This window comes from Arthrobacter sp. TMN-49, assembly GCF_054511095.1.
In genome coordinates, this window is the sequence record NZ_JBTNDH010000030.1 from 1 (window position 1) to 43,551 (window position 43,551).

Annotated in this window: 31 protein-coding genes, 3 pseudogenes and 1 riboswitch; of the genes and pseudogenes, 9 read left to right on the forward strand and 25 right to left on the reverse strand. The window is 61.0% G+C overall.

Features of this window, described 5'->3' with window-relative positions; translation table 11 throughout:
* Positions 1–145: 145 nt before the first annotated feature.
* The 5 genes and pseudogenes from ACX80E_RS13315 to ACX80E_RS13335 all read right to left on the reverse strand — a co-directional run bounded on the left by ACX80E_RS13315 (position 146) and on the right by ACX80E_RS13335 (position 4,637).
* Positions 146–1,411, reverse strand: a complete 1,266-nt coding sequence (locus ACX80E_RS13315; protein ID WP_459302483.1) for an APC family permease — start codon at positions 1,409–1,411, stop codon at positions 146–148.
* A gap of 224 nt (positions 1,412–1,635) precedes the next feature.
* Positions 1,636–1,785, reverse strand: a pseudogene (locus ACX80E_RS13320) (DivIVA domain-containing protein); the annotation flags it as partial.
* Positions 1,774–1,869, reverse strand: a pseudogene (locus tag ACX80E_RS13325) (DivIVA domain-containing protein); the annotation flags it as partial. The pseudogenes ACX80E_RS13320 and ACX80E_RS13325, both read right to left, overlap by 12 nt.
* Before the next feature lie 199 nt (positions 1,870–2,068).
* Entirely contained in the window at positions 2,069–4,009 is a 1,941-nt protein-coding gene (locus ACX80E_RS13330; protein WP_459302484.1) for a penicillin-binding transpeptidase domain-containing protein, read from the reverse strand.
* A 100-nt stretch (positions 4,010–4,109) separates the two neighbouring features.
* A complete protein-coding gene (locus ACX80E_RS13335) occupies positions 4,110–4,637 on the reverse strand; it encodes a MarR family winged helix-turn-helix transcriptional regulator (RefSeq protein WP_459302485.1) in 528 nt (175 codons plus the stop codon).
* 89 nt (positions 4,638–4,726) lie between these two features.
* On the opposite strand from ACX80E_RS13335, the gene ACX80E_RS13340 reads away from it, so the two are divergent.
* On the forward strand, positions 4,727–6,964 hold the full coding sequence (locus tag ACX80E_RS13340) for an MMPL family transporter (RefSeq protein WP_459302486.1): 2,238 nt from the start codon (positions 4,727–4,729) through the stop codon (positions 6,962–6,964).
* On the opposite strand, the gene ACX80E_RS13345 is transcribed toward ACX80E_RS13340, so the two are convergent.
* From ACX80E_RS13345 to ACX80E_RS13355, 3 genes are all read right to left on the reverse strand, one after another.
* Entirely contained in the window at positions 6,914–8,500 is a 1,587-nt protein-coding gene (locus ACX80E_RS13345; RefSeq protein WP_459302487.1) for an ABC-F family ATP-binding cassette domain-containing protein, read from the reverse strand. The two genes, ACX80E_RS13340 and ACX80E_RS13345, sit on opposite strands and share 51 nt — an antisense overlap.
* A gap of 155 nt (positions 8,501–8,655) precedes the next feature.
* The gene (locus ACX80E_RS13350) at positions 8,656–9,090 is read right to left on the reverse strand and encodes a hypothetical protein (RefSeq protein ID WP_459302488.1); all 435 of its coding nucleotides are present in this window, start codon (positions 9,088–9,090) and stop codon (positions 8,656–8,658) included.
* Positions 9,087–10,589 (reverse strand): C2 family cysteine protease, encoded by a 1,503-nt coding sequence (locus tag ACX80E_RS13355; protein WP_459302512.1) that lies wholly within the window; start codon positions 10,587–10,589, stop codon positions 9,087–9,089. The genes ACX80E_RS13350 and ACX80E_RS13355 overlap by 4 nt, the downstream gene beginning before the upstream one ends.
* Positions 10,590–10,657: 68 nt before the next feature.
* Between ACX80E_RS13355 and ACX80E_RS13360 the strand changes: the two genes are divergently transcribed.
* Together ACX80E_RS13360 and ACX80E_RS13365 are read left to right on the forward strand one after the other, a co-directional pair.
* Positions 10,658–10,834 carry a hypothetical protein gene (locus tag ACX80E_RS13360; protein ID WP_459302489.1) on the forward strand — a complete coding sequence of 59 codons (177 nt, stop codon included), beginning with the start codon at positions 10,658–10,660 and terminating at the stop codon, positions 10,832–10,834.
* Positions 10,835–11,446: 612 nt separating this feature from the next.
* Positions 11,447–12,025 carry a DUF805 domain-containing protein gene (locus ACX80E_RS13365; RefSeq protein ID WP_459302490.1) on the forward strand — a complete coding sequence of 193 codons (579 nt, stop codon included), beginning with the start codon at positions 11,447–11,449 and terminating at the stop codon, positions 12,023–12,025.
* 698 nt (positions 12,026–12,723) lie between these two features.
* Here the strand turns inward: ACX80E_RS13365 and ACX80E_RS13370 are convergent.
* The 8 genes from ACX80E_RS13370 to gcvP all read right to left on the reverse strand — a co-directional run bounded on the left by ACX80E_RS13370 (position 12,724) and on the right by gcvP (position 25,535).
* Positions 12,724–16,206: a DEAD/DEAH box helicase gene (locus tag ACX80E_RS13370; protein ID WP_459302491.1), complete on the reverse strand. Its 3,483-nt coding sequence runs from the start codon at positions 16,204–16,206 to the stop codon at positions 12,724–12,726.
* A gap of 47 nt (positions 16,207–16,253) precedes the next feature.
* Positions 16,254–17,006 (reverse strand): methylenetetrahydrofolate reductase, encoded by a 753-nt coding sequence (locus ACX80E_RS13375; RefSeq protein ID WP_459302492.1) that lies wholly within the window; start codon positions 17,004–17,006, stop codon positions 16,254–16,256.
* A 62-nt stretch (positions 17,007–17,068) separates the two neighbouring features.
* The gene (gene lipA, locus ACX80E_RS13380) at positions 17,069–18,085 is read right to left on the reverse strand and encodes a lipoyl synthase (RefSeq protein WP_459302493.1); all 1,017 of its coding nucleotides are present in this window, start codon (positions 18,083–18,085) and stop codon (positions 17,069–17,071) included.
* A 148-nt stretch (positions 18,086–18,233) separates the two neighbouring features.
* Positions 18,234–19,631, reverse strand: a complete 1,398-nt coding sequence (locus ACX80E_RS13385) for an L-serine ammonia-lyase (protein WP_459302494.1) — start codon at positions 19,629–19,631, stop codon at positions 18,234–18,236.
* Between the two features lie 138 nt (positions 19,632–19,769).
* Complete coding sequence (glyA, locus tag ACX80E_RS13390) at positions 19,770–21,095, reverse strand: serine hydroxymethyltransferase (protein ID WP_459302495.1); 1,326 nt, start codon at positions 21,093–21,095, stop codon at positions 19,770–19,772.
* Positions 21,092–21,475: a glycine cleavage system protein GcvH gene (gene gcvH / locus ACX80E_RS13395; RefSeq protein ID WP_459302496.1), complete on the reverse strand. Its 384-nt coding sequence runs from the start codon at positions 21,473–21,475 to the stop codon at positions 21,092–21,094. The genes glyA and gcvH overlap by 4 nt, the downstream gene beginning before the upstream one ends.
* A 38-nt stretch (positions 21,476–21,513) precedes the next feature.
* On the reverse strand, positions 21,514–22,635 hold the full coding sequence (gene gcvT, locus ACX80E_RS13400) for a glycine cleavage system aminomethyltransferase GcvT (RefSeq protein WP_459302497.1): 1,122 nt from the start codon (positions 22,633–22,635) through the stop codon (positions 21,514–21,516).
* Between the two features lie 17 nt (positions 22,636–22,652).
* On the reverse strand, positions 22,653–25,535 hold the full coding sequence (gene gcvP / locus ACX80E_RS13405) for an aminomethyl-transferring glycine dehydrogenase (protein ID WP_459302498.1): 2,883 nt from the start codon (positions 25,533–25,535) through the stop codon (positions 22,653–22,655).
* Between the two features lie 163 nt (positions 25,536–25,698).
* Positions 25,699–25,794, reverse strand: a riboswitch (glycine riboswitch).
* A 541-nt stretch (positions 25,795–26,335) separates the two neighbouring features.
* Here gcvP and ACX80E_RS13410 point away from each other — a divergent pair.
* A pseudogene (locus tag ACX80E_RS13410) lies at positions 26,336–26,611 on the forward strand (D-serine/D-alanine/glycine transporter); the annotation flags it as partial.
* A gap of 59 nt (positions 26,612–26,670) precedes the next feature.
* Here ACX80E_RS13410 and ACX80E_RS13415 read toward each other — a convergent pair.
* Positions 26,671–28,383: an ABC1 kinase family protein gene (locus tag ACX80E_RS13415; protein WP_459302499.1), complete on the reverse strand. Its 1,713-nt coding sequence runs from the start codon at positions 28,381–28,383 to the stop codon at positions 26,671–26,673.
* A 5-nt stretch (positions 28,384–28,388) separates the two neighbouring features.
* Positions 28,389–28,931 (reverse strand): PadR family transcriptional regulator, encoded by a 543-nt coding sequence (locus tag ACX80E_RS13420; RefSeq protein ID WP_459302513.1) that lies wholly within the window; start codon positions 28,929–28,931, stop codon positions 28,389–28,391.
* Between the two features lie 262 nt (positions 28,932–29,193).
* On the opposite strand from ACX80E_RS13420, the gene ACX80E_RS13425 reads away from it, so the two are divergent.
* On the forward strand, positions 29,194–29,337 hold the full coding sequence (locus ACX80E_RS13425) for a hypothetical protein (RefSeq protein ID WP_459302500.1): 144 nt from the start codon (positions 29,194–29,196) through the stop codon (positions 29,335–29,337).
* Here ACX80E_RS13425 and ACX80E_RS13430 read toward each other — a convergent pair.
* The 3 genes from ACX80E_RS13430 to ACX80E_RS13440 are packed head-to-tail and all read right to left on the reverse strand — an operon-like array spanning position 29,334 to position 31,983.
* Positions 29,334–30,581 (reverse strand): sensor histidine kinase, encoded by a 1,248-nt coding sequence (locus ACX80E_RS13430; RefSeq protein ID WP_459302501.1) that lies wholly within the window; start codon positions 30,579–30,581, stop codon positions 29,334–29,336. The two genes, ACX80E_RS13425 and ACX80E_RS13430, sit on opposite strands and share 4 nt — an antisense overlap.
* Before the next feature lie 26 nt (positions 30,582–30,607).
* Complete coding sequence (locus ACX80E_RS13435; RefSeq protein ID WP_459302502.1) at positions 30,608–31,333, reverse strand: response regulator transcription factor; 726 nt, start codon at positions 31,331–31,333, stop codon at positions 30,608–30,610.
* 20 nt (positions 31,334–31,353) lie between these two features.
* A complete protein-coding gene (locus tag ACX80E_RS13440; protein ID WP_459302503.1) occupies positions 31,354–31,983 on the reverse strand; it encodes a hypothetical protein in 630 nt (209 codons plus the stop codon).
* 210 nt (positions 31,984–32,193) lie between these two features.
* On the opposite strand from ACX80E_RS13440, the gene ACX80E_RS13445 reads away from it, so the two are divergent.
* Positions 32,194–34,044 carry an acyltransferase family protein gene (locus ACX80E_RS13445; protein ID WP_459302504.1) on the forward strand — a complete coding sequence of 617 codons (1,851 nt, stop codon included), beginning with the start codon at positions 32,194–32,196 and terminating at the stop codon, positions 34,042–34,044.
* 32 nt (positions 34,045–34,076) lie between these two features.
* On the opposite strand, the gene ACX80E_RS13450 is transcribed toward ACX80E_RS13445, so the two are convergent.
* On the reverse strand, positions 34,077–34,721 hold the full coding sequence (locus tag ACX80E_RS13450; protein WP_459302505.1) for a class I SAM-dependent DNA methyltransferase: 645 nt from the start codon (positions 34,719–34,721) through the stop codon (positions 34,077–34,079).
* A 499-nt stretch (positions 34,722–35,220) separates the two neighbouring features.
* On the opposite strand from ACX80E_RS13450, the gene ACX80E_RS13455 reads away from it, so the two are divergent.
* Positions 35,221–36,546, forward strand: a complete 1,326-nt coding sequence (locus tag ACX80E_RS13455) for a ferredoxin reductase family protein (protein WP_459302506.1) — start codon at positions 35,221–35,223, stop codon at positions 36,544–36,546.
* Between the two features lie 230 nt (positions 36,547–36,776).
* Here ACX80E_RS13455 and ACX80E_RS13460 read toward each other — a convergent pair whose 3' ends face one another.
* A complete protein-coding gene (locus tag ACX80E_RS13460) occupies positions 36,777–37,967 on the reverse strand; it encodes a M20 metallopeptidase family protein (protein WP_459302507.1) in 1,191 nt (396 codons plus the stop codon).
* Between the two features lie 1,308 nt (positions 37,968–39,275).
* Here ACX80E_RS13460 and ACX80E_RS13465 point away from each other — a divergent pair.
* Together ACX80E_RS13465 and ACX80E_RS13470 are read left to right on the forward strand one after the other, a co-directional pair.
* The gene (locus ACX80E_RS13465) at positions 39,276–40,034 is read left to right on the forward strand and encodes a phosphotransferase (protein ID WP_459302508.1); all 759 of its coding nucleotides are present in this window, start codon (positions 39,276–39,278) and stop codon (positions 40,032–40,034) included.
* Positions 40,035–40,191: 157 nt separating this feature from the next.
* Positions 40,192–41,139: a S66 family peptidase gene (locus ACX80E_RS13470; protein ID WP_459302509.1), complete on the forward strand. Its 948-nt coding sequence runs from the start codon at positions 40,192–40,194 to the stop codon at positions 41,137–41,139.
* Between the two features lie 281 nt (positions 41,140–41,420).
* Here ACX80E_RS13470 and ACX80E_RS13475 read toward each other — a convergent pair whose 3' ends face one another.
* Together ACX80E_RS13475 and ACX80E_RS13480 are read right to left on the reverse strand one after the other, a co-directional pair.
* Positions 41,421–42,545 (reverse strand): hypothetical protein, encoded by a 1,125-nt coding sequence (locus tag ACX80E_RS13475; protein WP_459302510.1) that lies wholly within the window; start codon positions 42,543–42,545, stop codon positions 41,421–41,423.
* A 220-nt stretch (positions 42,546–42,765) separates the two neighbouring features.
* Complete coding sequence (locus ACX80E_RS13480) at positions 42,766–43,284, reverse strand: GNAT family N-acetyltransferase (RefSeq protein WP_459302511.1); 519 nt, start codon at positions 43,282–43,284, stop codon at positions 42,766–42,768.
* Positions 43,285–43,551: the final 267 nt, after the last annotated feature.

A 43,551-nucleotide genomic window follows, 5' to 3' on the forward strand; every position in this document is an offset into this window, starting at 1 on the left:
CGACTTCCTCGACAGCGTTAACATCCCCCACATCCCTAGCGAACGTGACCTTTAGCTCCACAATGTCTAAGACGGGACACCACCCCCCCCCCCCCCCCCCCCCCACGTTCCAGCGCCGAGCCATTCCAACGGAGAGGTCTGCGGGTCAGCGCTCCGGCGGGCGGGTTGCGCGCAGGCGGATCAGCCGCAGGCAGATTCCCACAGCAAACATGGCCAGGCCAACCCCCACCGACAGCGGCGGGAGTGTGGCCACCAAGACGACACACGCCGCGGCCCCGAGGACTTGGAGCACCTTGGGGTAGCGGCGGTCCTCGGCCGGTTGGGTGAATGCTGCAATATTGGCCACTAGGTAGTAGATCAGTACGCCAAACGAAGAGAATCCGATGGCGCCGCGCAGGTCAGCGAGCAGTATTACCGCGCAGATGACCACGGCCAGCACGGCTTCGGCCCGGTGCGGGACCTTGTGGCGGGGATGGATGGCGGACAGCCAATGTGGCAGGTCGTGTTCGCGGGCCATGGCCAGGCTTGTCCGGCCCAGCCCGGCGATGAGTCCCAACAGGGCGCCAAGGGCTGCCGCTGCCGCGCCGATTCCTACAATGGGTCCCGCCCACGCACCTGAGTCTGAACCGACGGCGTTGGCCAGAGGTGTGGGTGTCCCCGCCACGCCGCCCGGTCCCAACACGGCCAAGAGAGTGACAGCGATGACGGCATAGACAACGGCTGTGATGGTCAGGGCGATCACAATGGCCCGCGGGATGGTGCGCCCGGGGTTGCGAACTTCCTCCCCCATGGTCGCTATTCTCGCGTAACCGGCAAAAGCGAAGAACAACAGCCCGGCAGACTGCAGAATTCCGTACCAGCCACGCGCCAGCAGCCCGTCGCCCAGCATTTTTCCCGGGTCCGGCGCCGAACCGCCCCAGCATGCTGCCACGGCAAGACCCAACGACAAGATGACTCCCACCACCAGTATCCGGGTCAGCCCGGCCGTCCGGCTCACCCCGTGGTAATTCACGCCTGCCAGAAAGACCACGGCGGCGATCGCGACAGGGCGCTCCCACCCGGCCGGCGCCGCATAGGCGGCAAAGGTCATGGCCATTGCCGCGGCGCTGGCTGTCTTGCCAATGACAAAGCCCCACCCGGCCACGAACCCGGCCCAGGGCCCGATCCGCTCACGGCCGTAAAGGTAGCTTCCGCCCGAGCTCGGGTAGGCCGCGGCCAGCTGCGCTGACGAGGTGGCGTTGCACAAGGCCACCACGACGGCCACGAGCAGCCCGATCAGCAGTCCCGACCCGGCGGCCTGCGCGGCCGGGGTGAACGCGGCAAATACGCCGGCCCCGACCATCGACCCCAGACCAATGACAACAGCATCAAAAGTGCCCAGGCGGCGGGCAAGTGCGGCAGGGCTGCTCAACCGGGCACGGCTCCTTCAAACAGGTGATGGCCCGGTGGGAGCCGGGGTGGCCGTCGAAGACCGCCCCGACTCATTCAAGGGCGCCGGCATTCAACGGCGGAACAGCCACGATGATACTGCCCGAACGTGAACATCAGGAAAGCCGCAAAAATCTCCTGCCGGCCCTTGGCCGGGCGCCGCCGTCAGTGCCCCTGCCCCGACTCATAGCTGCTCACGGTTGCCGACACGTCGTCAAGGAAATCGTCCACCTCGTCTTGGTCGTATCCGGTGCGGAATTTGGTGGGAGTGAAGCGGGCCGCAGCAACACTATCGGAGCTTAGTTCGCCCGCACGGCCGCCCTCCCAGCATTGGAGGGTTTCGCGGACGGTCTCGATAAACGCGTCAACCTCATCTCGGCTGTAGCCTTCGCGAATCTTTGTGGTGGTAAACCTAACGTTGGAAAGGTCCGAACTATTCATTGTGCAGCCTTTACCGCCGGGCGGAACAATTTTGTTCCGCAATTGACATTCCACCCCCACCCTAAACCGGCTACGGGAAAAATGCTTGCGACATCACTTGAGACTGCTCAAGCCGCTGCCTGTGAAGTACGACGGCGGGAGGTGCGGGAAACATTCCACCGCACCTTTCGCCGTCGTACTTCAGCGGGAAAACTTGACGTTATTTCCCGGCGGCGGCGGCCAAGATGGTCTTGGCGAGCGGACCGCCCGTGACGGCCCCGAGGTCACCGTCTTCCACAAAGACAGCCACAGCAATGTCACCCTGGGCGGCGATAACCCACGAGTGCGTGCGCGGTGGAACATCGTCGCCATATTCTGCAGTTCCTGTTTTGCCAATGGCCGCATCCCCGGGAAGATCGGCCAGAAGGTCCAGATAGCCATCGGTGACCACTGCCCGCATCATGGTGCGCAGATCGCCGGCCTCCTTGGCAGACAGGGCAGCGCCTTCGGCGGGCTTGGCCTTGCCGTCGTGGCCGTCAATCAGCACCGGGGCCACTGGCGCGCCCTTGACCACGGCAGACATCATCGCCGCCATGGCCAATGGCGATGTCAACACCTTGCCTTGGCCGATCAGCGACGCCGCATGCTCGGTTCCGGCAGAATCGCGCGGCACGGCACCCATATACGCGTCCAGGCCCAGGTCATTGCTCATGCCGATGCCGAGGGCGCCGGCCGCATCAGCCAATTTCTCTTGCGATAGTTTTTCAAACTGTGACACGAAAGCCGTGTTGCAGGAGTGGGCCACGGCCGTGGTCAGCGACACCTCGCCGGTGGCCTCGGCTGCGTAGCCCGGTGCGTTGAGGAACTTCTTGCCGTCGGCGATGAACTCGGGCGTGCAACTCACGGTGGAGCTCGGGTTCATGCCCAAGCGGAAGAGCCCCAGTGAGGTGGCAATCTTGAACGTTGACCCGGGAGCGTACTGGCCCAGAAAGGCCGTGTTGTAGCCCTTGCTGTCGGGGCCGTTGGCGGAAGCCACAATGGCACCCGTGGAGGGGCGCATCACCACAACGGAACTAGCCGTCTTGACGTCGGCCAATGCGTCCTCGGCCGCGGTTTGCAGGTCCGGCAGCAATGTGGTCTTGACGTCCTTGCCGCTTGTGGCTTCCACCGTGAAGAGGGTCGTGGCCGGCGCGCTTTCAGCGGCCGGTGCCGTCCCGGCGTCGTCCGTGGGGTCAGCCGTTGGCGGGGAAACGGCTGGGGCACTGGCAGTGACTGTGACACCCGGGGTGCCGGAAAGCTGCGCGTCAAAGGACCCCTGCAGCCCGCCGGAACCCACAATCTGGCCGGCAACCACAGCACCTTCGGACATTTCAATATCCTCGGCCGTGGCTTCATGAACTGTGCCCAGGATGGCCGAGGCGAAGGTTCGCGACGGGGCCAACGGCAAGGTGGCGGGCGTGGCAAGGATACCGTCGATGGCGTTGAGCTTGTCATGATTCAAGGCGTTGAACGCATCCTCACGCAAGGTAACGGCGTCCACGAACGCCACCGGGCCGTAGGCCTTGACCTTGGCAACATAGCCCGCGGCGTCAATGTCCAGCACTGCCGCGAGCGCTTTCGCCGATGCTTGCGCGGCGGCGTCACTCAAGCCATCCTTGTTGATGCCAACAATTTTGACGGGGCGGTCCTTGACGATGGCCTGGCCATCGGCGGCGAGAATGCTCGCACGCTGCCCGTATGTGGTGGTGAGCTTGAACCGTTCACCGGCGGCAAGCTTGGGCTCCACCATTTCCGGGGTCCACGTCACGGTCCAGGCATTGCCGCTACGTTTCATCTCCGCCCCCGTTGAATACGTCCACGGCTTGGCAAGTTTGGGGATGTCCCAGGAGTAGTTCAGGGAAACCCGGGCAATGTCGTCCTTGATCTCGACGCCGGACACGCTGACAGTGGGCCACACCGGGTCGATGCTTGAGGAAAGCTCCGTCAATTCCTTCTGGACCTCCTCGGCAGGCTTGTCAAAGCTGAGGTCCCCCACCGTGTGGGCGGACAGGGCCTTGGCGAGGGCTTCGGCGGTGGAGCTACCGTCGTCCTGAGCCGAACAAGCCACGCCACCGAGGGCAAGGCTGACGGTAAGCAGCAAAACTGTGACGCGACGAATCATTGTGTCCCTGACGTTGATGTGTAACCCAGCCTACCCATGCCCCACTCGATCAGTTGCCGCACACCCCTGCTTGGCACACTCAGGACACCGGGTGAGGGAGCTATCGCCCCGTCGGGGCAGGGGCATCCTTCGCGTCTGCTGCCGCTGGCACCATGGGTACTTCAGGGGCTTTGAGGTTCTCCATGGCCGTGGCAGTGGCCGACGTCATGTCACGCAAGAACCGCTCCACCAGATCCAACTCCTCCGGCGTGTAGTTTTCTACTGCCCCGCTCAGTTCCATGGCAAGGGGAAGGAACAAGGTGCGGCCAACGTTTCTGGCGTGTTCAGTCATGGCGAGCTGAATTTGTCGGCGATCCGCTTGGTCGCGCTGGCGGACAACATGCCCCGAACGTTCCAGCCGGTCCACCAATGCTGTGGTGGCAGGTGAGCTGAGGTTGAGTGCCTCGCCCAGCTTGCCCGGGGTCATGGTTTTACCTTCACGGCTGGGGCGAACCAAAAAACCGAGGGCGTTCAGGTCGGTGCGGTGCAGGCCGTGCAAAGAAGCAACCCGCTCAACATAGCGATCAGATTCAAGCGTGAACTCGCGCATCACTGTGAATAGTTCGGTATGGGGCTGAGGAGACTTCATGAGACCAATCATCCCCCTATTTGTCACCCACTGGTTAAAAAAGTATCTCCACTATCAAATCTCTTCATTATGGAAGTATTGTGGTAGCTATGAATCCTCATGACTGGTCCCCGAAGCGTTGGCTCAGACTGACGCTGCCTGCAGTTTTGATTGTTGCCTGGCTCTTAGTTGCGGGGCTGGGCGGGCCCACGTTCGGGAAAATCTCCGATGTCTCCAGCAACGATCAGGCAAGCTTCCTTCCCGCCAACGCAGAATCGACTGTTGCGCGAGACTGGCAGCTGCGGTTCGTGGACACCAGCGCTATTCCTGCGGTGGTGCTGCTCACTAGCGATGTGCCAGTGACTCCGGCCCAGCTTGGGGAAATCGCTGCCTTGTCCAATAAGTTGAGCGCAGTTGGCGGAGTGCAACAGCCTACTCCCCCGGCCACCACCACCATCGCCGGGCCCATTCCCTCTGCGGACAAGCTTGCTGTCGAGTTCTTGGTACCCGTCGCCGAAACCGGTGAACTAAAAACTGTTGTTGAGAATTTGCGGGAGGTGCTGGCAGCTTCAGCTCCTGCCGGTATGAGCGTCTATGTCACTGGACCGGCGGGCCTCACCGCCGATCTAGTCAGTGCCTTTGGTGGCATTGACGGGCTCTTGTTGCTGGTGGCGCTTTTAGCGGTGTTTGTTATTTTGCTGGTTGTGTACCGCTCGGTGGTGTTGCCAGTTTTGGTCCTTTTCACCTCGGTGGTGGCACTCTGCGCCTCGATCCTGGTCATCTACTACATGGCCAGCTGGGACTGGATCAAACTCAGCGGCCAAAGCCAGGGCATCCTTTCCATCCTGGTGATTGGCGCGGCCACCGACTACTCGCTGCTCCTGGTGGCTCGGTTCCGCGAAGCCCTGCACCAGGTCGATTCAAAGTGGTCGGCCATGTGGGGTGCACTGCGCGGCGCCTGGGAACCCATCGTCGCCTCCGGTTCCACAGTCATTTTGGCCATGCTCTGCCTTTTGTTCTCGGATCTGAACTCCAATCGCAGCCTGGGCCCAATCGCTGCGATAGGGATTTTGTTCTCCTTGTTGGCCGCGCTGACGTTCCTGCCCGCACTGCTGGTGGCCTTCGGCCGAGGATCATTCTGGCCCTTCAAGCCGAAGGTGGAACACGCGCACAAGCATGAGGCCTTTGCCAGTACCGGGGTGGCTGCGGCAAACGACATCGACGTTGCCCGCGGCCTGGCCGGGATTGGCGGGCTGTGGCGCAGCATTGGGCTGCTGATTGCCCGCAGACCGCGCATGACCTGGGCGGTCACCTTGGTGTTGCTGCTTGCCGCCAGCACCGGAATTTTGCAGTTGCAGGCCAACGGTGTCTCCCAGACCGAGGTCATTCTGGGCCAAAGCAACGCCGTTGACGGCCAGCGGGCCCTGGCGGAGCACTTTGACGGCGGCAGCGGCAGCCCGGTGCTGATCATTGCCGGTCAAGGCAGCAAGGATCAAGTCCTGGCCGCAGCGGAAGGAACCGACGGCATCACCGAGGCCAGCCTCTACACCGGTAGCCGCCAACCCGCCGCCGAACCCGTGGTCAAGGACGGGCGCGTGCTGATCAATGCCACGTTGAAGGATCAGGCGGATTCAGAAGCTGCCGAGCAGGTGGTGGTGGAACTCCGTGACACGTTGCCGGTCGTTGATGCCAGCGTTTTGGTGGGCGGCGTGTCGGCGATTGCCCTGGACACAAACGTCACAGCACAAAGCGACCTGAAGAAGATTGTGCCGCTGGTACTACTGGTCATTCTCATGGTCCTGATTGTACTGCTCCGTTCAGTGGTGGCCCCGCTGCTGCTGATTGGCACAGTGGTGCTGTCCTATGGGGCAACGATGGGCGTCTCGGCGCTAGTGTTCAACCACGTGTTCGGCTTCCCCGGCGCGGACGCCACCGTCCCACTGTTTGGCTTCGTGTTCTTGGTGGCGCTGGGAGTTGACTACAACATCTTCCTCATGACGCGGGTCCGTGAAGAGTCACTGCTGATGGGCACGCGCGCCGGTGTGTTGCGTGGTTTGGGCAAGACCGGCGGGGTCATCACCTCCGCCGGCGTGGTGCTGGCCGCGACGTTCGCGGCCTTGGGCATCATTCCGCTGTTGTTTCTGGTGCAGCTGGCGTTCATCGTGGCGTTTGGCGTGCTGCTCGACACAGCGATTGTGCGCACCTTGCTGGTTCCAGCCTTGAGCTACGACTTTGGCAACCGCGTGTGGTGGCCTGCCAAGCCGGGCAAGTTCGGCGCGGGTATCCCGGCGCAGACTCTAGCCGCCGCTGACGGCGATGACGCCCGGATTCTGGGCATCAAACACTAGCCGCCGGTTGGCGATCTTGTCGGTGAAGAACCTGTCATGGCTGACTACCAAGACAGCGCCGGGGAAGTGCAACAAGGCCCGCTCCATGACCTGCGTGCTGGACATGTCCAAGTGGTTGGTGGGCTCATCGAGGACCAATACTGAGGCACCTGACAGCAGGCACTGGGCCATGGCAACGCGGGCTCGCTGACCACCGGAGAGATTGCCAATGCGCTGCTTGAGATCTGCCTCGGAGAACTGGAACATGGTAAGGAACCTGTTCACTGACTTCTTGGTGGCTGTCAGGGCAAGGCTGTCCGGCATGGCGTTGACGGCGTGCGTAACAGTGTCATCCGGGTCGAGTTCCTCCAGTAGCTGGTTGTAAGAGACCAGCCCGCCGCCCTTGGCCCAGGTGACATAGCCAGAATCGGCAGCTTCTTCACCGGTCAAAGCGCGCAAAAGTGTTGACTTACCGGAGCCGTTGGAACCCAGCACCACAATCCTGTTGCCGCGGCGAATCTCAAAGCTGAGGTCGTTGAACAAAGTGCGGTCCCCGTACGACTTGGTGAGTGATTCCACCCGGCACAACACGTCCTTGACGTGCAGGCCACCGTAAATCTCGGTGATGATCTTGTCCACGGGCCGCGGCGCACGGGACTTCTTGATTTTGGAGAGCTTTGAATCCAACCCCTTGGACGCAGCCTTGGTTGCCTCGCGGCGGTCGGAGATCCCCTCGGCCTCAAACGCCAGCAGCTCGGATTCGTGCATGAACTGGCTTTCCAGCGTCTTCAACCTGAACTGTTTGGCCACCACGTATTCGGCAAAGTTGCCGGGGTACTCGTGCAGATGGAAGTTCTCCAGCTCGATGATGCGGTTGACCACCGAGTCAAGGAACTTCCTATCGTGGGAGACAATGATCGCCGCGCCCTTGAAGTTCTTAAACCAGCCTTCAAGCCATTCCACACCCGCCACGTCAAGGTAGTTGGTGGGCTCATCAAGAAGCAGGACATCGGGTGCTTCGAGCAGGATTTTCGCTAGGGCGGCACGGTTGCGCCAGCCGCCGGAAAGGTCGTCGATGGCTGCAACGCGGTGGGTCTCACTGAAGCTGAGGGTTGTCAGCACCTTGTCGATGTTGCGCTTGTAGTCCCAGCCGTCCAACCGGTCCATGTCATCGAAAAGCTCGGACTGGCGGTGGATCAAGCGGTCGAGCTCATCCGCGGAAGGATCCGTGGCGATGGCTGCGTCGATGCCGGCCAGTTCCGCTTCAATGTCCTTGACATGGGCAAAGAGCTCTTCGAGCACCTCGAGGATGGTGGAGGCGCCGTTCAGCTCGGAGAACTGGGAGAAGTAACCAATCTTGGTGCCCAGTTCCACGCTGACAGTGCCGGTATCGGGCTCAACCTGGTCCATCACGAGCTTGAGGAGGGTGGATTTTCCGGAGCCGTTCTTGCCGATCATACCCACCCGGTCTCCGGCTTCAAGCTTAAAGAACGCCTCGCGCAGCACCTGGACCTTGTCGAAGCGGACGCTGACGTCGTTGAGACGGATCAAGCTCATGGGTGTGGTCCTTTGTTGCGGAGAGTCGGGGCAGGAAAAACACCCGCCCCTACTTTACCGCGCAGCCGCACCCGGGGCACTGCGGCCCAGTGCCGCCGTCGAACGTGGGTAATGTCCGACGGCGGCGACATCTTTGCGCAACGAGGATCCGGTGGTTATTCCTGTTGAGAGGTCAGTTCAAACTGTGCACTGTCGACGCAGATTGAGCTGATCTTCAGCGTGTACCCCCTAAACGTGACTTCATCTCCCATGGCCAGGCCCTTGAAGGTTTCATCAATCGACGGCTTGGGCTCTTCGGCCCACACAACCAGATTGACCGTGGGGACGGCAGAGTCAATGTCCGTTCCAGCCAGGCCGATGTTGGGTGTGAATCGGGCCCCCTTGGCGGACTGGGGCAACCCGGGGATTGGCCCCACGGCAGAGGGGACCACACGGTAGCTTCCAACGCCAGTGCAGCTGGGGGTTGTGGTCATGGGGGAATCCTTAATGTCTGTGGTGGGCGTTGTGCCGGGGGCGCCCGTGCAGGCGGTCAGGCCCAGCAGGCCTGCAGCCAACACTGCACGCAGTGTCAGGGCTGTTGCCATGTTCATGGAGCAATCACACTTGCATCGTTGAACATGTCCTCAAACTGCTTGGGCGTCATCGTTACCTTGGTTCTCTCGGGCCCCCACGGGTTTTGCAGGACAATGTTTCCGTCTGCGTCCATTCCCTCAACAGTAAAGGCATGGCCTGCGATGTACCCGTCAGGAGCGCCGTCGGGCAGCTTGGATTGGGTGGTCACAATGGCAGATTGACCATTCTCAACAGCCTCCCACAATTGCGTGGAATCCGTAGTCTGCGAAACGTCATTTCCGGTCAGGTACTTCAAGGCATCCGGGCCATAGTTTCCTTCAATCGCCCGGTATTCTCCGGGGCCGTAGACCTGGTCCTTGACGCCGTCATTGTTGGTGCCGTCTTGATCTATATCTTCCCCGTACACCTGTGTCAGCGCCTTTTCAACGTAGGCTGGCCAGTTGCCGTTGCCGCCAGGCCGGGCACCCTTCTCCGTGCCCTTGTCATTTGCCGGAACATCGTCGGTGACGGTCACCCATTGAGGCTTACGGTCTTCGTCATACAGCTTGACTGAAACTGTCCCGTTGCCGTTGTCAACAACATGCTCCGCCACCCATTGGGGATCATTGACCACCAGCGCGCCTGCCCCGGCCAAGACAACGCAATCACCATAGCCGCCCTGCTTGATGTCGTTCTTGCTGGGATTATCGCCCACCACCGGCCCGGAGGGATTCATCCACTGTTGTGAATCATCCCCGCTCGCACCGCCTTCACGGGCACCGTCGCCGTGAGCCACACCGTTGGGTTGCGCCCACGGGAACTGTTCCTTGATGCGCGCCACTTGCTCCGGTGATGCTTTGGACAACAACTGGTCCAGCAGCCGCTGCCGCTCAAAGGGTGTTGTTCCCTGGGCGTTGAACAGGCCCTTGCCATCGCCAGCTATTGCTTCGGCAAGTTTGTGCAAATCCTTATCCGAGAGTGATTCCAGGAACTGGTCAAGCTCAGCCGGGCTGAGTTTTTCCAACGCCTCGCGCAGCTTCTCCACATCCTTGTCATTGCCCAGGAATACGTTGTTGGAGTCAGAAGCCTTCTCCGTCAGCTCCTTGAGCGCGTCAAGTTCGCCCTGACTGAGGTCCGCCTGCCCCTTATCCCCATACCGTGGCTTTGAATGATCGGTTCCGGTGCCAGCTTCGCCTGCCGAAACAGAGGCCGACCCGCCTGCATCCGCGCTGGCTGTTTCTTGCTCCTGTGCCTGAACCCGCAGTTCATTGCCAGCTGTAACCAGCCCGGCTGCAACTTTAATCAGTGTGGGGCGGAGCCGGGAGGACCACTGTCCCCGGAATCTTTGGGCGTCTGGCCCCTGCCAACCCCTGCCTTGACCAATGTGCTGGGAGAGCACAGTGTTCGATTGTGTGAGTCTCTCTGCAGCCTTGTTGAGTTCCCGCGCAAACTCACGCAGCTCGGCAACATCGGCCCCTTGAAAATCCGCCACACCATCCGCCTCTTCGCTTACTCCTTGCACGTCAAGCAGTGACATCACAGTACGGCTTTCCCTGGCACACGTCGATGGAGAGTTGTATCCATTGGCGCAAGGAATTGCCGTGTATGAGGTCATCGCCCACCATCATGATTGTGCTGCTGCTCGGTTCCTCTCGCCCGAAGGCCAAGGGCCTGACGTTGGGCGCCGGGCTGCTTTTTCTTGCCGGAGGCAAGTTCCTAAACCGCCTCAAGAAGGGCGACGCCGACCCCTCCCCTGTTGGCTGGTTTCCGCCAAGACCATGAGCCCGGGCTGCAGCCTGGCAACCGGACTGGCGCTTTCTGCTGCTCAACACTGAGCCAGATCCTGTGCCTGTGCTCTAACAGACTCCTTGTCGGAGTCGCTGGTGCCCAGATCCGTCTGTGCCTTGCTGGCCGTGCTGGCGATCTGCTGCAACTGCGTGTGCAGAGCATCGATGGAGCTTCGCGCGCTCGTGACGCCGGCATCGCTTCAGCTAAACGACTTTGCAGCCGCCCTGAACCCACCCACATGCCCGGCGACCACCGCCCCCCTGAACTACCAAGGTTCAAGACAAGAACTTCAACAATGAACCAACAGGTACTTCAGGAGGCCTGAGTCCTACCGGGTCAAAAACTCCCTCAGAAATAGCCAACCGCTCAAATGGACTAGAAACGTGCCAAGGTGGCCTAACTCTTAGCGCCGAAACGGCCTACCAAAACTAGACAAAACACAAGAAACCCACGACGGTATGTTCTGGACACGCCCGGGTCTCTGAAACCAGCGGTACCACCGACTCGGCCTAGCCATACCATCGCGCGATATTTGCCAATCTATTCGATAGACTAATGAGATTATTACCAAGGAGAGCGCGCCTCTCCATATACAATTCCTAGGAAATGACGATGCCCGAACTGGATTCCCGTACCCTGACCGGCGTACAAAGCACGATCTCTACTGAACCGCCTGAGATCACGGAACCGCTATATGGTGCCCCAATTGGGCAGGCAATTAGTCGCTTCTTCCGCAAGTACACAGCCTTCCACGGGCGCGCGTCGAGAAGCGAGTTCTGGTGGGTCGCCCTGTCCCACGCCGTGTTGTCACTCGTGCCGTCTGTCGTCCTGGGCATTGGTGTAATCGTCGGAACCGCCTGGGCCGTGAACAACAAGCAGGCGGAATATTACGACAATGGCAACGGCACGCAGACCCTTCTCGGCTATTCTCAACCTGGGATTCTCCAATATCCCCCTGCGGCTATTCTCATCGTCATCGGGGTTGCGGTTTCGGCCCTACTCTTCCTCGCAACCGTGGTTCCTCTTCTGGCACTCACATGGCGTCGTCTACACGACGCCAACTTCCCCGGACCGTTCTTTTTCTTTTCGGCGATTCCCGTCATTGGCTCGTTAATCCTGCTTATTCTCGTAGCACAACCGTCAAAAGATGACGGACGCCGATTCGACCGCCAACCTACCCTCTAGGCATTCTGAATATGGCAAACATGGGGCTCTTGTGACTTTTCCGTGGGTCATTTCCGTCGGGGAAGCACCGGTTTGTGGCCGCCGAGGCTGAGCATGGCCAAACTCAACCTGTATCCACCGAGCCGGTTTGGCGGGTGGCTGATTCCCGATTTTTGCTGGTTTTGTGATTCTGGGCACGATCGCAGCGATGCCGGGACGGCTTCTCTCCACAGTTCCCCACTGGCTGCGCCGGGTACCGCAAGCGCACGCCCACTTGTTATACGAGCAGGCAGTGCAGCGCGCGTTCCGCCTCAACGCTGACATCCTGGTCCGCCCCAAACAGTGGCCAAGCCTACTCGGCTGGAGCCTGAATATTTTGGCCGCTGCCGCACTGGTTTATCACCACCGGGTAAGCCCCGAAATTCCACGTTCCACCCTGGACCGTGATCGGGCCCTTCACTCAAGGTAAGCTGCTGAGCCCACCGCTGCGTACCGGAAAAGTGACCAGACCTTGATTCCCTGTGCCCGAAAATAGGCGTCGCCATTACGACGACACTAATGACCATACCCACATGCCCGGCAGCGCTGACGACCAGCACGTCACCATGACGACCAAACCCACCAATCCCATCGCTATCCAAGGCGACGCCGCAGGGTGTCTGCAATCCTCATCGACAATAGGATCGGCAGCTTCGCGTCCTAAAACTTCAGCCACCTCATCACGCGTCAAATAGGCCCCGGACGTCGTCAGCGGTGATGGCTGAGGAGAACATGGCGTCGTCGTCCATGACTGAACTGAAGAGTTTCGCCTTCTTTTCCTTCAGCGCCATGACCTTTTCCTCGATGGTGCCCTTGGCCACCAGCCGGTACACCATGACGTTTTTCGTCTGTCCGATCCTGTGTGTGCGGTCCACGGCCTGGTTCTCGGTGGCAGGGTTCCACCACGGATCCAGCAGGAAGCAGTAGTCCGCTTCGGTGAGATTCAACCCAAACCCGCCGGACTTCAGGCTGATGAGGAACACCGGGGCAGTGCCTGATTTGAAACCGTCAATAACCTGGCCGCGCTTGCGGGTCTTGCCGTCCAGGTACGCGTACTCAATCCCGGCGGCGTCCAGGCGTTCCCTGGCCTTGCCCAGGAACGACGTGAACTGGCTAAAGATCAGCGCCCTGTGCCCCTCAGCCACGACGTCTTCGAGCTGCTCGAACAGGACATCGAGTTTGCTGGACGGCGCACTGGCGTACTTCGGATCCACTAGCGATGCGTCCAGGCTGAGCATCCGCAGCGTGGTCAGGGATTTGAAGATGGCGAAACGGTTCTTGTCCATGTCACCGATCAGCCCCAGGACCTTCTGGCGCTCAAGCTGAAGGTGGCGCTGGTAAATGGTGCGGTGCCGCGGCGCCAGCTCCAGTTCCAGGACCTGCTCCTGCTTGGGTGGCAGTTCCTTGGCCACAGCGTCCTTGGTGCGGCGCATGATCAGGGGCCTGATCCGGCGTCGCAACTGCTTCAGCCGCTCCGAATCCCCCTCCTTCTCCACCGGCTTGCGGTAGTAGTCGGCGAAGTGAGTTGGCGAGGGGAACAATCCCGGGGAGGTGATGGCGAACAGCGACCACAGCTCCATCAGGTTGTTTTCCATGGGTGTTCCGGTGATGGCCAGCTTGAACGGCGCAGGGAAGGCGCGCGCCACCTGACTGGCCTTGGTCAGGTGGTTCTTCACAAATTGGGCCTCGTCCAGGATCAGCCCGGCCCACTCCTGGCTCGCATAGGCCTCGTGGTCCAGCCGGAACAGCGTGTAAGAGGTAACCACGACGTCGGCCCCGTCCACTAAGGCTGCCGCGTCACTTCCGCTCTTGCGCAGCGTATCGGTGACGGCGGTGGTGTTCAGGGTTGGGGCAAAGCGTCGGGCCTCGGCCTCCCAGTTGGACACCACTGAGGTGGGTGCCACCACCAGGAACGGTTTCGTTGTGGCGCCAGCTGGCGCCGTGGCCTTGGCATGGGTGATCAGGGCAAGGGTTTGCAGCGTTTTGCCCAACCCCATGTCATCTGCCAAAACCCCGCCCAAACGGTTTTTGAACAGGAAGGCCAACCAGTTGAAGCCCTCCTGTTGGTAGGGCCGTAGCGAGGCCAACAGTGTTTCCGGCACAGGGACAGCTGACACCACCTCCAGCTCAAGCAGCCCGGTGACGGATTCTTCCCATGCCGAGGCCTGTTCGGCCGTCGTGGAAAGTTCCTTCAGCTCCTGCCACAGGCCAGCCTGGTAGCGGCTGATGGTCAAGGATTCACCCGGCTCCTGCAGGCTCCTGGCCTCTTCAATCAGCTTGCGCAGTTGCGCAAATTCGGGCTGGTCCAGCGCAAAGAAGTGACCGTTGGGCAGCATGAGGTGCTCCTGCTCCGAGGCCAGGGCCAGGAACAGTTCCCCGAAGGGGATGTCCACCTCGTCCAAGGTGACCGAGACGCCCAAATCAAACCAGTCGCCGTCGGCTGTTCCCTTGGTGCTGATGCCGATCTGCGGGGTGCCTGTCAGCTCCGTATAGTCCGGGGCTGTGCCTGTGGTGTCCACGCGCACGTGCTCCAGTGCGGCGAGCGCGGGCAGGGCTTCGGTAGTGAACCGGGCTGCGGCAACATCCTTCAAGTGCACGGGCTCGTTGCTGCCAGGATGCAGACTGGGCTTGTGGGGGAATGCCTCTCCCGTGGCAGCCGGGAAGTCTGCTAGCGTCTCAGCCACGACCTTGAGCAGCCGCGCCTCGAAAGCGTCGTCGCGGTATCCGGTTCCGCCACTCACCATGGGGTACTTGGTGATGGTTTCACCGGCTGCGTACTCCCAGTGCCAGTGCAACTCCAGTGCGGGACCGGCAGCCTTACGTTTCGTCGCGGTGACCGGGGGCACGTGAACCGCCGTCAGCACCAGTTCGGGGTCCCGGATCTCCGGCAAATCCGCGGCCCCGTCGCTGGGGCGCAGGTCCATGCTCTGGCGCAGCTGCGGGTAGTAGTTGCCCAGGAAACGGTCCCGCCCCGAGGCCGGGACTTCCAGCGGCGATCGGGAGTTGATCAGCGATTTCAGCGCGTCCCCAACGGATTCAGAAACTGGTGCAAAGTTGATGTTCTTTTGTGTCAAGGCCGTTTGATCAGTTCCACCGTCCCACCAGAACAGGCCGTGGACAGGTGTTCCCAGGGTGGCGATGGCCGCCGAGTCCACTGTGGCGCCGTTGGCGATCGCCTGCGGAACTAAGCGGATGCCGCCGTCGTCCAGCGAAACAATGTCTGAGCTGACCTGAGCTCCAGCCAACCGCGTCACAGTTGTTGATTTCCTGGACGTGACAAATTCCATGCCAATCTCGGTGGCTTGGCTCAGAAGATTCCACAGCAGGGGGGAGTTGAAATCATCCAGGCAAAGCCACTTGCCTGTGCCATACCCGGTTCTTGCGGCCGTATAGACGGAATAGAAAACCTGCAGCCACTTCTTATGCTCCGAGTTCAGGCCCTGCATGTAATACAGGCGCGTCATCTCGCCCCAGCCGAGGCTGCCGACAACCCACTTGCCAGCATCGCTGCGCATCACCGGCCGCACACCAAGCCTGACCCGTGGTTGCTGCGCTGTCTTGGAGCTTGGTGATGTGGCGCTCTTCCTTGAGCCGTGCCTGGCGGCGTAGGGATCTTGCGGTTCCTGGACCAGCTCAAATTGCAACGCCAGCGGGACCGCAGCCGCCCCGGCAGTATCTGCTGTCCAGTGTGATCCCCAAAACGCTGGCGCCTCCACGGCTGGAGGTTGGAGTAACCGTTCGAGCTGCTGCTCCCACGGCGCCGGCTTGACGGGAGCCTCTTTTTTCGGTTTCGCCGTGGTTGTTGTGGCTTGTTGTGCCGGCGAGTCAATAACAGCTGAATTAACGATGTGATCGGCCTCCATGAGGCGGTTAGTTGTCAGCACCAAGGCCGCCGCGTGCTTGCAGTTCCACCCCACAGGACAACTGCATTCACCTTCAACCAGAACTGAGCCCTTAGGTTCATCCAAGAACGTGGCGCTGGTTGAGTAAACATCTCCACGACTGCCGGATACTCGCCCCTGCAATTCGAGCCGGTCCTCGACCCACTTGATGTTGCGCACGTGCCCATTGACCGAATAGTCGAGCCCGCGGCGCACCGCTGCTGGGCCGACTAGTTTCCTCAGGGCAGCGTAGTCCACATAGGGGACAAGGGAAAGATCCATGCTCTTAACACTACAGAGAGTAAGGGCGTCGCTGGCCCCCTCGAACCCTACGAAGGGGATTCGATGTACCCGCCGGGCAGTGGGCCAAGGCTGTTGAAGGTGTACAGGTGAATACCAGCCAGCGGAGTGGGCAGGTTCACCAAGTCCGAGATGAACTGTTCGGTTTGGTAGCGGTTGCCGCCCAGAAGTGTCCTGCCCAATGCTCCTTTGCCGCTGATGAACCGCAGCGAACTGCCCACACCGATCTTCGTGGCCAGACGGAGGAGCTTTGCCCGCGGGACGGCACCGGCGACCCCTGCCAACACGGGGAGCATCACGCCCTCTCGGCGCAGGTCGGCCATATAGTCAGCAATGGTGGCCGGCGAAAAACACATCTGGGTGACCACGTGGGTTGCCAGCTCCTGCTTAGCCAACAAAGATTTCACTAGCTGCGCGTCCGTGATGGCAGGGTGCCCCTCCGGATATCCGGCCACGCCCATCCTGATGCTGTTGCCGCTCAGCTGCGCGATCTCACGCATGAGGATCTCACTTGAGTCGTAGGGCCCTGCGGCCTGCCCCTTGTCGCCACCAATAACGAATACCTCGGTGATTCCGGCGGTGGCGCACTCACGCAACATGCCAGCCAGCTGTTCACGGGAGGCAACGGAGCGGGCCGCCAAATGCGGGACCACGTTGAAGCCGTGCCCAGCCAGTGTGACGGCCGTTTCCATGGTGCGTTCCACACCGTGCTGAGGCAGGCAGGTCACTGTGATGGTTGTGCCGACGGGCAGTTGCGCAAGCGCAGCGTGAACTATGTCCATAGTGGGGATGATTTCCAGGCGCAGGGGGAACATCCTCGGACCCTTCCCTTTCTTGGGTGTAACTATTGTGCTGCTATGAGTGAGGCGGCTTCTTGGCGGGTGTGGCCGGAATCTTCGATGCCTTCGGCGATGTGGGCCAGGTGCTCGGGAATGTCGCGGCCCTTCTTGCGCATCGCGGTGGCCCACAAACGTCCGGCCCGGTAGGAGGAACGCACCAGCGGCCCGGACATGACACCCAGGAACCCGATGTCTTCAGCCTCGGCGGAGAGCTCCAGGAACTCTTGCGGCTTAACCCAACGATCCACCGGCAGGTGACGTTCGGAGGGGCGCAGGTACTGGGTGATCGTGATCAGATCAGTGCCGGCGTCGTGCAAGTCCTGCAGGGCCTGACTGATTTCGTCCCGGGTCTCGCCCATACCCAGAATCAGGTTGGACTTAGTGACCATCCCCAAATCCCGGCCCTGCGTCAAAACATCCAGGGAGCGTTCGTAACGGAACGCGGGGCGGATGCGCTTGAAAATCCGTGGCACCGTCTCCACGTTGTGTGCAAACACTTCAGGCTTGGACTCGCAAATCACTGTGATGTGTTCGGGCTTGCCGGAGAAGTCAGGGATCAACAACTCCACCCCCGTGGTCGGGTTCAGCTCATGAATCTTCCGCACCGTCTCGGCATACAGCCACACACCCTCATCCTCGAGGTCGTCACGAGCCACACCCGTCACGGTCGCGTAGCGCAGATTCATTTTCACCACGGACCTAGCCACCTTGGTCGGCTCAAACCTGTCGATCGGTGAGGGCTTGCCCGTATCAATCTGGCAGAAATCACAACGCCGAGTGCACTCGGAACCACCAATCAGGAACGTCGCCTCACGATCTTCCCAGCACTCAAAAATGTTAGGACAGCCAGCCTCTTCACAGACAGTATGCAGCCCCTCACCCTTGACCAGATTCTTCATGGCAATGTACTCCGGACCCATGGAGACCTTAGCCTTCATCCACTCAGGCTTCCGCTCCACCGGCACAGCAGCATTCCGCTGCTCAATACGCAACAACTTGCGTCCCTCAGGTGCCAACGTCATGTCAATTCTCCTTCATACTGTTTACCTGTGCCGGTTGCCGCGGGTTGTGTTTGACGCCTGCGCATGGTGGCCTGTGAATGATGCGCCACTTGCACAGTGGCGCATCATTCAAGGGCCACGGCACGCAGAACTCGCACGTTCGCCGGTGCTAGCATTCCACGACGTTGACGGCGAGGCCGCCCATGGCTGTTTCCTTATATTTGGAGGACATGTCGCGTCCTGTCTCGCGCATGGTGACGATGACCTCGTCCAGGGAGACGCGGTGCTGGCCGTCGCCCCAGAGCGCCATTTTGGCCGCGTTGATGGCTTTTGCTGCGGCAATGGCGTTGCGTTCAATGCAAGGGATCTGCACCAGCCCGCCGATGGGGTCGCAGGTCAGGCCCAAGTTGTGTTCCATGGCAATCTCGGCCGCGTTTTCCACTTGTTCCGGCGTGCCGCCCATGACCTCGGCCAGCCCCGCGGCAGCCATGGAGGAGGCCGAACCGACCTCGCCCTGGCAGCCCACTTCCGCACCGGAGATGGAGGCTTGTTCCTTGTAAAGGACACCCACGGCTGCTGAGGCGAGCAGGAATTTAACCACGACGGCGTCGATGGCTTCCTGAGGCGCGTCCCGCATCCCTGCTGTGTAGTGGGTGGCGTAGAACATGACGGCCGGGATGATGCCGGCGGCCCCGTTGGTGGGGGCAGTGACCACCCGGCCCCCGGAGGCGTTTTCCTCATTCACGGCCAAAGCCACCAGGTTCACCCATTCCTGCCAGAACTTCGGGTCCCGGTCCGGATCTTCCGAGCGGAGCCGGGCATACCAGTCCGGCGCCCGGCGTCGAACATTCAAACCACCGGGCAAAAGTCCTGTCCGGGCCAGGGAGGCGTTCTTGCAGTCCTCCATGACGTCGCGGATGTGCAGCAACCCGGAGCGCACCTGCTCCTCGGTGCGGGTCACCAGCTCGTTGGCCAGCATGACACCGCTGAAGTTTGTGCCCATAGCTGTGCAGTGGGCTAGGAGTTCCGCGGCCGTACGGAAAGGGTGCGGGAGCTTTTCCTTGGAGCTTTCCAGTTCCGCGGCTGCCGCCTCAACGGCACCTTCACGGATGATGAACCCGCCACCCACGGAAAAGTAGGTGGCCTCGTGCAGAACAGTGCCAGCGGCGTTGCTGACACACAGTTTCATGCCGTTCGTGTGGCGGGGAAGAATGGTCAAGGGGTGCAAAATGATGTCCTCGGCACCGTAGGCCAACGCCACACTGCCACCCAACAGCAAGGGATCACCGGCGGCAAATGCGGCCAGACGAGAATCGACCTCTTCGGGCAGGACCAGTTCAGGCTCACGGCCTTCCAACCCCAACAACACAGCCGTCATGGTCCCATGCCCACGGCCGGTGGCGGCAAGTGAACCATACAAATCGACCTTGACCGAGGAAACCTGCCCCAGGATTTCAGCGTCCAACAGTTCCTGGACAAAAGCAGCGGCCGCCCGCATCGGCCCAACAGTATGTGAGCTCGAGGGACCAATGCCCACCGAGAACAAATCAAAAACACCAACGGACATGTGAGTCCCTCACTAATGACTAAATTCCTTCCGCCAGTGAAACCTGGCGGAGGGCCGGGCACACCTTGACGGGTGCCCGGCCGATTCCCTGCGGTGACAGCCGTCAATGGCGGCCACCGCAGGGAGCAACTGTACCGCCTAGGACAGATCTGCCACTGACGGGTAGAGCGGGTGGGCTGCTGCAAGCGCATCAACCCGGGTGCGCAAGCCGGACAAATCCGCGTCAGCGTCGGCCAGCAGCGCCTCGGCAATGATGTCCGCCACTTCAGCAAACGCAGCCTCGCCGAAACCGCGCGTAGCCAAGGCCGGGGTGCCGATGCGTAGGCCGGAGGTGACCATGGGCGGGCGCGGATCGAATGGGACGGCGTTGCGGTTGACAGTGATGTCAATGGCGGCCAGCCTGTCCTCGGCTTCCTGGCCGTTGAGCTCGCAGTTACGCAGGTCCACCAGAACCAGGTGGACGTCCGTACCACCGGAAATCACGGAGATTCCCTTGGCTGCGACATCCGGCTGGACCAGTCGGTCGGCGAGAAGACGGGCGCCGAGCAGCACCCGTTCCTGGCGTTCCTTGAATTCCTCGGAGGCGGCGATCTTGAAGGCCACAGCCTTGCCGGCGATGACGTGCTCAAGCGGCCCGCCCTGCTGGCCCGGGAACACTGCGGAGTTGATCTTCTTGGCAATGTCGGCGTCGTTGCTCAAGATGATGCCGCCGCGGGGGCCGGCAAGGGTCTTGTGCGTGGTGGACGTGGTCACATGCGCGTGCGGCACCGGTGAGGGGTGCAGCCCCGCGGCCACCAAGCCGGCGAAGTGTGCCATGTCCACCATGAGGTAGGCGCCCACCAGATCCGCGATGCGGCGGAATTCGGCGAAGTCCAGCTGGCGGGCGTACGCCGACCAGCCGGCAACAATCAGGGCCGGCTTGTGTTCGAGCGCCAGGCGCTCAACCTCGGCCATATCCACCTGGTGGGTGTCTTCGCGAACCTGGTAGGGGACCACGTTGTAGAGCCGGCCGGAGAAGTTGATGCGCATGCCGTGCGTCAGGTGCCCGCCGTGGGCAAGGTTCAGGCCCATGATGGTGTCGCCCGGCTTGATCAGCGCGTGCATGACGGAGGCGTTCGCCTGGGCGCCCGAGTGTGGCTGGACGTTGGCGAAGCCAGCCCCGAAAAGGTCCTTGACTCTGTCGATGGCCAACTGCTCAATGACATCAACATGCTCGCAGCCGCCGTAGTAGCGGCGTCCCGGGTAACCCTCGGCGTACTTGTTGGTCAGCACGGAGCCCTGGGCTGCCATGACGGCCGCCGCGGTGTGGTTTTCGGAGGCGATCATTTCCAAACCGTCGCGCTGGCGGGACAGTTCGGCGTCGATCGCCACGGCGATTTCCGGGTCAAGGGCGGACAGCGGAGCGTCAAGGCTGGCCGAGGTCACCTGGACATAGTCCACAGTTGCGGCGTCGGCGCGGCTCACAGTTCGCCTCCATTGGCAGCTGCGTACTCGGCGGCGCTGAGTAGCGGGCCCTCGGATTCCACAGCCACCTTGAACAGCCAGCCGGCCCCGTAGGGATCGGAGTTGATCAGGGCCGGATCGTCGGCCGCTGCCGAGTTAATCTCGGTGACCTCGCCCGTGACCGGTGCGTACAGGTCTGACACGGACTTGGTTGATTCAATCTCGCCGCAGCTCTCACCGGCGGTGACAGTGGAGCCCACCTCGGGCAGGTCCACGTACACAATGTCACCCAGGGCGTCGGCGGCGACGGCGGAGACGCCAATGGTGGTGGGGCCGGCACCGTCGACGGCGATCCACTCGTGCTCAGCGGAATACTTCAGTTCAGGAGCTACTTTGCTCATGATGGTCCTTTCTAAGAAACGTGAGTAAAGGGCTGGGACTACTTTTGGCGCTTGTAAAACGGCAGGGCCACAACTTCGAACGCCTCGGCCTTGCCGCGGAGATTGACGTCGAGCACGGTGCCCAGTTCGGCATGCGCCACGTCCACATAGGCCATGGCGACCGGGTAGCCCAAGGTGGGGCTGGGCTGGCCGGAGGTGACTTCGCCGATGGTGGCACCATCCTTGAGGACCGGGTAGTGGCCGCGGGCTGAGCGGCGGCCGAGCCCCTTTAAGCCAACGAGCTTGCGCCCGGTGGTGGAGCCTTCGCCCGCTTCCTTGATGGCCGCGAGCGCTGCCTTGCCGACGAAGTCGCTTTCCTTGGCCAGCGACACCACGGGCCCCAGTCCGGCCGAATAGGCGTGGCCGTCCAGGGAAAGTTCATTGCCGTACAACGGCATGCCGGCTTCCAGGCGCAGGGAGTCACGGGCGGCCAGTCCGGCCGGGATCAGGCCGTGCTCGGTGCCGTTGGCCAGCAGCGCCTGCCACAGTGCTGCGGCGTCGGCGTTGGGGATGTAGATCTCAAAGCCGTCCTCGCCGGTGTAGCCTGTGCGCGCCAGCAGCAGCTCTTGACCGTTGATGACAACGTCCACGGCGGCGTAGTACTTCAGCTCTGTCACCAGCGCATGCTGCTCTGCCGGTACCAGCGTCAGCAGGATCGCCTGTGCGTTGGGGCCCTGCACGGCGATGAGCGAGGTTTCGCTGGAGACATCCTGAACAGCCACGTCGAAGCCTGCTGCACGTTCGGCCAGGAGCGCGGCCACCGTGGCGGCGTTGCCGGCGTTGGGGACCACCAGGTACTTCTCATCGCTGCGGCGGTAGGAGATCAGGTCATCGATGATGCCGCCGTCGGCGTTGCAAATCAGCGAGTACTTGGCCTTGCCCACGGCCACGGCGGACAACTTGCCAGCCAGTGCGTAGTCCAGGAAGGCTGCGGCGTCCGGGCCGCTCACCCAGACCTCGCCCATGTGGGAGAGGTCAAAGAGGCCAGCTGCGTTGCGGACCGCCCGGTGTTCGGCCAGTTCCGAGGAGTATTTCAGCGGCATCTGCCAGCCACCGAAGTCGGTGAAGGAGGCGCCAGCTTTTTCGTGTTCGCCGTAAAGGGCTGTGTGGTTCTCAGTCATGGGAATTCCTTTGCGGGTTAGTTTGAAAAGTCTTCGGCGAAGTCTTCCAGCGGCGGGCAGGAGCAGACCAAGTTGCGGTCCCCCGCTGCGCCGTCAATGCGGCCCACGGGCGGGAAGTACTTGTCCTGGCGCAGCTTAGCCACCGGGAAGACGGCCTGCTCGCGCGGGTAGCCGCGGTCCCAGCTGGAATCTATGACGGCGGCAGCCGTGTGGGGTGCATTGCGCAACGGGCTGTCGGCCAGGGCGAACGCGCCTTCGGCGACCTGGTCGATTTCGTGGCGGATGCTGACCATGGCCGTGATGAAGCGGTTGATCTCCGTCAGGTCCTCGGACTCCGTGGGCTCCACCATGAGGGTGCCGGCCACGGGGAAGGAAAGGGTCGGTGCGTGGAAGCCGTAGTCGATGAGGCGCTTGGCGACGTCTTCCGCTGTGACACCCGTCTTCGCTGTCAGTTCACGCAGGTCCAGGATGCACTCGTGGGCCACCAGATCTCCGGCACCTGTGTACAGGACAGGGAAGTGCTCGTTGAGCTGTGAGGCAATGTAGTTGGCTGCCAGCAGTGCTGACTTGGTGGCTTCGGTCAGGCCCTGGCCGCCCATCAGCTTCACGTAAGCCCAGGAGATGGGCAGCACGCCGGCGGAGCCGAAGCGTGAGGCGGAGATCGGAACACCCGTGGCCGAGCTTGCCGAGACCGCGTTGGCGTCACCGGGCATAAACGGGGCCAGGTGGGCCTTGGCTGCAACGGGGCCCACGCCGGGGCCGCCACCGCCGTGCGGGATGCAGAAGGTCTTGTGGAGGTTCAGGTGGCTGACGTCGCCGCCAAACTTTCCAGGCTGGGCCAGCCCAACCAGGGCATTGAGGTTGGCACCGTCAACGTAAACCTGTCCCCCGGCGGCGTGAATGGCGTCGCACACGTCCCGGACATCGGCGTCGTACACACCGTGGGTGGAGGGGTAGGTGATCATGATGGCCGAGAGCTGGTCCTTGTGCTTCTCGATCTTGGCGTTCAGGTCTGCGTGGTCAATGGAACCGTCGGCGGCTGTGGCGACCACAACCACCTTCATGCCGGCCAGCACTGCGGAGGCGGCGTTGGTGCCGTGGGCGGAACCCGGGATCAGGCACACGGTGCGCTGCTCATCGCCGCGGGAGCGGTGGTAGCCGCGGATGGCCAGCAGACCGGCGAGCTCGCCCTGGGAGCCGGCGTTGGGCTGGATGGACACCTGGTCGTAACCGGTGATCTCGCACAGATCGGCTTCCAGTCCACCGATCAGTTCGCGCCAGCCGGAGGTCTGGGAATCGGGTGCGAACGGGTGGATCGAGGCGAACTCGGGCCAGGAGATGGCTTCCATCTCGGCGGTGGCGTTGAGTTTCATGGTGCACGAACCCAGCGGGATCATGGTGCGGTCCAGGGCCAGGTCACGGTCGCTGAGGCGGCGGATGTAGCGCAGCATCTGCGTCTCGGAACGGTGCGTGTTGAACACCGGGTGGGTCAGGAAATCGGAGGTGCGCACAGTGTCCGCAACGATGGCCAGGGCGACGGTACCCGCGTTGTCGGCGCCGTCCCCTGCCGGTGCGGCACCAAAGATGGCGGCCACGCGGGCCACGATGTCCGCCGTCGTGGTTTCATCGACGGAGATGCCCACATGATCGGCGCCAATGGCGCGCAGGTTGATGCCACCCTTCTCGGCAAGTGCCAGGAGGGCACCGGCGCGGCCGGGAACCCGCACGGTGAGGGTGTCGAAGAAGGAGGTGTGCAGGAGTTCGACGCCGGATGCCTGCAGTGCCGCTGCCAAGGTGCAGGCGTGACCGTGCACGGTTTCGGCGATGGCCTTGAGTCCTTCGGGGCCGTGGAAGACCGCGTACATGGAGGCCACGATGGCCAGCAGCGCCTGCGCGGTGCAGATGTTGGACGTGGCCTTTTCGCGGCGGATGTGCTGCTCGCGGGTCTGCAGGGCCAGGCGGTAGGCTGGCAGCCCGGTGTTGTCGGTGGAGACGCCCACAATGCGGCCCGGCAGCGAGCGTTCCATGCCATTGCGGACAGCCATGTAGGCAGCGTGCGGGCCACCGAAGAACAGCGGCACGCCGAAACGCTGGGCTGTTCCGACGGCGACGTCAGCGCCCTGCTCCCCGGGAGGGGTGATCAGGGTCAGGGCCAGCAGGTCAGCGGCCACGGTGACCAGTGCGCCGCGTTCCTTCGCTTCTGCAATGACGGGGGCGTGGTTGAAGACGCGGCCGGAAACGCCCGGCTGCTGCAGGACGACGCCGTTGATGGCGCCGTCGGGCAGGCCCAGGGAAAGATCGGCAACTTCCACGTCAAAGCCCAGCGCCTCGGCACGGCCCTTGACGATGGCGATGGTTTGCGGCAGCAGGTCTGCATCGAGAACTGTTTTGCCGTCGGCGGCAGCCTTGGACTTGTTGGCGCGGCGCATGAGCAGCACGGCCTCGGCCACGGCGGTGGCTTCATCGAGCAGGGAGGCGTTGGCCACTGGCAGGGCCGTCAGGTCGCTGACCATGGTCTGGAAATTCAGCAGCGCCTCGAGGCGGCCCTGGGAAATTTCGGGCTGGTAGGGGGTGTAGGCGGTGTACCAGGCCGGGGCCTCAAGGATGTTGCGACGGATCACCGGCGGCGTCACGGTGTCGTAGTAGCCCTGGCCGATCATTTGGATGGCCGTCGTGTTCTTCGCAGCCAACGCCCGCAGTTCGGCCAAGACCTGAACTTCACTGCGCGCACTCTGAAGTTCCAGGGGCGTGCCCTGACGGATCGAATCAGGGACGGCTGTGTCCACGAGGGAGTCGACGCTGTCGTAGCCGATGGCCTTGAGCATGGCGTCAACGTCGCTCTGGCGGCGGGCGCCAATGTGCCTGTCGGCGAACACTGTGGGATTGGACTGAATGGTCATGAGGAACTCCAAAGTACGGCCGACCTGTTTAAGGGGCGCGGCAAGGGCTGGGTTCCTCCCCGCTCTGTCTTGGACCTGAGAGATTCCGCGTCACCTTACGTTCAAGGAGGGCGCTTGCACCGTCGGTGAGTGGGGCTTTCGCCCCGCTACTTTCCAGAGTTGCCTCGCCGTGGCGGTACAGGGGCCTGAGAGATTCCTGGGGAGGATTTGCTCCTACGGCGCCGCCACATTGCTGGGAGAACTCTCCCGCCACGGTTCAAAAGGCATTTTTAGTTATGGGTGACTCGGCTCACAGATTACATGAGAATTCGGCTCGAGGCAAAGCTCACCATCACCATTGTGGGCAACAACACCCCAAACCACGGCTCCGCAGCGCCCTCATGATCACCGCCTTGCATCGCGGCAACTGCGGGACTAACTGAGTAATTCCAAGGGGGACGCGCACCTGACACAGGTCCAGGCAAAGGCCTTGGTGGATGGCGTCATCACCTAACACTTCGGGCTCCGGCGACTAATGCCATAGTTTGACGGAAATGCCACAGTTTGTACTATGGCATTTCCGTCAAACTATGGCATTTTCGTGCAGCAGGCACCACGATTCGGCGTTGAAGCCCAGCAGCGCCTGTATCAACGCCAACGTCATCACCTGCGCATCACTGATCCGCGGTCTGATGCCGATTCCGGACAGCCTTGCACCTCAAATGGTGACGCCACGCCGTACACACCCCATGGAGTTACTCATCTAGTGCGCGAGACGCAGCACCGACGTAAGTGAAGAGCCCATGATTCGCGGCGGGAGAGTCCTGCCGGTGCTGAGTCTGACCACGGTGCGGGCTTTCGGGGAAACGGAATGCTGGTTCGCCCTGATCAAGATCGCTGCCATCGCCGCCCTGATTATGGTGGGCCTGTTCATGATCTTCAGCGGTTTCCGCTCAGAAGCCGGCCTGGCAACGTTCACGAACTGATGGAGCCACGGCGGATTCTTCCCCATCCAGTTCATGGGACTTGTTGCCGGCTTCCAAATTGCCTTGTTAGCGTTCGTGGGCATTGAACTGGTAAGAACCACCGCGGCCAAGGAACTCCTGAACAGCGAGGCTGCACGCTAGCAAGGTAAGTTGCGTGGCGCCGTCGTATTTCAGAGGCTGCGGCGCCCCGCCCACAGCCCGAAAAGCAGTGGAAGCACCGAGACGATCATCAGCACGTTGCCAAGCACTCTGTCATCCGCCCTGACCACGGAACCTGCGATCAGCAGTGCGCCGAACACCAGCGCCGATACCGCCCGTTGTGCCGTGCGTTGAAGCCGCGCCACCTGCCGTTCCAGCCGCGGGCTGGTCACCGCCAGTTGTCCGTCTTCAATGGTGCTGATGAGACCATCCAGGCGTTTTGGCAGACGCAGGGCGAGCCCGACGACGTCGAACGCCTGTTGCGCCACGTCCTGGACAATGTTGCCACGCTCCTCGCGCAGCAGCTGTGCCGCATACGGTTCCACCGAGTCCCACAGATTGAACCGGGCATCCAAGGAACTGCACATGCCAGAAGTCAGCGACATGGCGCGAATGATGAGCAGGAAATTCTCCGGCAACTGGAACGGCAAGGAGCGGACCACGTCACCGAACTCCAACGCAAAATCACGGAATTCGCGCGGATCCACCTCGCGAAGCTCGGCGAAGCCCATCCCGCCAAACCGGGCAAAGAGGTGCTTCATGGCCCGTTCAAGCTCTGCCGTATCTGCCGACGGCACCAGCACGCCCACATCACTGATCGCTGCCACCAGGCCCTTGCCGTCCCGCGAGGCGGCCGCGATCAGCAGCTTCCGCAGGCCTCTGCGCGTGCTGGGTGGAATCTCACCCATCATGCCGAAGTCGATGAACGTCAGTTTCCAGGGGTGTTGTGCGGATGAGTTCGTGGTCGGCGTGACAAAGATGTTGCCGGGGTGCGGATCGGCGTGGAAGAAGCCGTTCGTGAACAGCTGGTCGAACATGACCGACGCGAAGACCGGGGCCACCTGCGCCGGATCGATGCCCGCGGCAAGAAGCGCCGCCGAGTCCGTAATCTTGATCGCCGTAACATCCTCCAGGGTCAGCACGCGGCGGGTGCACCGCTCCCATACGACGTCGGGCACCATCACCCTGTCGTCGTTGGCGAAATCAGCGCCAAAACGCTCCGAATTCGCTGCCTCGTGCAGGTAGTCGATCTCCTCGAGACTTGTCAGCGCAAACTCCTCGACCAGGGCAGGCACATTGGCACGGTCGGACACGAGGCGCACGCGGCTGAGCCAGCCAGCCACTTTGCGCAGCGCGGCCAGATCCACACTCACAATCTCCTCGATGCCTGGCCGCTGCACCTTCACCACCACGTAGTGGAGCCCGGTGTCGGCGGCGTTGGTAGGCAGAAGTTGTGCCCGGTGCACTTGGCCAAAGGATGCAGCAGCGATGGGCGTTTCCTCAACCGAGGTGAATACCTTGTCCAACGAAGCACCCAGTTCCGCCTCGGCAAGGGCCCGTATTGCGGGGAACGGGACAGGTGGCACCTCGTCCTGTAGCCCTTCCAGTTCGGCGGTGATCTCGGGTGGGAGCACATCGAGCCGGGACGACATGTACTGACCAACCTTGATCATCAATCCCCCAAGGTCCACCGCGAGCGCATGGAAACGCTGGGCGAAGCGCCGCATCCGCTTTGCCCGGCTGCGTTCGGCAATCCTGGCAAGCCCTAGGCGAGGAAGGAGCAGCTCGAACCACCAGGTCACGGTCAAATGCCACGCGGCGAAGCGCAGGATACGACGGTAGCGGGTACGGGTGTTCCCGGCGCCGGGTACCGGATCTGCCCGGTCGCGACGAACCAACGCCACGCGCGTCAGTCCTGGGCGAGGATTGAATACAACTTGCGCCGCGCCTCATCGAGCACGGCAACAGCCTCCTGCACCTGCTTCGAGGTGCCGGTGCGGCCGACCTGGGCGGCTGCCTGCGCCAGTTCCATGCCAGCCTTGGGCAACGCCGCAAACCCGGCGCCCTGCGCGGGACCAGTTGATTCCCAGGGGGCCGACACATCCGTGCCCGCTACAGCCTCGCGGCCAGCCTCGGTCAGCGAGTAGATTTTGCGGCCGTTGGATTCCTCGGCGCTGATGAGGCCCTCATCAGCCAGCAGCTGCAGTGTTGGGTAGACGGAGCCGGCGCTGGGCTTCCAGCTGCCACCGCTGCGCTCCTCGATTTCATGAATGATCTGGTAGCCGTGCATGGGCCGTTCGGCAAGTAGCGCCAGCACCGCCGACCGCACCTCGCCGCGGCCTGCGCGGGTACCCGAGGGCTTTTCAAACCGCGACCGCAACTCTTCGACAGCCTGCCACATCCCGCCCATATTGTTTCCGAAAAATGCGCCTTCCGGGAATGAATTATGCATCATGCTCTCCTCAGCCACTCGCGAACGATACTCAACGATAGTTAACGATATACCCGTGCAGCGACGGAATCAATGGTTCCGCAAGAAGTGAAAGGGGCCATATTCTTCGTTGCTGCACGCCCTAGATACGTCCAGCTCCGGATGCCGAAAACTGTCACCGGTTGGCATGCCGTGATGAACCTATTTCCATCGTTGCGCCATGGGTCCACGCTTGTAGGCTTGAGTGAACCGCGCTTTAGATTGGCTCGGGACGGGAACGAAAATGGCCACGTTTAGGGAACTCCACCACGGTGATGCGCCGCTCCTGCTGCCCAACGCCTGGGACGTCGGCTCGGCGCTGGCGGTCACGGCGGCAGGTCCAGCAAAGTGGCAACTAACACCCCCGGGATCCGCGAAGACGCTCTAGCTTCTTGTGGCGCCGTCCGGCTTGAATGATTCCGGTTCGGTGTCCAGATGCAATTGGGCTCGTGCCCCACCGCTGTAGCGCGCATTGTCCAAGGTCAGCCGGAGGCCCAGCACCCGCGCCTGACCAATCGCGATAACGAGACCCAAACCCATTCCACCACTGGAGGACTTGTGGCGCGAGGGACCGTCGCTGAGAATCTCCGTAGGATATCCGGTCCCCTCGTCTTGAACAGTCAAGAGGCCGGGGACTGTGGTGACCGAAACTGTTCCGGCGCCATGAACCGCTGCGTTGGTGACCAAATTACCGAGGATACGTTCAAACCTCCGCAGTTCCGTCCGCAAAACGGTCCCAGGAGCCCCGGGAGTGAACTCAATGTTGACGCCTACAAGGGGCGGTGTCAGCTGCAATCTCTGAAGGAAGGAACTGATGGAGGGATCCAGCGGAATGCTCGATATTTTCGGGGCAGCGACGCCGGATTCTAGCCGTGAAACCTCCAACAAGTCCTCCACCAGACTGCGCAGGCGGTGGATACTTGCGCGAACGAGATGCGCCGGCCGGGAATCGTCCAGCAGGGCTGCTGACGCGACCAACCCGGCGATGGGTGTGCGGAGCTCATGGGCTAGATCGCCGGAAAACCGCTGCTCGATCAGTGCTCTTTCGGTGAGCTTGGCAGCCATCGAATCGACCGCCGCCGCAAAGCGATCCACTTCGTCCCGGCCCGGCCCAATGGCTGAACGCACGGAAATACTTGCGTCCCCCGCCGCCAACCGGTCCGCGGCCTTGGCCCCGGTGACAAGTCGGCGGGCAATCCGGCCAGAGATGAACAGCGCCGCCGCTGAAACTCCGACGACGGACGCCGCACCTGCCACTATGGTCGCCTGGCGGATTTGCGCCAGAGTTACTTGGACTTCTGAGAAGTCAGATCGCAGTGAAATTATGGATGTGGCGCCGTCAACCTTGACCGTGCTGGCCGCCCAGATCCAGGCGTGGCCCGGCGTTGTTTCGTCAAGGTAGCTGACGGTCGCACCCTTGAGCGCCGCCTCCCTGGCTGCGCTGGGGAGTTGGGTGTCGTTGAGTTTGGCACTCGGGGAACTGACCCCTGTTTGCTGGAGCAGGACCACGGCGTTGTTGAGCTGGCGGACCGTTTCGGCACGGATTTGCTCATTCTGTGAGTTTTGGACAATTTGTCCGACCATGAAACCCGTCAAAATGACGGCGACCAGCACCGATAGGGCAACCGTCAAAAGTATCTTCCAGCGAAGAGACACTGCTATCCCACGAACTTGTAGCCGAAACCGCGCACTGTCTTGACACGGCCCTGACCGATCTTCTTGCGCAACCTCTGGACGTGGACGTCGACCAGGCGGTGTTCCCCTGCCCAGTCGAATCCCCAGATTTCTTGAAGGATCCGCTCCCTAGCGAAAACCATTCCCGGTTCTTCTGTCAGCAGCAACAGGATTCGCATCTCGGTGGGCGTCAGGTGAACTTCAGTGCCATCAAAAGAGACCTTCAGCCGTCCTGTGTCCAACTCCATGGAACCGATGCTGAGCAGACTAGTATCGATTTGCTCGGCGTCCCCGGTGTGAGGCTGCGGGTGTCCGGGGCCAGGAGTGCTTTCGCGGCAGCGTCGAAGGACTGACCTGATGCGGGCGTGAAGTACCTCCAGGTCAAAGGGTTTGCCCAGATAGTCATCAGCTCCCGCTTCCAGACCTTGCACCATGTCCACAGGCTCACTGCGGGCAGAAAGCATGATGATGGGCATCATGGAGTGCTCACGGACCGTCTGGCAAATAGATGCGCCATTCATTCCGGGAAGCATGACATCGAGAAGGAGCACGTCAGGTAACTGGGCCAGTATTCCGTCGCGGCCATCCAGCCCGTTGGAGTACGTTCGCACACTGTATCCGAGCCGCTCCAGACCCAAGGCCGTAGCCTCCCGGATTACAGGGTCATCCTCAACGAGGACGACGCTAGTCGGCGGGGCGAGATCAGGCACGTGGCGGGTTTCGCTGGACACTAGATGTTCCCGCCCTTGGTCGTTTTGGTGAATTCTTCGCTCTGCTCGAACCCTCCGTTGTGGTTTTGAAAGATCCGCACCCGCAACACGGAGGGGCAGCAAACTGGGTCGCTGGCAAGGTAGTTGCGGTCAGTGGCGACAACTGACCCGTTGTCTCCGGGGTCCAGCCACACCCCCGCCCCAAAGACCTGGAGTTTAATGGCCGGCTGTCCGTGGTCATCGGCCACCACGAACCCGGCAAGACCTACCCCATCTCCGGGGGTGAGGACAGTCACCAGCTGGTATCGAGTTCCGCCGACATTCAGCGGGTTGCCGAACGAGAGACATTTTTCCGGACACTTGGCCAGATTCTCCTGAACCGTTAGATGCGAATCGAGGCTGGGCACGTCGTGCGGGTCGGCCTTCATCAATAGCGTACGCATCTGCGCAGCGTCATAAGGGGATGAGGGATGCGCTTTGTCCGTCCTGACGGGGAGGTTGCTCGCGACGCCACCGGACGTCGGGGCTTCCCCGGACGTTCCCTCCACATGTAGGGCAGGATCTGTACTGCAAGCAGCGGAAGACATGAGGATCAACAGCATGAGGAAACTACCCACGACGACCCGGGTCTTGCACTTACTACGGCTCACAGACGCATCCTCTCGTTTCTTTAGGCTGTATAACGATCCTAGTGTCCGTGAACAATTCGACGAGAAGATCTTCCCCCACCAACATCACCGTGACATCACATCCGGATGACTTCGGCACAACGGCGGCGCCACGAAGTTGGCGGCAAAACGATGAACCCCTGCAATCCGATCGCGCCGCTTGCTCCACAATGGGCTGAAACCATGATCACCATGAGTACTTCACAGCGAAACCTTGCCCTCGACGGGTTGCGTGGCCTAGCCGTGATGGCGGTTGTCGGTTATCATTTCTTCCCCGAGAATCTGCGCGGAGGCTACCTCGGCGTGGACGTCTTTTTCGTACTGAGTGGCTACCTCATCACCGCCGGGCTCCTGCGCTCGTGGCAAACAGACAGACAACTGCACCTGCGCAGATTTTGGGTTCGGAGACTTCGCCGGTTGGTTCCGGCATTGGTGGCCATGCTGCTGGGCACCTTGGTGCTGCTCGTCGTCATTGGTGGTGACGCCGGCACCGGGTTGCGGGGTCAGCTGTTGGGCGCGTTGAGCTATTCCAGCAACTGGCTGCAGATAGGGGCCGGTCAGTCGTACTTTGATCAAGCCGCACCACCTGTCTTCCAGCACTTGTGGTCATTGGCGGTGGAGGAGCAGTTCTACATCCTGTGGCCTGTGCTGCTTGGCGGCTTCCTCCTTGCCGCGACACGACTGGCCCGCCCCTTCACGGCGCAGAACCGGTGGATCGGGGCCAGCCTTGTCGTGGTCCTCGCCGCGGCGTCCGGGGCACTCATGGCCCATGGCTTCGTGAACGGCAGCGACCCGAGCCGCGAGTACTTTGGCACGGATACGCACAGCTTTGGGTTGCTCCTGGGCGCCTGCGCAGCCATTGTCCCGCAGGAGTGGCTGGCCCGGTTCGGCGGACAGACGATCATGCTGGTGCGCGCGGTGTGCCTGGCGGGGATTCTGGCCGCCGTCGCGCTCCTCCCCGACACAGGCTCGCTGGCTTACCAGGGCGGGATCTTTGCGGCGTCCCTTGCAACAGCGGTCCTGGTGGCTGCGCTTGAAACCAGGCCGGCGCCTGAACGCTCCCTGAACTTACGGCGAGTTTTGGAATGGGACGCCTTGCAATGGGTGGGTCGGCGAAGTTATGGGATCTATCTCTGGCATTGGCCGTTGCTGGTTGTTGGACGGCAGTTACTGGGGCAGGGAACCCCGGTGGCAACAGCGCTGCTATTCATCCCTCTGACGGTTCTGATGGCTGCCATCAGCTACAAGTGGGTCGAAACGCCCATCTGTCGGCAAGGATTTGGGGTCATCGGCACGAATTGGCAACGGTTGCGCCGTCGGAAGTTCCTGGGACGCCCGGCTGCGTCATACGCCGTCGCGCTGGCCATGGTGGGGGTGCTTGTCGTCGCTGGTACTGCAGTTGTTGCGTCACCCAAGGAAACAGCCCTCCAAGCCCAAATCCGGGCCGGCACCGAGGCTTTAGCTGCCGCCCAAGCTGCCGCGCCTCCCCAACAAAAGCCAGAAAACCCGCTGAGCAGCCCTACGCCAAAGCCAGAATCTGAGGCCCTCCCAGCACAAGGTTTTGAGCCTGCTAAGGGTGATGGCTCCGATGTCACGGCGATTGGCGATTCGGTGATGCTGGCCTCGGCCCAAAGCCTAGTCGCGGCGTTGCCGCTCACTGATATCCACGCCCAGGTCGGCTACCAAACGTGGGATGCGCTAGGACTCCTGGCCAAGCTCCGGGAGCAAGGGGCCTTGCGCAAGAACGTACTGATCGGGCTCGGTGCCAATGGCGATTTCAGCTTGGAGACTTTGGCATCCATCTTGTCGGAGCTGGGGGCAGACCACCAGTTAACTCTCGTGACTACCCACGGAAACCGCCCCTGGATACCTGCGGCCAATGACCACATGCGCCGCTTTGCCACAACGCACCCCAACGTTCGACTGCTGGATTGGGACAGCTTGAGCGCCAAGGTGCCGGACTTCGCAGCCGACGGTATCCACCCGGGTCCCGAGGGGGCACGCATGTATGCACAGCTCGTGGCCGACGGGCTTGCGCGCTAGTTTGTGCCCGGAATCCGCCCCTGGGCAGCGCCCTACTTCTTCCGCGCAATATAGTACGCCTGGGGTGTTCGCTCGTCTTTGTCAGGTTCCCGGACCAGTTTCGCTTCGACATCAAAGCCAGCGCCCTCTAGAAGCCTCTCGGTACACTCCGGGTCCATCAAAAAGGCATCCAGACTGATCTCATGCCCATAGGCGCGCTCAATATGCCGTTTCGCGTCACCTACTTGGAAGGCGAGGAGCGCGAATCCGCCAGGGGCCAAGGCGGTGGCGAAGGATTCAAAAACAGCAGGAAGTCGTTCGGGTGGGATGTGGATGAGCGAATACCAGGCGACGATCCCGCCGAGAGCTCCCGCCGCCACGTCTAGCGCCTCCAGAGATCCGACGGCAAAGTCAATTGACGGTTGAGCCTTTCGCGCAACAGCCACCATGCCGGGCGACAAGTCAATCCCCCTGACATCCACCCCGCACGATTCTAGATAGCCCGCAATGCGGCCAGGCCCACAGCCGGCGTCCAGGGTGGTTCGGTTCCCGGCGCCACGGACCCGCTCGGCAAAAATCGACAGTACGGCACGGTCGTACGGTTTCTCCGCCATAAGGCCCCGTAGTAGTTCCTCGTAGTTCACTGCGACGGTGTCATACGCGGCCCTAGTCTCGGCGACGTCCAGCGGTTCGTTCATGACAACAATCCTAGGCTCGGCAACTCACCGGCCCCCGCCGGGCACGCCGGGCTGAACTCACAGTGTGACGTTGAGCAATTCCTGGGCAACCAAAAAGTCTTCCGCACCAGCGTTTCCGCAGCTCGGAGAGCTGTTGTCGGGGGGACTCGATCGATCGAAGCAGGAAATTGACTCAATTCCTCCGCCCAGCCAGCACGTATCCATGAGGAGGTCGGTTACCGCCAGCCGTCCACTGGCCGTGCTCTGAACCGTTTGTAAGCCAGCACCGATCGCGTTTGAGATAATAAGAACGATCGCAGATCCGGTCACAGGAGTATCAGCAAAAACTGCAACGAAACTCTGGGCGGGCCCAGCTGATGTTATGTCTGTTTGCGTGGCATCCCGCGTGATTTCTTCGTCTGAGGAGTGGAATGATGAATTACTTGTGGGCTACTCGCAGTGAGATGCGCTTAGAGTTCTTGCCAGCTGCAGAACAGACACGGTTGGAGCTGGTGGCTCGGTGAAGAGTGTCCTGAGTGGATTGGCCTGGCTATCCCTGTATCTGCTTTTTTGCTTGGCTCCGCTGCTGCTGGCCCTCGGTCAGCCCGATTCGGTGGACCGGTCATTCCTGATCGACTTTTCCGTGGCTCTCGGTTTCGTCGGGTTGTCGATTCTCGCTCTTCAGTTCGTCTTGATCGCCCGGTTCAAGGTCGTGGCGGCCCCGTTCGGGATCGACGCATTACTGAAGTTTCATATCCAGATCACCTTCGTGGCACTCGTGTTCGTCGTGGCACACCCGATCTTGCTCTTCATCGCAGATACCCAATATCTGGCACTGCTGAACCCTCTGACGGCGCCCTGGCGAGCAAGGTTCGCCGTCCTAAGCATTGTGGCGCTCCTGGTGTTGATTGGGCTGTCCATCTGGCGGAAACGATTGCGGCTTCGTTACGAGGTCTGGAAACTGACACATGGGCTGATAGCTGTGGCCGTGGTCTTATTTGGGCTCCTCCACGCGAGTTTGGTGGGGTACTTCGTCACCGGAACCCTGCGCCACCTCCTCTTCGAGGGATACATCGGTATCCTCATTTTCCTGTTGGTGTGGGTCCGCCTCATCAGCCCACTGATGAGGCTGCGACGTCCCTGGCAGGTAGTCGAGGTGAAAACGGAACGTGGTAACGCCACAACCTTGGTGATTGCTCCAGTGGGGCACGCCGGATTTAGTTTCAAGCCAGGGCAGTTCGGTTGGATCGCCATCGGACGGTCCCCCTTCAGTATCACCCAACACCCGTTCTCGTTCTCTTGCGCTGCAGACACGCAGCCCGGAGGAAGCCTCAGTATGACCATCAAGGTTGCGGGAGACTTTACCGAAACAATTTCGGCAGTTGCACTCGGGACTCGCGTCTACGTCGACGGTCCCCACGGCGTATTCAGCATGGACCAGCGGCAAGCACCCGGGTATGTGTTCATCGCCGGCGGAGTTGGCGTGACACCGATGTACAGCATGCTTCTAACCATGCTGGAGCGCCAAGACGTCCGACCCGTGACGCTCTTTTACGCCAGCGAAAGTTGGGACGACGTGGTGCTTCGTGACGAATTAGCGGAGTTGATCGAAACGATGCCCAACCTCAACCTCATCCATGTTCTCGGGAGCCCGCCCTCAGACTGGGACGGCGAAGCCGGGCGGATCAACGCTGATATGTTGCAGCGACACTTGCCAACACAATTCCGACGCTACGAGTTCCTCCTTTGCGGCTCCACCCCCATGATGGATGCCATGGAAGAAGCCCTGGCTCAGGTGGGCGTACCCTACAGCCAAGTTAGTTCCGAACGCTTCGACATGATCTAAGGAATCCACAATGCGTCAAGCCTGGACAACCCGGTTCGTCATCATCATCGGCGGCATACTCCTACTAGCCAGCATCCTCTTCGCAGCAGCCCGACTCTAGAGCGAACTCGCTCCTGCCAGGACTGACCTGATGCCCCAGACGAATACGGCGTTTAATCGCCGTTCTCGTCATGCTCTGACGTAATCGTCCGAGCATCGCTCTCCCGGCCGTGACGTGATTGGAATCCGTCCTAGCTGGCAGGTTGGGCCAGGTGACTGTAAGCGAGTTGAGCCAACGCTGCCGCCTGGTCACCGAGAACACTGTCGTCGAAGACAACACGCGGGGAATGGTTGAACTCCGCCGTCGCCGGGTCCACGTACTCGGGCGAACACAAGACGGCAACGAACGTCCCGGGGACTTGCTCCAACACCAGCGAGAAGTCTTCCGAGCCCATCATCGGGGCGTCCAACTGTGTAACTCGGCCATCGCCGAATTGTCCGCGGAGCACCTGCAAGGTGTTGGCGGCGAATTCCGGGTCGTTGTACGTCACCGGGTAGCGGATATTGAAGTCAACGTCAGCAGTGCAGCCGTGGGCAGAGGCTATGCCATCAGCCAAGCGTTTGGTTTCCAACAGAAGTTGGTCCGTGGACTCCTTGGACAAAGTACGCACAGTCGCCCCCAAACTGGCGCTGTCAGGAATCACATTGATGGTGTCCCCCGCCTCAAGCTGCGTCACCGTCAGCACAATCGGGTCAAAGGCGTCGAACTTTCGCGTCGCCATGCTTTGTAGTGCTGAAACAATTTCAGCGAGTGCCGGGACAGGGCCCTTGGCCAAATGCGGTTGAGAGCCGTGCCCACCAACACCATGAACAACCACGCGAAGCTCGTTCGAGCCGGCGAGGATTGGACCAGGTTTGGTGGCGAAGACACCCTTGGGGCCGGGGCCAACATGGATAGCATAGGCGGCAACCGGCTTCTCGCCGGCAGCCTCGAGGAGACCTTCACCAAGCATGACTCCAGCGCCGTTGTAACCCTCTTCGCCGGGCTGGAACATGAAGATGACGTTGCCGTTCAGTTCTTCACGACGCGCGGTGAGCAGCTGTGCGGCACCCACCAGGCCGGCAACATGCAGGTCATGGCCGCAGGCGTGCATATTCCCGTTGGTTGACGCATAGTCCAATCCCGTCAGCTCTTCGACTGGCAAGGCATCCATATCTCCTCGCAAAAGTACTGTGGGGCCAGGCTTTGCACCGCGAAGCACAGCCACCACCGAGGTGGTCTTCTCCCCCAGCGTGATCTCCAGGTCAAGACCATTCAAGGCTTCCAGAATGAGGGCTTGAGTCTTAGGCAAGTCGAGCCCCACCTCCGGCTCGGTGTGGAGTTTACGGCGAATAGCCACTAGCTCGGGCAGCAGCGCTGCCCCTGCCTCTACAAATGACATCGAGTTATTCCCTTCGAGAATGAATACTACGTTGACCCAGTTTGACATGGCTCCCGGATCAAAACGCCCACTCCGGGTGCCGAATGGAGCATCTTCCCGCCAGGTCTTACCGGAATCAACTATCAGCGAAAAAGCGAGTAAAGTGATCCCGAAAATTTGAGCGGCAGTTATGTCAGTTTCAGCGTCTCATCTACGTTCAAAGCTGCTGTGACAGACCCAAAATAGCTGCGCAGTTTCACCATCGCACTGGATGGATGGACGCTGGTTCAGGCCGCTCACTAAAATGGAACTGGATTCGACGCTAACGCGACCGAGCCGCTTCGATTGTGTACATGACCGCGGCGGGGAAGCCACGTCGGGCGATGTCTGAGAAGGCTGCGGCGCTTCCGCTGGCCTGCTGTCTGCTCTTTCTTATGTCTATATAGGGGCTTGTCTCCGATACCGACAACAGGATGGAGGGAATGAAGACGAGGGCTTACACGGCTGTGCTTCTCGCCGGCCACCCATGACGTAGTCCCCCGAAGCCACGCACCTTCTGGGAGCAACGGTGACGATTTCCACGGCCCGATAGGCTAGCCCGCGCGGGCTCAAGTCCAAGTGCGATGTGACCCATAGCGTGGCGTTTCCGTGCCTTTGGACCAAAACTGGACGTAGAAAAACTCCTCCGGACCAACGTTTCCGCAGGTCAGAGGGGCGCTTTGGTGGAGCTAAGGAGATTCGAACTCCTGGCCTCTTCTTCAGATGGTGGTGTTTTTAGCGGCCTTTAACACTACCTAGACCCCCGATATTACGCGGTAAAGCAAGGTTTTCGATGGCTCATGGAGGGCGTCGAATAACGACACGCTTTGGACCAAAGCGTGTCGATTTCGCGGGGACTCGCAGAAGCCCAGAGCGGGTCGGTTGTGGACCATTGCGCCCAAACCTAATTCGAGCGTTCACGGGTTCCGAACCAGTACTCGACTCCGCGCGCACCCAGACCCATCCGCGGCAACGATTGCGGCGGATGATTGGGAGGCCAGAACCATAGGGCAAAGCTCCGGGGCCAGGCGAAAATGCTCGGCAGCCTTTTTCGCGTTTGGGCCCGTCCACTTGTGTACCGTATATGGCCCCTTCACTGGACAGATCACCGAACAGGTCTTACGGGACGCTCCATGGCTTGCCAAATCAAAGGCGCAGGTCAGCGGGTGGCTCGTCCGGTGAAGGACCGGCTTGCGGGCCTACTTTTCCGGTTGGGGCGACACCCCCGCCACTTGCCTCATCCCAGCACCTCCGATCGAAAGTCAGGCTTAGAGGTATTAGTCTGTGGGAATGTGCGATGAAGAGCAGGAATTAACTGGTGGCAACGCGTCAGGCCGCGTGGTGCGTATAGGTGAGACGGTACGAAAGCCCTGGATTGATAACACGTCAGCCGTGCAAAGCTATCTCGAAGCTATCCGCGCGCGCGGAGTGGATGCCCCCAAGCCGCTTGGTCGTGATCAGGATGGACGGCAAGTGGTCGAGTACGTCAGCGGCGCTCTTGCGATCGATCTATTGCCACTGGGGCATGAGGACCTATTGCGGGTAGGGAGAATGATTCGCCGCATCCACGATGCGAGCGAGTTCGTGCCGATTTCCGATCCGGACGGATGGAAGATGTTGCTGCCTGCCGAGCATCCGAATCTGATGTGCCACAACGATCTCGCGCCGTGGAACCTCATCATGGGAGATCGGTGTGTTTTCATCGATTGGGATGGCGCTGGGCCGAGCACCCGGTTGTGGGATCTGGCGTACGCTGCGCAATCGTTTGGTCTGTTGTTCGAGGGACAGCCTGTGGAAGCTGCCGCAGCAAGGCTGCGTGCCGTTATTGATGGATACGGGGCAGACCTTGCGTTGCGCGTGGCGTTGCCGGACGCGATGGCAAAACGGACGTTTGCGATGTTCGAACTTCTACGTTCATCAAGCGAGAGCGGATTCCAGCCATGGGCAGATATGTATGTGAACGGCCATGGTGAACATTGGCGCGCCGCCGCTGAGTACGTCGCTCTAAACCAAACAGCCTGGAAGCGAGCACTCTCGCCATCGGAATAAGAGCGTTCACTCAGCGTTCCTTGCGGGATTGTCCAGTCCGGCTCTGTGGTTGCGACATCCAGGGTCTGCTCTGGGCGATGGTTGGTGTCGGTGGGCATTGCGCGTTAGCGTTCCTGACATGAATGTTATTTATCCTCCGAAACTCGGACCTGGAGATATGATCCGAGTTGTCGCGCCTGCCCGCAGCCGGGCATTGGTAGCTGAGCATGACTACAGTGCCCTGATCGAGCAACGGTTTGCTCAGATGGACCTGCGTCTCTCGTATGGGTCCCACGTCGACGAACGTGACGCCCTGGACTCGTCCCCCGTTGCGTCCAGGGTCTCTGACATCCACGCTGCCTTCGCGGACCCTGAGGTGGCAGGCATCCTCACCGTCCTGGGTGGGTTCAACAGCAATGAACTTCTTCCCTTCCTGGACTGGGACCTGATTGCGGCGAATCCGAAGATCCTCTGCGGCTATTCGGATATCACGGCTCTGCAGAATGCCATTCTCACCCACACCGGATTGGTGACGTATTCCGGACCGCACTGGTCCAGTTTTGGAATGAGGGACCACTTCGAGCAAACTCAAAAGTGGTTCACTGAAGCCCTCCTGGAAAGCGAGCCTGTGGACCTGAAACCTGTCCAGTGGTGGACTGATGACGACTGGTTTCTTGATCAGGACAATCGGAACCCTCTTTCCGGAGACGGCTGGTGGGCACTGCAGCCAGGCACGGCGTCGGGGCGCATCATCGGCGGCAATCTATGCACCCTCAATCTGCTCCAGGGGACGCCCCACATGCCGGCCCTCGACGATGCGCTGCTCTTCCTCGAAGACGATTATGAGAGCCATCCGGCAACGTTTGCCCGCGACCTGACATCGCTCTTGCAGTTGCCGGCTGCCGGAGGCATCAAAGGGGTGGTCATTGGCCGTTTTCAGCAGGCAAGCCGGATGACCCGGGACCTTTTGGAGCAAATCGTCAGGACCCAGCCGGTCCTCACCGGGCTTCCCATTCTGGCCAATGCAGACTTCGGACACACACAGCCGCAGATTACGCTGCCCATTGGCGGCCACTCCGAGCTGACCGTAGGCGTTACCAACAGTCTCCGCATCACCACGAACTAATCAACAGCGGGAGCAAGAAGAGTCCGACGCAGGTCGTCCAAACGGTGCCATGAACGCGTTCAATGCCGACGCAAGGCGCGCTTCGGTCCAATGTGTTGACGGGTCCTCGACGTTGACATGCGGCGGCGCGGCGCGTGTTCACTGGTCAAGTCTTTCATTTGGTGAAAGAAAGCCTGTCATACCGAGGGATGATCCCGTCAATCCGAACGACCGGTCGGGGTTCAGTTAACGGGCCACGATCTTTACTCGATAGTTGATGCGTGGCCAAGGGCGGATGCGGGTTAAGCGTTTAAGATACCCTCCTTTGCTTCTCGGAGGTCTGGGAGTGCGTGAGTGTCAAGATCCTCCATGAAATGGATACTGGCGTAGCGATCGAATTTGATCCGTCCCGCGTCATCAAAGATTCTGAGGCTTCGGCGAATCCCGCCGGTGGGGAAATACGGGTGCCGACAGGTGACTTGAACGACGGTATCGGGCCACGCACCGATGACGTCCACGACTGTGTCATGAACGCCATGGGCGCGTGGACGGGTGCTCCCATCGACTGGACTCCAATATGTGTCGGCGGCATCCATAAATTGGTCCGTCACCGCTTTCACCGCTTGAATTATTTGCGCGTCGGTCAAGCTAACAGGCGTCCAGCGAGTTCCTGCTACGGCAACCAGGTCGATCCGCGCCGGATCCTGGGACGGGCCAAAGGGGTCAAAGCCCAGGTCAAGTCGTTCTTGTGCGACGGGTTTTCCCCATCCCTGGGCAATATAGTCCCTGAATTTCACCTGCTCGGGCCATTGTTCGACCGCGCCCAAGACCAGTTCCGTGCACCTGTACTCATAAGTGAACCCGGAATAGTCGGGGTGGGAGATCGGCGGAGAGGGGTTCACGAACAGCACAAGTTCGCAGGCTTCCTCGCGTACGACGTTGACATACCGGTCGACGTCCAGGGTTCGCGTCGGCCGTCCAGGGAAGTGGATGTGCAGCGTCGTTGGCGCAGCCCAATCCGCCGGCAGCTCACCGCCACGGTAACCGTGGTCGATCTTTTCGTAAGGAGAACTACTCGTCCACAATCCGTCACGTGTTGCACCCACGACCGTCATGGGTTCAAAACGAACCACGCCAACGGATCCATCCACATCGATTCTTACCGCCACCCCATGATCCGGTGCCACCATTTCCGGGTAGCGATCGTCGCGCACATCGTCATCGCCTTGATACACCACCCAGAGTGCATCCGGCGCCCGATGAACCCACACGTTCGGCGAAAATATTCCAATATCAAGCTCGGGCCAGGTCAGAAAAAGTTCCGGCCTATCCGCGCGACGAACCAGCGCCACGGGACGTTCCGCATCAACGAAAAACGTCGTCTCACCAATCGTTGCCCGTGGCAATGGTGACATTACGTCGGTCATGGCCCGATGCTAGCAGCCGAAGCGAAGCGTCCCGTGAGTCATGCCCTCGTTTTGCATTCGCCATCGTCGTGATGGCACCGACAATCCGAAACATTTGTCCCGCAGAAGGTTCCGTTTAAGGACCTATGAAGGCTGTGCAGACGAGTACTGAAATCTGTGCAGGTGACTTCTGAAAATGACACCAAGGTCGTTTTCTACCTCTGCCAAGGATGGTTTGGAACTAGTGGGTGTTGATCCAGTATCGGCGTTTGCCGTTGCGGCTGTCTTCATAGATGCCGCCGTTCTTTCCGATGGTGGCACGGGAACCTGCATTGTCCTCGTCGCAGGTGACGAGGACTCGGGAAATCTTCAATTCATGGGCAACCGGCAGTGCGTCTTCCAACGCCTTAGCGGCGTGCCCGCGACGGCGGGCGGATGGCCGCACGCTGTATCCGATGTGCCCGCCTTCGTTGAGGAGGAAATCGTTCAGTTCGTGCCGGATGGCAAGCGAGCCGAGGACGGCTTCACCGTCTACAATCCACAGGTAGGTGCACGGGACGTAACCTGGCTTCCGTGGCGTCTCGGGTCGGGCATAGGCAAGGAGTTCGTCAACGAATCGACCGAATGCCGCAGGTTCTTGGAGATCCTCCAGCGACCAATCTTCACAGCCTCCACCGTCCCTGTGGGCGCCCTCAAATTCAAGGGCACTTTCCAGCCAAGAGGAGTGGTATTTCGTGTCTGGAGTAATAAGCGTGGCCATCACAAAATCCTAGCCGAGTTTTTTACTCTTACGGACGGCGCATGTTGAGGACAGCGACAGGGGCCTAGCAGCTCTTTCCTGCACCGCGAGTTGACGTCCAACTGAGAATCAACAGGGATTAGGATAGTAGTGCCCCGTAGAGTGGTGTAACACCCGGGCGGTGACCGGTAGCCCTGAAAAGGGGGCGGTCACCGTGGGTCCTTCGAGGAAAATTCTCACATCCCACTCGAAAGGACATCTCACGATGACCGCTCCTCATATTGTCGA

Bases quoted from the DNA above. Each gene is read 5' to 3' on its own strand.
- ACX80E_RS13330 (WP_459302484.1), bottom strand. From the start codon at position 4,009: ATGATTCGTCGCGTCACAGTTTTGCTGCTTACCGTCAGCCTTGCCCTC.
- ACX80E_RS13335 (WP_459302485.1), bottom strand. From the start codon at position 4,637: ATGAAGTCTCCTCAGCCCCATACCGAACTATTCACAGTGATGCGCGAG.
- ACX80E_RS13340 (WP_459302486.1), top strand. From the start codon at position 4,727: ATGAATCCTCATGACTGGTCCCCGAAGCGTTGGCTCAGACTGACGCTG.
- ACX80E_RS13345 (WP_459302487.1), bottom strand. From the start codon at position 8,500: ATGAGCTTGATCCGTCTCAACGACGTCAGCGTCCGCTTCGACAAGGTC.
- ACX80E_RS13350 (WP_459302488.1), bottom strand. From the start codon at position 9,090: ATGAACATGGCAACAGCCCTGACACTGCGTGCAGTGTTGGCTGCAGGC.
- ACX80E_RS13355 (WP_459302512.1), bottom strand. From the start codon at position 10,589: ATGTCACTGCTTGACGTGCAAGGAGTAAGCGAAGAGGCGGATGGTGTG.
- ACX80E_RS13360 (WP_459302489.1), top strand. From the start codon at position 10,658: ATGAGGTCATCGCCCACCATCATGATTGTGCTGCTGCTCGGTTCCTCT.
- ACX80E_RS13365 (WP_459302490.1), top strand. From the start codon at position 11,447: ATGACGATGCCCGAACTGGATTCCCGTACCCTGACCGGCGTACAAAGC.
- ACX80E_RS13370 (WP_459302491.1), bottom strand. From the start codon at position 16,206: ATGGATCTTTCCCTTGTCCCCTATGTGGACTACGCTGCCCTGAGGAAA.
- ACX80E_RS13375 (WP_459302492.1), bottom strand. From the start codon at position 17,006: ATGGACATAGTTCACGCTGCGCTTGCGCAACTGCCCGTCGGCACAACC.
- lipA (WP_459302493.1), bottom strand. From the start codon at position 18,085: ATGACGTTGGCACCTGAGGGACGCAAGTTGTTGCGTATTGAGCAGCGG.
- ACX80E_RS13385 (WP_459302494.1), bottom strand. From the start codon at position 19,631: ATGTCCGTTGGTGTTTTTGATTTGTTCTCGGTGGGCATTGGTCCCTCG.
- gcvH (WP_459302496.1), bottom strand. From the start codon at position 21,475: ATGAGCAAAGTAGCTCCTGAACTGAAGTATTCCGCTGAGCACGAGTGG.
- gcvT (WP_459302497.1), bottom strand. From the start codon at position 22,635: ATGACTGAGAACCACACAGCCCTTTACGGCGAACACGAAAAAGCTGGC.
- gcvP (WP_459302498.1), bottom strand. From the start codon at position 25,535: ATGACCATTCAGTCCAATCCCACAGTGTTCGCCGACAGGCACATTGGC.
- ACX80E_RS13420 (WP_459302513.1), bottom strand. From the start codon at position 28,931: ATGCATAATTCATTCCCGGAAGGCGCATTTTTCGGAAACAATATGGGC.
- ACX80E_RS13425 (WP_459302500.1), top strand. From the start codon at position 29,194: ATGGCCACGTTTAGGGAACTCCACCACGGTGATGCGCCGCTCCTGCTG.
- ACX80E_RS13445 (WP_459302504.1), top strand. From the start codon at position 32,194: ATGAGTACTTCACAGCGAAACCTTGCCCTCGACGGGTTGCGTGGCCTA.
- ACX80E_RS13450 (WP_459302505.1), bottom strand. From the start codon at position 34,721: ATGAACGAACCGCTGGACGTCGCCGAGACTAGGGCCGCGTATGACACC.
- ACX80E_RS13460 (WP_459302507.1), bottom strand. From the start codon at position 37,967: ATGTCATTTGTAGAGGCAGGGGCAGCGCTGCTGCCCGAGCTAGTGGCT.
- ACX80E_RS13465 (WP_459302508.1), top strand. From the start codon at position 39,276: ATGTGCGATGAAGAGCAGGAATTAACTGGTGGCAACGCGTCAGGCCGC.
- ACX80E_RS13470 (WP_459302509.1), top strand. From the start codon at position 40,192: ATGATCCGAGTTGTCGCGCCTGCCCGCAGCCGGGCATTGGTAGCTGAG.
- ACX80E_RS13475 (WP_459302510.1), bottom strand. From the start codon at position 42,545: ATGACCGACGTAATGTCACCATTGCCACGGGCAACGATTGGTGAGACG.
- ACX80E_RS13480 (WP_459302511.1), bottom strand. From the start codon at position 43,284: ATGGCCACGCTTATTACTCCAGACACGAAATACCACTCCTCTTGGCTG.